The organism is Variovorax sp. EL159 (genome assembly GCF_900100965.1).
GTDB lineage: Bacteria > Pseudomonadota > Gammaproteobacteria > Burkholderiales > Burkholderiaceae_C > Variovorax.
Map to the genome: position 1 here is coordinate 718,511 of NZ_FMUJ01000004.1, position 54,756 is coordinate 773,266.

Consider the following 54,756-nt stretch of genomic DNA (forward strand, 5'->3'; position numbering starts at 1 on the left):
CATGATCGCGACCTCGAAGGGGGCGGCCCATGCCGTGGAGGCCGCGCAGGTCGTTGCGAGGGCAACGGCCAGCAGGCGGCGTGCGAAGGTCAGGAAATGCAGTCTCATGGCAGTGTCTCTATCTCGAAGTAGGCCTCGAAGCCGAGGGGCATGCCGCGTGTCAGCCGCAGCTCGCGCGTGTCCAGTTGCCAGGTGAGGTCGAGCGATTCGGTGATCCACGCATCGCGCACCGTGCCGCTCCACACCGGCACCCGGTCGCCCGGACGGCCGCTGCCGCTGGCGAACAGGCCGTTGGTGCGCCAGCTCACCTGCAGGCCGGCCGGCGAGCGCAGGCCCGGAATGCCCATCGGCAACACGTAGTAGATGCGGGCCTGGCGGCCCACGTAGCGCGCGGTGGCCAGCCGGTAGTGCACGCGCCCGAACGCGACCCGCACGATGGGCGAGTACGAGGCGCTCGGCGCCGTGATCGGCGAGCCGTCGTCCAGTGACGCGCGCACCTGCGAACTCGGCGAGCTGGAGTCGTCGAGCCGTTCGACCAGCGCGCTGGCGATGCCCGGCACGCCCGCGAGCCACGCGAATACGCCGGCTGCCACCAGCCGGTGCGCGCGAAGGGCGGTGGCGTGCTTCATCGTCACAGCATGGTGGCCGTGAACCTCACCGTGCCGCTGTAGCTGCCCGCCGGATACACCGTGGCGTTGCTGTACTGGAACGTCAGGGTGTTGGACATGAAGCGGGTGTTGCCGTTGAACACCAGAAGCGTCGTCGTCGCCGCGTTGAAGCTGGCGAGCGGCTGGGTCGCGTTGCCGGGTGCGAAGGTGCCGTTCTGGATGTCGCCCTCGTTGGGCGAGGTCGCATCGGTCGAGACCCAACTGATCGTGCTGAAGGGAATGACGGTGGTGCCGCAGGAGGTCGCCGTGGTGCACACCAGCCCGGCCGGCACGTTGGCGGTGAGCGTGACCGGCCGGGTCTCCGCGAACACCATGGCCGGTCGGGCCGGGCTGATGCTGATGGTGACCGACTGTGAGCCCGCGACCGGGGCCATCGTCAGGCCCGCGTTGGGGCCGCTCGCGTTGAAGACCACCTCGTCGGTGGCCACGGCGGAGCCCACCTGCAGCGTGATGCCGTAAGGCTGGCTGGTGGCCGCATAGGTGAAGACCGCCTCCGCATGCGGCGCGATGCCGGCGAGGAGCGCGACCGCCGCCACGGCGCGCAGCGCTTCAGACACTGGTCGCGGTATAGGTGATGACCGTCGTGTAGGTGCCGGGCGTCCAGGTGACGGCCGAGCCGGTCAGCGAGAAGGTCCAGGTGCCGGTGACGAGCGTGGTGGTGGCAAAGCCGGTCGACCCCGTGCTGGCGGTTGCCAAAGTCGCGGGGGTCGGGTGGGTCAGGCCCGCGCCGGACGCGACCGTGATGTTGCCAAGCGTCGGTCCGCCCGCCGCGAAGGCCACGGCCGTGTAGCTCAACGATCCGCCGCCCGAGCTGTTGGTCCAGGCGGATACGGGCACCGCCGCCGGGTTGGTCACCGTGCCCAGCGACGGCGCGGTGCCGTCCCAGTTGGCGGCCTGGTTGTTGGCGGCGGTGATCGCGGGCGCCGTGGCCCACGTCAGCGGCGCGGTCCAGCTCAGCGTGTCGCCGGTGCCGGTCTGGGTTCCGACGCGCAGCAGGATCAGCTTGGGCACCGTCACGCTCAGGTTCAGGTGGCCCTGCGCGGTCACCTGGGTGGCTGGGGTGGTGGTGTAGCCATACTGGCTCTCGGCCAGCGCAACGCCGCAGGCCAGGGCCAGGGCTGCGGCGGCAGCCACGGTGAGCAGTCGCGGGGGGAGTCTCATCTCGATTTCCTTTGCTTGGGGCGGTGGACAAAAAAAGTGGTCACTGCCCCACCTTGATCACGGGGATCACGGTGAAGGCCTGGCCACGCAGCGGAACCTCGACGCTCACGCCCGCATCGCGCGCCGGGCCCCAGGGCAGCGGCACGGTCTCGGGTGTGAGGGTGAGCTGGTGGCGACCGGTCGTCACCAGCGGAAATTCGAAACGGCCGTCACGGTCGGTCGTGGTGCGGTAGCGGCCGTCGAGCAGCACTTCGACGTTGGCGGCGCCGCCTTCGCCGATCTGCGGCTCGCCGTCGTTGTTGGCGTCGAGGAACACGCGGCCGGCCACGCTGCCGCCGCCGGCACCGTTGCCGCGAACGCCGGCCGCCTGGTAGGGCGAGCCCGCGCTGCCCTCCCAGCGCAGGTAGATGTAGACCGTCTTGTCGTTCGAGCGAAAGAGCTGCGGGGTGTTCAGCGAGGTCGGCAGCGTGGTGGCGCGGGCCTGGTTCAGGTTGGCGGCGATGCCCGCGCGCCAGCCCGGTGCCAGTTCCTTCTCGGCGCTGAGCGTGCCCGACAGCCCGCGGCTCGTGTACAGGCCGCCGTGCTGCGAGGTGTAGCGCAGGTTGCCCAGCACGCTGAAGCCGCTGGCCAGCCAGAAGCGGAACTGCACGCCGGCGGTGGGGTAGTGCTGCACCGTGCCGCTGCTCTGGTCACGGGCGTAGCCGAGGGTGGTGGTCAGCTCGGGGCGCATGGTTTCGTAGCGGCCGCTGATCCAGTCCTGCTCCCACTGCAGTTCCTGCCCCGTCGCCGTTCCGCCGCCCAGCACGATGGCTTCGTTGCGCCGCACCGAAAGGCTGAAGCGGCTGCGCGGCCAGTCGAAGAAGCGCGTCTGATAGAAGGCGTTGCCATACAGGCTGTGCGTGCCGCTGCCCTGGCCTTGTGGGGTCGACGGGCTGTTCGTTGCGTTGTCGTAGCGCGTCTGCGTCACGCTCAGGCTGCCGCCGAACGAGGTGTGGCGATCGAGCAGGTACTGGAAGTTGCCGCTCGCGCTGCCGCGGCGGTAGCCGAACAGGTTGAAGCTGTCGTTGGGCGCGGCGCGTTCGACGTCGACCGACGCGCCCCAGTTCATGCGGCTCGCGCTGCGGTCGATGCGCCAGTACGCGCCACGCGTGCCGGTCGTGAGTGCGTAGTCGCCGAAGTACAGGTTCGGCCGTGCCGTGTACACGCCGAACTCGTGCCGGTAGGCGCCGGTGCGCGCGCTGGCCTCCACGAACAACCCCTGCGAGCTGCCCGTGGCCACGCCCGGCGTCTGCGAGCTGGCGCGGCTGCCCACCAGCGTGGCGCGGGCCTTGAAGTCGCCGTCGTTCACCACCTCGCGGCCGTAGCCCAGCGAGGTGGCCCAGCTCGTGACGTCCTTGCGGCCGTAGCCCTGTGCCGTGAGCGGGTCGTAGTAGTACGCCGGGATGTCGCGTGCCTGGTCCACCTGCACCGAGGCAAACCACGGGTCGCCCAGGCGTTGCGTGAGGCCCAGCCAGCCGAGCGTGCCCTGGCTCTTCTCGAAGCCGGGGTAGGGGCCGCCCGCGAGGTTGCCGCGCTGGCCGAAGCCCGCGCGCAGGTCGGTGTCGGTGTTGAAGATCCGCGTCGATGCGCCGCGCACCGTGGACGAGCCCAGCGACAGGCGGTAGTTGCGGCTCAGGCCGTCGGTCAGCTCGCTGTAGATGTCGCCCACCGCGCTGTCGGCAAAGGTCTGGGTGGTGAGCGGAAAGCCGAGGTTGCGCAGCGTGAAGCGGCCGCTGGTCGGCTCGCGCGCGTAACCTAGCGAACCGATGCTGTTGCCGTTCAGGATGCCGTCGCCGCCCAGGTGGCGGCCGTCGGCCTGCAGCACGAATTCGCCGTAGTTGAGCGTTTCGCGGCGGTACTCGAAGCGCTGGCCGATCTCGGTCGCGCGCTGGCGGGCGTAGCCGGTGCTGGTCGCGTCGCCGAAGCCGATGCGGCTTTCCACCAGCCAGGAACGAAAGCCCTGCGGCTGCTCGGCCTCCGGTGCGGCATCGTCGGCGGCGGCCGGATCGGTCCCCGTGTCCATGAAGCGGTCTTCGTAAGCCTTGGGGGCGGATTCGATGAGCGCCTTCAGCCTGGCCTGCTCCGCCTGGGCGCGGTCCATCGATTCGATGCGGGCCTCAGCCACGGTGGCCCCGGCGGGAGACTGGGTGAATGCCGGCGCAGGCCAGCACAGGACGGCGATGCACCCGAAGAACCACGCCCGAGCACCTGCCGGGCGCCAGATGGCTCTGGCGGGGTCGACCGCGGTCGGCAGCGTCACTCGAATCATCAAACGACATCCCTGGTTCCCTGAGCATTGCTGCCCTGTTCGGTTGCGGAGACGAGGATATTTGATAAATGTTAACGACGGTTACTTTTTGTGTTACAGCGGACGGAGCGGGCTCGCCGGGGCTGTGGATAACCTCTCGGGGCGCGTATTTCCTTCCCGCCTTGCCTTGCCTTGCCTTGTGCCGTTGTTTCGCCGGACAAAGGCCCTACCTGAGAAAGTTGGCACGGTGCCGTCCCGCGACCATCGCGGCCGGCTTAGAATTTTTTCGATCCGATATCTCTTCTTCCATGGCTGATTCTTCCAATACCAAACTCCCTTTCCAGGCTGAAGTCGCGCAGCTGCTGCACCTCGTCACGCATGCGCTTTATTCGAACAAGGAAATCTTCCTGCGCGAGCTGATCTCGAACGCGTCCGACGCGTGCGACAAGCTGCGCTTCGAGGCGCTCGACCACCCCGCGCTGTACGAAGACCAGCCCGAGCTCGACGTGCGTCTGACCTTCGACAAGGCCGCCCGCACCATCACCATCACCGACAAGGGCATCGGCCTGTCGCGCCAGGAAGCCATCGACAACCTCGGCACCATCGCCAAGAGCGGTACCAAGGACTTCATGAGCAAGCTGAGCGGCGACCAGAAGGCCGACGCACAGCTCATCGGCCAGTTCGGCGTGGGCTTCTACTCGGGCTTCATCGTGGCCGACAAGATCACCGTCGAATCGCGCCGTGCCGGCCTGCCGGCCGACCAGGGCGTGCGCTGGGTGAGCGGCGGCGCCGGCGACTTCGAGGTGGCCGACATCACGCGTGCCGAGCGCGGCACCAGCATCACGCTGCACCTGCGCGACGATGCCGACGAATACCTCAACGCCTGGAAGCTCAAGCAGATCGTCGGCAAGTACTCCGACCACATCTCGCTCCCGATCCTCATGGAAAAGGAAGAGTGGAAGGAAGGCGAGAACGACCAGCCCGGCGACATGGTGAAGACCGGCGAGTGGGAAACCGTCAACAAGGCCAACGCCCTGTGGAGCCGTCCCAAGAAGGACATCACGCCCGAGCAGTACGAAGAGTTCTACAAGAGCATCAGCCACGACTACGAAGCGCCGCTCGCCTGGAGCCACAACCGCGTGGAAGGCAGCACCGAGTACACGCAGCTGCTCTACATCCCGGCCAAGGCGCCGTTCGATTTGTGGAACCGCGACAAGAGCGCGGGCGTCAAGCTGTACGTCAAGCGCGTCTTCATCATGGACGACGCCGAAGCCCTGCTGCCCAGCTACCTGCGCTTCGTGAAGGGCGTGATCGACTCGGCCGACCTGCCGCTGAACGTGAGCCGCGAGCTGCTGCAGGAAAGCCGCGACGTGAAGGCCATCCGCGAGGGCAGCACCAAGCGCGTGCTCTCCATGCTCGAAGACCTGGCCAAGAAGCAGAAGACCGCGCCCGAGAGCGCCGAAGGCAAGACCGACGTGGGTTCGGGCGAATCGGTGCCGGCACCCGAGCCGACCGAAGCGGTGACCGATGTGGTCGACAAGAACGCGCCCACCGCCGCCGAAACCGCCGCCGCGGCCGCCGATGAATCGGGCAAGTACGCGAAGTTCTACGCCGAGTTCGGCGCGGTGCTGAAAGAGGGCCTGGGCGAGGACATGGGCAACCGCGACCGCATCGCCAAGCTGCTGCGCTTTGCCTCGTCCACCACCGACGGCGTGACCGTGAGCTTCGCCGACTACAAGGCGCGCATGAAGGACGGCCAGGACGCGATCTACTACATCACCGCCGACACGCTGGCCGCCGCCAAGAACAGCCCGCAGCTCGAAGTCTTCAAGAAGAAGGGCATCGAGGTTCTGCTGATGACCGACCGCGTCGACGAGTGGGCGCTCAACTACCTCACCGAGTTCGACGGCACGCCGCTGCAAAGCGTGGCCAAGGGCGCGGTCGACCTGGGCAAGCTGCAGGACGAGGCCGAGAAGAAGGCCGCCGAAGAGGCTGCCGAGTCGTTCAAGCCGATGCTCGAGAAGCTCAAGGAAGCGCTCAAGGACAAGGCCGGCGACGTGCGCGTGACCACGCGCCTGGTCGATTCGCCCGCCTGCCTCGTGGTGCAGGACGGCGGCATGAGCACGCAGCTCGCGCGCATGCTCAAGCAGGCCGGCCAGCCCGCGCCCGACCTGAAGCCGGTGCTCGAAGTCAACGCCGACCATCCGCTGGTGAAGAAGCTCGACGGCTCGGCGCACTTCGACGACCTCGCGAACATCCTGTTCGATCAGGCGCTGCTCGCCGAAGGCGGGCTGCCGGCCGACCCGGCCGCCTACGTGAAGCGCGTCAACGCGCTGCTGGTGTGATGGCGCGGCCGCGCATCCGCGCAGCGACGGCCGCCATTCCGGCGGCGCTGCTGCTGCTCCTGATGAGCGGCTGCTCCCACTACCAGATCGGCATTCCGCTGGTTCCCGGGCTCTCGCTGGGCCTGGGCGCCACGAAGGACGGCAGTTTTTCGATGGGCCTGAACACCGGCTTCGGCCCGCTCGGCGCGGGCGTGGCCGTGAACAACGGCGGGCAGGTGTCGGGCTCGGCCGGCGTGGGTGTCGGCGTGGGGCCGGTGGCTGCAGGGGTCAGCAAGGGCACCGTGCTCTATGACCCGAAGGCCGCGCCTGCAGCGCTTGCCGGTGGTGGTGCCGCAACCGGTGCGGTGGCATCCACGGCGCCCGCAGCGCCTGTGGCGCCCGCGGGCTCGGCACCGCCTCTGGCTGCAACGCCGGTGGTGCCGGCGCCCGTGCGCTATTCGACGCCCGCCGATCCGTTCACGCCCATTGCCGCACCCGCGACCCAGGCGCCGGCCGCTGCCGCCCCGGCGACACGCACCGTGGCCCAGGCCCGGGCACCGCTCGTCAAGATCACGCGCCCGCCGCCGGAGCCCGTCGCGCCTGCGGTGAACCACACCCCGGCCGTGGCCGCCGCCTCGGCCCCGGTCCGCGAAGCCGGCGCCCTCGGCACGCCCGGCAACCCCGTCGCGCCCTGACCGGCGCGCCTTTCACGCGAACCCGCGACCCGGCCTAACATGGCGGCTGGTATCTCCTTCGGAGACAGTCGACCATGACGCGCCGACCGCTGCTGCTGCACCTTCTTGCCCTGGCCGCCCTTGCGGCCACGGTGCTGCCCCGCGCAGTGAAGTCGCAGGGCGCCTACCCCGCCAAGCCCATCCGCTGGATCGTGCCGTACCCGGCTGGCGCCGGCGCCGACATCGTCGCGCGCACCATCGGCACCCAGCTGGCCATCGACGCGGGGCAGCAAGTGATCATCGAGAACCGCGCCGGCGGCAACACCGCCATCGGCGCCATCGAGGTCGCGCGCGCTCCGGCCGATGGCTACACGCTGCTGTCGGCCGACAACGGCACGCTGGTCTTCAACCCCGCGCTGTACCGCAACCTCAGCTACAACCCCTCGCGCGATTTCGCGCCCGTCACCTTGCTGGGTCGGTTGCCGATGGTGCTGCTGGTCGGGCCGTCCAGCGGCGTCAAGGACGCGCGGGCCTTCATCGAAGACGCGCGCGCCTTCCCCGGCAAGGTCAGCTTTGCCTCGGCCGGCACCGGCAGCCCGCAGCACCTGGCGATGGAACTGCTCGAGCGCCAGGCCCGGCTGGAGATGGTGCACGTGCCCTACCGGGGCGCCGCGCCCGCGCTGGCCGACGTGGCGGGTGGCCAGCTGCCGGTGATGATGTGCGACCTGGCCGCGGCCCGCCGCTTCATCCAGAGCGGCAAGCTGCGTGCGCTCGCGGTGGCCCATCCGGCGCGCCTGGCGCAGCTGCCCGGTGTGCCGACCTTCGCCGAGCTGGGCATGCCGCAGGTCGAGGCCGCCGCGCTCATGGGCCTGGTGGTGCCGGCCGGCACGCCGCCCGAGGTGGTGGCGCAGCTGCAGGAGTCGGTGGCCAGCGCCATCCACAACCCGGTCGTGCGGCGCAAGCTGGCCGAGTTCGGCGTCGAGCCCGTGGGCGACGCGCCCGCCCAGTTCGCGGCGCTGCTGGAGGGCGAGTCGGCCCGCTGGCACCCGCTGATCCGCGAGCTGAATCTGTCGCTCGACTGAGGGCCCGCGGGCCCCTGTGGCGCCTGTGTATCGCGGCGCTTTACAACGCCTTTGCACGAACTTTGCTTGGCCTCCACGCCTTCCTCATTCTTTGCTAAGAGTCGCTGCCTAGATTGGCACATCGCTCAGGAAAGGTCGGCGGGACGGTTTGCAAAGGGCACGCCACTCCCCCCGAAACCGATGACAACTCGCCGGTTCAATCACGTTATTTTTGCGGACGACTTCTTCCGCTCGCCCGCCAACGGGCTTCATTACCACGTCGCAAACCGGCGATTTCTCCGAGGTTTCTTCGACTCCGCGCTGGGCCGGCTGGGCCTGCCGATGCGCGAAGTGGCGCCGCTGTCGGAAGGCGGCCGCATCGATGTCGCGCGCCTCATGGACCGGCTTGAACTGCCCTGCACGGCCGCCGGCTGGGCGCGTGCCTGCGTGGCCGACCTGCTGCCGCTGGCCGGACGCGACGGCATGCCGGTGTTCGATCCGGGCTGCCTCGTGATCGGCTGGGGGCTCACGCCGGCGCTGCAGCACTGCATCCACCGCAGCGGCGCGAGCTACCTCGACATCGAGATCGATCCGCGTCGCTTTACCGAACACCTGCACTTCTGCGCCCGCACCAACGACCCCGTCATCGAGGCCGCGCTGCGGGCCCGCCGCGTGGACGAAGAGCTGTTCTGGAACCACGCGGCCGTGCTCAAGGGCTACTTCGCGCGGCGCGGTGCTTCCTCGCTGTTCGATCCGCGCCTGCGCGCGGGCCTGTTCTTCGGCCAGAGCCTGGTGGACCTGTCGCTGGTCAGCGGCGGGCGCACCATGCACCCGGCCAGCGTCGTCGCGCCGCTGCGCGAGCTGGCGCAGGGCGTCGACCTGCTGGTCATCAAGCCGCACCCCTACGAGCCCGCGCTGCACGACCTCGCGCCGATCGCGCGCGCCATTCCCAACGTGGCGTGGACCCACGAGAACACCTACGCGCTGCTGTCGGCGTCGAACGTGCACTTCGTCGCCAGCCTGTCGTCGAGCGTGCTGACCGAGGCGCGCTACTTCCGCAAGCCCGCGCACGCGCTGATCGAGGCCGACCGCAACGCGGCCGGACAATTGCCGGCCGCCTGCTCGGACTGGATCGCCATCGGCGCCGAACTGGGCGCGATGGATTTCGTGGCCGATGCCTGCATGGGCGGCGATGCGGAAAGCCGCATCGCGGTGCCTGCTGGCGCCGCCGCCTGGCCCGCCGCCGCCATCGAGCGTGCATTCGGCGCGCGCTGGGGCTTCGACGACCAGAGCCTGGGGCTCGGTGAAGTGTCCGAGCTACAGCTCGGCCGCCCCTACATGTTCCACCCCGGCAGCCCCGCGCTCGGTTGGCTCAGCCACGGGTGGCACGGTTTTCACGACGAAGGCGTGCGCAGCCTGGGCGAGCTGGCCTGCCTCGTGATTCCGCTGCCGACGCTGGCGCCGTCGTCGTCGCACCAGCAGCCGCACCGCCTCGAAGTCCGCATCGACTTTCGCAGCAGCGCCAAGACCACCAGCGTCCACGCGATGTTCGACGGCGTGGTGCTGCCAGGGCAGCGCACCACGGGCGCGCGGCGGCGCACCCTCGTCTTCGAGGTGCAGCCCAGCGCGGGCCGCAAATGCCTGGTGCTGCAGTTCGCGGTGGCGGACGCCTCCACGGCCACAGGAGGCCCGCGCCGGCTGGTGGCGGCCCGGCCGAGCTTCGCGATCCGCAGGCTGCAGGTGTCGCTGCGCATGGGCCGGGGCGTGATCTCGGCGCCGCCGAAGGCCACGGCATCGAAGCCGTGGCTGGAGATGTCGCCGGTGCGCGCCATCGCGCGGGTGTTTCGTGCGCTGGTCGATTCGGCGCGTGGGGTGATCAGCGGGTAGCTGGCGTGGCCAGCGTCGACAGCAGCGTGACCCAAGGCTGCAGCCTGTCGATGGCACCCTGCCTGCCTTCCGCAGCATCCGTCGCGCTCTCCGGCAAGGCAAGCAATTCGCCAGCCGCCGCCGTCACCGCCCGCGCAAACTTTGGCGCGTCGCCGCGCCACACCACCACGCGGTGCGCCAGGCCCAACTGCGTTGCGCGCCCCGCATTGATCGCCTGCTCCGGCTGGTCGGTCAGCAGCAGCAGGATGGGCTTGCGGTAGACCGCCGCGATCGACAGCGCGGCCATGCCCGGCGCCGAGACGATGAAGGCGCTGCGTGCAGCCGTCTCGATCCAGTGCTCGTCGCGCGCATGCCAATGCGGCCGGTGGGCATAGCCCTCGCCGACCAAGTGCGCCGGCAGGCCCGCGGCGGCCAGTCCTTGTTCCAGTCCATCGGCCAGCGCGGGTTCCTCGAAGTGCGGGTTGAGGTACACGGCGGCCCGTCGCGCCGCGCCGTCTTCTTGCGTGCCATGGCTGGCCACCACCGCGACCGGCGTGGCGAGCCGATGGCCGCCGTGCCCGTCATGCCGTGGCGCGTCGTAGGCGAAGTCGTGCTCGATGCGCGCCCGGCTGCGGTCGATCTGCCAGGCCACGATGCCGCCGAACACCTTCGCGATGAAGCCCGGCATACGGCCGCTGAAATTGGTCTGCAGTGCATGCCGCAGGCTGGCGCCGTACACATGCACCACCTTGCGTCGCCACCCCGGCATCCAACCCATGAACAGCAGCGCGGGATGAAAGGAGTCGTTGACCACGAGGTCCGCGTCGCGGAACCAGCGGCGCAGCCGCACGATGTCGCGCAGCATGCGCTCGGGGCGGAACATGTAGTGGGCGACGTTGCGGTCGGTCTCGCGGCGAAGCATGTTCTGCTCGCGGTCGAACTGCACCGCGTAGTGGCGCGAGAGCACCGGCGCGTCGATGCCGAAGCCGGCCAGGAAGCGCGCGCCTTCGTCCGAGGTGGTGAGCACCTGGACCTGCACGCCCGCAGCCCGCAGCGCGTGCGTGAGCAGCTGCGCGCGCATCAGGTGGCCGCGCGCGTCCGCGGTCGCGAGGTAGACGATGCGCGGCGGCATCGACTCAGGCGTGCACAGGGCGCGCCGCGCCGGGGCGCAGTCGCAAAGCCACGCCGGCGAGAAACATGCCGACCGCGCCGGTGATGCCGAAGCCGCGCTCGGTGTCGCGCACCTCGCGCATCAGCTGCGCCAGCCGCGCCTGTTCATGCGGTGCCACGCACCGCTGCAGCGTGTGGCTGCACAGGCGGATGTGGCGGTCTTCATCGGCCAGCACGCGCGACAGCAGCGGGTGCAGCGCATGCGCCGGCCCGATCAGCGCGCAGTGCCGCTGCAGGATGCGCGAAGCCATCTGCTCCGCCGACAAACCGATGGCATAGGCCGGCACCAGCCCGCCCTGCGCGAAATGCGGCGCATGCCGGCGGATCAACCCCTGCCAGCGCGCCAGCTTGCGGCGGCTCAGCCAGTCGGGCTGCGGCGCTTCTTCGGGCGATGCGGCGGCCTGTGCGTTGCCACCGCGTTCGACGATGGCTTCGGCGAAAAGGCGCGCATGCAATTGCTCGTCGGCCAGGTGCTGGTCGAGCTGGCGTGCGAGCCAGTCGGGCGGGTTGATGCGCAGCTCGCGCTGCAGCGCCTGCTCGGACGATTCTTCGCCGACGAGGTAGAAGCGCAGCAGCAGCATCTCGCCCGCATTGCTCGCATGCAACTGGCGCAGCGCGGCGCGTTTGACGTGGTGCACCAGCCAGGCCTGCAGGGCCGGCCAGCCGCGCAGAACTGGCGGATCGAGGCAGTCGAAGCCGGCTGCCGGTGCGGGCGAAGTGTCAGCGGCCATTGGCCTTGGCCGCGGTGGCCTGCGGCGGTTGCTGATGTTGCTGCTGCCAGCCCAGCACGAGGCCGATGAAGCTGTCTTGCAGGAAGGCGCGCGCGGCCGCATCGGCCCCCGCGAACTCGCGCTGCTGGCCGTCGTAGCGCACATAGCCCTTGCCGTTGATGGCGCCGAGCACCAGCTTCTCGTTCTTGCGAAAGCCCCGCTGCAGCAGCGGTTGCAGCAGCGACTGCGATTCGAGCCCGTACAGGAACAGGTCGCGCTGCACCACCTGGCGCGGGATCTTGCCGCTCAGGGCCTGCAGCTCCAGCGTCCAGTTGCCTTGCCGCATGGCTTCCGCCAGTTCGTGGCCCCTGGCCGCCGGTGCGTGGAAGCGCGCCCGCGCCACCGACTTCGAGGCCTTGCTCAGCCCCAGCCCGATGGTGATGTCTGCATCTTTCGCACCACCGGTGCGGTTGTCTTCGACCTGCACCAGCACGTTGGCCAGTCGCGCGGTGAGCGAGGGCTTGGCGAGCGCTTCGCCGATCTGCGCGGGCGTGAGCACGACGCGCTCGGCGTTGCCGTCATTCACGACGACCTGGTACGGGTCGATGCGGATGTCGCTGAACTCGTCGCCGACGGGCGTGTGCGCATGGCTGCTCACCGACCAGTCGGTGCCCGAGCGGCTCAGCAGGGCGTGGAAGGTCAGCGGCACGCGCTGGCCGCTGCGCGTCTGGCCAGAGCCCTGCAGCAGCACGTCGCCCACGATGGTCTTTTCGCCATAGCTGTGGGTGTTCGTGAAGCGGATGGTGTGCGCGGCGCTGTCGAGCACGGCGTGCGTGTCGGCATCGTCCAGCGCGAGGCGGTTGCAGTCGTCGGCGGCGGCGAGCGGGCCGAAGGGGCAGCCGCTGTCGGACTTGAAGTTGAAGACGCCGCGGCCCGTGAAGTCGGCGGCACCGGCAACGGTGAAGGCGCCTGCGAGCGCGAGGCCCAGGGCGACGTGGCGCACGGAAAAGAGAGAGCGGATTGGCATGGTCTTGCTGGTTTGTTGTTCTTTTGAAGAGGCCATCAAGGCCGGTGATAGGAAAGCGCCTGCGCGTCGGCGTTCGTCTTCCCGGTGGTGTGCAGGCCGATGCCGCGCGCGAACGCGCCCAGCATGTCGACCGCCGAGAACCCCAGGATCAGCGCCACGCCCGCCACCCAGCGCAGGCCGCGCAACGGCGGCAGGTCTTGATGATTGAGCGCGCGCATGCTGAAGCCCAGCCGCGTGAACAGCACGCACAACGGCCCGATGGGCCCGCTCTTCGCGAGCCACTGCCAGCGTGCCGACACGTAGCTGCGCAGCAGGTGCGGCGTGAGCGAATAGGTGTCTTGTCCGCGCATCCAGCGCAGCTTGAGCGCTTCGGCACGCGTGTCGGGCAGGCGGTGTTCGGTGTGGGCCGCGGCCGCGTAGTGGATGGGCACGCCGGCCGCCTTCAGTCGCATGCCCAGCACCTGGCAGTGCGCGCGGTACACGCCGTCGAGCGCCTGGTAGCTGTGCTGCTCGAACACGTCGCGGCGGAAGACCACGTTGTTCGCGTAGAAGTTGCTCGTGGCGCCCGCGTGATCGGCGTTAGGGAAGTACATGAAGTCGATGGTCGTCAGCGCGGTGCCGACCACGCTGGCCGCATAGCTCGTGCGGCCGGCCACCACGGCGGGCGCATCGGGCTTCGTGAGCGGCAGCAGCATCTGCAGCAGCCAGTCGTCGTCGGGCAGGCAATCGGCATCGGCGAACACCACGTGGTCGCAGCGCGCCGCGTCGGTGGCCGCGAAGCCGACGTTCTTGGCGTCGTAGTAGCCGGTGGCCGCGTCGATGCGCACGAAATCGACCGGGCGGCCCGCGAGCGCGCTCACCGCATCGCAGGTGGCCGGGCTCAGTCCGTCGTGCGTGACGACCACCTGCGCCAGGGCGGTCAGCGGAAGTTTCTGCTTTGCCAGCAGGGCGACGAGGCGTTGCAGGCTGGTGCTCGTCTTGGCCTCGGCATCCGCTCCGCCGCGCAGGTTGTTGGTCTCCAGGACCAGCGCGCAACGCGCTGCAACTTGATCGGGCATCATCGAATTTTCCTGTCCGGACATTGTTTTGAAGGCTTGCATCCTGCTTTTATCGCACAACCGTGCGCGCCACCAGTGCCAGAACGACCGGGGGCGGCCATGAAGGTCAGCATCTTCGGCGCCGGCTACGTGGGCCTGAGCTTCGCTGCCTGCCTGGCCGAGGCGGGGCACGAGGTGCTGTGCGCCGACGCGGATGCGGCGCGCGTCGAGGGCTTGCAGCGCGGCCTCATGCCGCTGCACGAGCCCGGTCTGGAGGCGCTGGTGGCAGCCGGCATCGCCGCCGGGCGGCTGCACTTCACGGCCGACGAGCGCGTGGCCAGCCTGCATGGCGAGGTCCTCTTCATCGTGGTCAACACGCCGGCCGATGCGCAGGGTGACGTCGACCTGCGGCATGTGATGGCGGTGGCGCGCGGCATCGGCCGGCACCGCGACCGCGACGCGCTGGTGGTGTGCAAATCCACCGCGCCGGTGGGAACGGCCGAGCAGGTCGAGGCGGCATTGCAGGGCGAACTTTCGCAACGCGGTGCGGCGCATCGCATCGCGGTGGCGGTCAACCCCGAGTTCCTGCGCGAAGGCTCGGCCGTGCGCGATGGCCGCCAGCCCGACCGCGTGGTGATCGGCTCGCAGGACCCGGCCGCCATCGACCTGCTGACCCGGCTTTATGCGCCCTTCGTGCGCGAACCGGAACGGCAGCTGCTGGTGATGGACCGCCGCTCGGCCGAACTCACCAAGTACGCCGCCAACGCGATGCTCGCGACCCGCATCAGCTTCATGAACGAGATGGCGCGCGTGGCCGAACAGGCGGGCGCCGACATCGAGATGGTGCGGCGCGGCATCGGTGCCGACCGCCGCATCGGCCCCGACTTTCTGCAGGCGGGCGCGGGCTATGGCGGCTCGTGCCTTGCCAAGGATGTGCGGGCACTGCGGCATGCGGGCGACCGCGACGGCCATGTGCTGCGCATTCTCTCGGCGGTCGAGGCCGTCAACCACGAACAAAAGGGGCGGCTGTTCGACCTGATGACGCACCACTTCGAAGGCCGCATCGCGAACAGGACCATCGCCCTCTGGGGCCTGGCCTTCAAGCCCGACACCGACGACATGCGCGATGCCCCCAGCCTCGTGCTGCTGGAGCGGCTGTGGGCCGCGGGTGCACGCGTGCAGGTCTGCGACCCGGCGGCGATGGCGAATGCGCGCGCCATCGTCGGCGAGCGCGACGACGTGCGCTGGTGCGCGTCTGCGGACGAGGCGCTGCAGGGCGCCGATGCGCTCGCGCTGGTGACCGAATGGCCCGAGTTCCGCCAGCCCGACTTCGCACGCATTGCGAACGCGTTGAAGACGCCCGCGATCTTCGACGGCCGCAACCTCTACGACGCCGCCGAGGTCGAAGCCGCCGGCATCGCGTACTACGGCATCGGCAGGGGCCGCTCAGTCTTTCGCTGAAGCAGCAGCCGCTTCGTCCAAAGGCAGGAACGTACTGCCCGGCGTGAGCGGCACATGGCGGTAGCTGGCCGGCGTGCGGCTCAGCTTCACCGGCGCGCCGATGCCGCGGTAGCCGCCTTCCATCTCGACCACCATTTCGCGGTGCAGCGTGTGGGGGTGCTGCAGCGCGGCGTCCACCGGCAGCACCGGCGCGGCGGGCACGCCGGCCGCCATCAACTGCTCGACGAGTTCGCGGCCGTCGAACACGGCCATCGCCGCCTCGAGCCGCTGCTTGAGCCCATCGCGATGCACCGAGCGCGCGCCGGCCGTGCGGTAGAGCGGATCGTCGGCCAGGTCGGGCAGGCCGATGCAGCGGCACAGGCTCGCGAACTGCCGGTCGTTGCCCACCGCCACGAACACCGGGTCGGTGCCGGTGGCCAGCGCGTCGTACGGGTAGATGTTGGGATGCGCGTTGCCCGTGCGGCGCGGCGCGGTGCCGTCCATGAACCAGTTGGCCGCATGCGGATGCAGCAGCGACAGGCCACTGTCGTACAACGCCGCTTCCACGAACTGCCCGCGCCCGCTGCGCTGGCGCTCCTGCAGCGCGAGCAGCACGCCGATCACCGCGTTCAGCCCCGTCACCATGTCGACGACAGGCAGGCCCACGCGCAGCGGGCCACCGTCGGCCTCGCCGTTGATGCTCATGATGCCGGTCATGGCCTGCACCGCCGCGTCGTAGCCGGGCAGCGCGCCCAGCGGACCGTCGGCGCCGAAGCCCGACACGCGGCACCACACGAGGCGTGGAAAGCGCTGCGACAGCGTCTCGTAGCCGATGCCCCAGCGCTCCATCGTGCCGGTCTTGAAGTTCTCGATCAGCACGTCGGCCTCGGCCACCAAGGCGAGCAGCGCCTCGCGGCCTTCTTCCGTCGAGAAGTCCAGGTGCTGCACGCGCTTGTTGCGGTTCAGGCCGTGGTAGTACGAGGCCACGCCTTCCTTGAAGGGCGGGCCCCAGGTGCGCGTGTCGTCGCCCTGCGGCGGCTCGACCTTGAGCACGTCGGCGCCGTGGTCGCCCAGGATCTGGCCGCAGTACGGGCCGCCGAGGATGCGCGAGATGTCGAGCACGCGGATGCCCGCGAGGGCGCCGGTGGAGGGCGTGGAAGTGGTGGTCATGCGGTGGGGGCGATGGAGGCGTCGGCTGTCGAAAAGGTGGAAGAGGCACGCGCCACGAGCTTGAAGGTGCCGGTGGCCAGCGCCAGCAGTTCGCCGCTCTCGTTGCGGGCCTCGCCGCGCGCGAAGCTCAGCGACTGGCCACGTCGCTCGCAGAACGCGGTGGCGATCACGTCGCCGTTGCAGGGCGCGACGAAATGCACCGTGATGTCGACGGTGACCACGCCGTACTGCGTGGGTGCATGGGCGCGCACGGCGCACGACAGCACGCAGTCGAACAGCACCGCGATGGCACCGCCATGCACGTCGGCGCGGCTGTTGGTGTAGTCCGCGTCGTAGGGCATGCGGATGCGCGCGCTGTCGTCGCCGATGACTTCGCCGCGCAGCCCGAAGGCGCGTGCCATCGGCATCGGCAGGCCGAACAGGATGCCCGGTGGCTCGGGTGTCGTGGGGGCGGTGGTGGCAGGCATGCGATGGCTGTCGGTTCAGTCGAGCAGGCCGCGCTGGCGCAAGCGGGCCACGCGATCTTTCTCGCGGGCCGTGGCCGCGAGCGCGTACTTGCGGTAGTCGTCGGGGCCCATGTAGTTGATCTGCTGGTTCAGCTGCTCCAGCACGCGCAGGCCGGGCGCGGACTCCAGCGCCTTCTTGAAGGCGTCGTGCACGATCTGCACGCGGGCCGGGTCCATGCCGGCCGGGCCGGCGATGCCGTAGGGCGAGTCGATGACCGCGTCGACGCCTTGCTCGCGCAAGGTCGGCACGTCGGGGTAGCGCTTCACGCGGTGCGGCGTGAGCATCACCAGGTAGCGCATCTTGCCGGCGTCGATGTGGGGCACGGCCACGCCCGACAGTGGCGCCGCGTCGATGTGGCCGCCGAGGATCGCGTTCGTCACTTCGGCATCGCCCTTGAACGGCACCATGTTGAACTGCAGCCTGGCCGCTTCGCCGGCCTCGTCCATCACGATGCGCGGCGTGCCCACCGCGCCGGTGGCGCCGACGTTGATCTTGCCGGGTCGGCGCGCGGCATCGGCCGCGAAGTCCTTCCAGGTCTTCCAGGGCGCGTCGGCCTTGACCGCCAGGCCAAAGGTGTAGTCGGACAGCAGGATCGCGTACGAGAAGCTGGTCTTCGGATCGAACGCCACCTTGTTGATGTACGGCTCGCGGTACACCGAGGCGGGCAGCACCGCCAGCGTGTAGCCGTCGGGCGCGGCGCGCACCAGCGCGGCCGCGCCGTTGGTGCCGCTGGCACCGGGCCGGCTCTCGATGATGACGGGCTGGCCCAGGGCCTTGCCCGCTTCTTCTGCGACGGCGCGCAGGTGCTGGTCGGTGGGGCCGCCGGCCGCGTACGGCACGATCAGCGTGACCGGCCGCTGCGGATAGGTCTGGGCTGTGGCGACGGTGGCAGTGGTGACGCCGATCAGCGCGATGGTGGCCAGGGAGGCGGCGCGCAATGCGCCCAGGCGTGACAGCAGTTTCATTTTTTCTTGTCTCCTTGTTGTTCGAATCGAGTCGCTGGTGGCATCAGTCGAGCTGCGCGCCCGACTTCTTCACCACGTCCTTCCACTTGGCCGACTCGGCCACGATGAACTGGCCGAGCTTCTGCGGCGACGTGTCGGCCGAGGCCTCCAGCCCCTGCGACGCGAACATCTGCTTCACCTTGGGCGAGTTCAGCACTTCGGCGAACGCATGGTTGAGCTTGGCGACGCGGTCGGCGGGCGTGCCGGCTGGGGCCACGATGCCGAAGAACACGCTCACGTCGTAGCCCTTGTAGCCCTGCTCCGAAATGGTGGGCACGTCGGGCAGCGCCTGCGAACGCGCGAGCGTCGCCACGCCCAGGGCGCGCAGCTTGCCGGCCTTGACGTAGGGCAGCGCGGTGAGGATGTCGGTGAAGGTCATGCTGACCTGGTTGCCCAGCAGGTCGTTGAGCGCGGGGCCCGTGCCCTTGTAGGGAATGTGCTGCAGGTCGGTGCCCGCCACCGAGTTGAAGAGCACGCCCGCCAGGTGCGACGACGCGCCGTTGCCCGACGAGGCATAGCTGAGCTTGCCGGGGTTGGCCTTGGCATACGCCACCAGCTCCGGCACGTTCTTCACCGGCAGCGCGGGGTTGACCACCAGGATGTTCGGCAGGTAGCCCACCTGGATCACCGGCGCGAAGCTCTTCACCGGGTCGTAGTTGACCTTGCGGTACAGGCTCTTGTTGATGGCCAGCGGGCCCGAGGTGCCGAACATCAGCGTGTGGCCGTCGGCCTCGGCGCGCGCCACGTATTCGGCGCCGATGTTGCCGCCAGCGCCCGCGCGGTTCTCCACGATCATCGGCTGGCCGAGGCGGTCTTTCATCTCGGCGGCGAGCGTGCGGGCCATCGCGTCGGTGGGGCCACCGGGCGGAAAGGGCACGACCAGCGTGATGGGCTTCGAGGGGAAGGCGTCGGCGGCCTGTGCAGTGGGCACAGCGGGCACGGCGGTCAGCAGCGTGGCGCAGGCGGCCAGCAGGAAGGTGAGGCGTTTCAAGGGATGTCTCCGTTTCTTGTCGGGGGATAGTTCAGGCCAGCGCCGCGGCGCTGCGCGCGGCCGCCGTGTTCCAGTCGGCGGGCATGGCATCGGGTGCCAGCGGATCGCGCGGCAGCACGCGGTGCAGCAGCACCAGTTGCGCCCAGCGCAGGCGCGCGGCCGAGCCGCCGCGCGCGGCTTCCCACGCCATCGCGATGGCGCTCGTGCAGTGGTACAGCGCCGACGCGGCCTGGCGCGCCAGCACGTCGCCGCCTTCGCGCGCGGCAGTCTCGGCCAGCGCGGCGGCGCGTGCCAATGCATCGCGCAGCGCTTTCGCAAAGGCGGGTGCGAGCGCCGCGTCGTCGAGCAGCTTTTCGCAGTGCGCGCGCAGCACCGGCAGCGAGCCTTCGCGCTTCAGGGCGCGGATCACGTCGAGCGCCACGATGTTGCTGGTGCCTTCCCAGATCGAGCCCAGGTGCGCGTCGCGCACGAGGCGCGGGTCGCTCCATTCCTCGATGTAGCCGCAGCCGCCGCGCACTTCCATCGCATCGCCCGTCACCTTGCGTGCATCGCGGCAGGCGCGGAACTTGATGAGTGGAGTGAGGATGCGCAGCAGCGCATAGGCATCGGGCTCGCCGGCGTCGGAGCGGGCCAGCGCTAGCGCGGTCTGGCACACCATCGTGCGTGCCTGCTCGGCCGGCAGGCGCAGCTTGTCGAGCTGGCGCTGCATCAGCGGCATCTGGTCGAGGGTGCGGCCGAAGGCGCGGCGCTCCGACGCGATGTACTCGGCCTCGGCCACGGCGCGGCGCATCAGGCCAGCGGCGCGCACGCCGTTCGACAGGCGCGAGTTGTTCACCATGTCGGCCATCTGCACGAAGCCCCGGCCGGCTTCGCCGACGAGGTAGGCCACCGCGCCTTCGAGCCGGATCTCGCCGCTGGCCATCGAGCGCGTGCCCAGCTTGTCCTTCAGGCGAATGATCCGGTAGTGGTTGAGGCTGCCGTCTTCCAGCCGGCGCGGCAGCAGAAACAGCGACACGCCCTTCATGCCCGCCGCGCCGTCTTCGGCGCGCGCGAGCACCATCGCGAAATCGGCGTCGGGGTTGGAGCAGAACCACTTGTCGCCGCTCAGGCGCCAGCTGCCGTCGGACTCGGCTCGCGCCATCGTGGCGGTGGCCGCGATGTCGGAGCCGGCCGCCTGCTCGGTCATGAACATCGCGCCCTGCGCGAGCTCGTCGAAGTCGAGCGAGGTCAGGCGCGGCAGGAAGCGCGCGACCAGCTCGGGGCTGCCGAACTTTTTCAGCGTGCGCGTGAGCGAATCGGTCATCGAGACCGGGCAGCACAGGCCGAACTCGGCCTGCACGAACAGGTAGGTCAGCACGTACTTGACCAGCGGAGGCATCTTGCCGGTCCAGCCCAGCGTTTCGTCGCGGTGCGAGATCGCGGCCAGGCCGAATTCGCTGAGCGCGAGGCGCTCCATCTCCACATAGGCCGGATGCTTGACGACCTTCTGCTCGTCCAGGCCGGTGCGGGTGCGCTGCTTCAGCGTGGGCGGGTTGCGGTCTGCGGTGCCGGCCAGTTCGTCGAGCAGGCCGCCCGCCAGGCCGCCCAGGCGCTCGAAGTGCGGCTGCATATGGGCCAGCAGGTCGTCGGGCAGGTAGAGCGCGAGCAGCGCGTGCAGCTCGGTGTCGGTGGTGAACAGGTTCTGACCGTGGCGGTCGGGAATCGGATGGGCGTGCGCGGCTGTTGGCGCGGCAGATGCGGCGTTCTCGGACATGGGTCTTGTCTCCTGGGTTCGCCGCATTGTTGAAGCCGCGACGATCCGTGTCTAATATCGAATTGGTCTTGCTCGATTTGATCTGCCTATCCATGGAACTGCGACACCTGCGCTACTTCAGCGTGCTCGCCGAAGAACTGCACTTCGGGCGGGCGGCGCGGCGTCTGTCGATTTCGCAGCCGCCGCTGTCGGTGGCGATCCGCCAGCTCGAAGAGTCGGTGGGCGCACGGCTGTTCGAGCGCAACAGCAAGGAAGTGCGCCTCACGCCTGCGGGCGAGGCGTTGCGCATTTCGGCGCGGCGGGTGCTGCTGCAGGCCGAAGAGGCCGCGCTCGAAGCACGCGACGTGGCCACCGGTTCGGCGGGCCGGCTGCGCATCGGCTTCGTCGGCGCCATGCTGTACCGGGGCTTGCCGCAGGCGCTGCGCGCCTTCCAGGCCACGCACCCGGCGGTGCGCATCACCTTGAGCGAACTCAACTCCGGCGTGCAGATCGCCGAGCTGCTGAACGACCGGCTCGACCTGGGCTTTGCCCACACGCGCCGCGTGCCGCCCGAGCTGCAGCAGCGCTTGTTGCTGTCGGAGCCCTTCGTGTGCTGCCTGCCCGCGGGGCATGCACTGGCACGCAAGCGCGTGCTGGCACCGGGCGACCTGCGTGACCAGCCTTTCGTGCTGTTCTCGCGCGAGGCCTCACCCGATTACCACGAGCGCATCCTGTCGATCTGCGCGGACGCAGGCTTCCTGCCTGAGGTGCGGCATGAAGTGCGCCATTGGCTCGCCGTCGTGTCTTTGGTTTCTCAGGGTATGGGCGTGGCGCTGGTGCCGCAGGCGATGCGGCACTCGGCCCTGCGCGGCGCGGTGTTCCGCCCGCTCGACCGCGCGGTGGCGCAGTCGGAGGCTTACGGGGTGTGGCGGACGGGGCCGCCGAACGTGCTGGTCGAGCGGCTGCTGCAGGGCGTGGCCGAGAGCATCGCAGCCGCTGCCGGGCTTCAGGCGTAGAGCGGCTCTTCGGCCATCTGCTCGCACTGGTCTTCCAGCACGAGGATCTGCCCCTTCCAGTAGTCGCTCGAGCCGAACCACGGGAAGTTGATCGGAAAGATCGGGTCTTCCCAGCGGCGCGCCAGCCATGCGCTGTAGTGGATGAGCCGCAGCGTGCGCAGCGGCTCGATCAGCGCCAGCTCGCGGCGATCGAATTCGCGGAACTGCTCGTAGCCGTCGAGCAGGCCCGACAGCTGCGAGGTGCGTTGCGCGCGGTCGCCCGACAGCAGCATCCACAAATCCTGCACCGCGAAGCCGGTGCGCGCGTCGTCGAGGTCGACGAAGTGCGGGCCGCCGCCGGGCCGGTCGGTCGGCGTCCACAGGATGTTGCCGGGGTGCACGTCGCCATGCAGGCGCAGCTTGCGCGGGTTGAAGTCGGAGGCCGGCGGCTGCAGCGCAAGCGCGGTCGCGCGGACCATGTCCAGCGCTTCGTTGCATACCTTTTCCCAGTCGCGCTGCATGTCGAGCGGGATCTTGTCGTTCTCCAGCAGCCAGTCGCGCGAGTCGAGGCCGAAGGTCTGCAGGTCGAGCGCGGGGCGGGCCTCGAAAGGCCTGGCGCTGCCCACGGTGTGGATGCGCGCCAGGAAACGGCCGACCCATTCGAGCACCTCGAAGTTGTCGAGCTCCGGCGCGCGGCCGCCGCGGTAGGGGCTCACGCTGAACGCGAAGCCGGCGTGGTGGTGCAGGGTCTTGCCGTCGACAACCAGCGGCGGCACGGCCGGCACTTCGGCGGCGGCCAGCTCGAGCGAGAAGCCGTGCTCTTCGAGGATCTCGGCTTCGCTCCAGCGCTCGGGGCGGTAGAACTTGACCACCACTGCACTGCGGTCTTCCAGGAACACCTGGTAGACCCGGTTCTCGTAGGAGTTCAGGCCAGTGAGCCGGCCGTCGCCGTGCAGGCCCAGCGTCGCGAGTGCGTCGAGCACCACGTCGGGCGTGAGGCTCTCATAGGGATGGGTGTTCGCGGGCGCTGCAGGGGAAAGGGTCATGCAGCGATTGTCGCCACTGTGACCCGAAGGGCGTCAGTGGCCGGCCGGTTGTTTGTAAAGAGAAAGGATATGGCCCGTGCGCGGGTCGCCCTTGCCCGCCAGCACCTGGGCGTAGGCCGCCTGCACCGCATCGCCGCCGGCGTGGTGTTCGGCGCGCAGCCAGGGCTTCTTGGCGTCGGTCGCTTCGGCGATGAAGTGATGCCAGGCCGACACCATGCGCCGGCCGAACTCTTCGGCACCCCACTCTGTGGTGCGCTTCTTGATCTGCGCGGGCGCAAAGAACAGCGTGGCGCGCGGGCCGCTCAGGTCTTTGCCTGCGCCCTTCGACGCGAGCTGCTCGACATGCGTGCCGCCGATGGAGCTGCTGAACTTGAGGTTGGCAAAGCGCGCATGGATCGCGTTGCGCAGCTCGCCGTTGCCGGCGAAGTCCACGTACACGCAGGGCGTGTCGGCCGCGATGGTGTCGAGTGCGTCGTAGGTCACCACGCGGTCGTAGCAGCCCAGGCTTTCGCAGAAGGCCACGTTGCCGGGCGAGGTCAGGCCGATCACCTCGATGCCCTTGCGCTGGTGCAGCTGGAACGCGGTGCCGTAAGCCGTCTTGCTCGATGCGCTCGACAGCAGCATGGTGTTGGCGCCGAAGAAGTCGTTGTCGGCCATGAAGTCGTCGATCAGCCACGAGGTGATGAACAGCGGGCGCAGCAGCGACTGCGTGTCTTCTGTATCGGCGGTGTAGAGCGGGTCGGTGTTGCAGCGGAAGTACTGGTTGTAGACGGCCGGCAGTTCGGCGCGGTGCGGTGCCACGTCGGTGAAGCGCTCGGGCGAGAGCCGGCCGGGGCTCAGCACCGCGCCCGACGCCATCGGCCAGTAGCCGTAGAGCCGCTCGCCCACCGGCACGCCCGGATGCAGCGACTGCACCACGCTCGCGAAGCCCCACACGGGGATCGTGCCCCAGCCTTCCTCGCCGCTCGGAAAGAACTGCCAGTAGCTCATCGCATCGCCGAAGGCGGCGTAGGTGATGTTGTTCGAGGTGAGCGCAAAGCTGTCGATGCGCACGCGCACATGGCCGTCCGCCAAGGGTTCGTCGGTGGCGGTGTGCAGGCGCGTGGTGGCGAGCTGGTCTTTGCGGATCAGGAGGCTGGTGGTGCTCATGGTGTCGATCTCCACGGGTTGAGTGAGGTGTGGGTTTCGGGGCGTGCCGCGACATTAGCCAAGCTTGGTGAAAGGCGCTATCGCGGTGCCCGTTCCGGCGTCACCCGTGAGACAAGCGTGGGCATGAAAAAAGCGCCCCGGCTTGTGGCCGGGGCGCTTGTTCGTTGCTGCTGCGGGGCGATCAGGCGATCGTCAGTTCGACGTCGATGTTGCCGCGCGTGGCGTTCGAGTACGGGCAGACCTGGTGGGCCGTGTCGACCAGCTTCTGCTTGGCGTCTGCATCGAGGCCGGGCAGCGTGATCGCCAGCTTGACGGCGATGCCGTAGGCGGCGCCGCCGTTCGTCGGGCCAAGGGAAACGCTGGAGTCGATGGCGACGTCGTCCGGTACCTTCACGCCGATCTTCGGGCCGACGGCCTTCATGGCGCCGATGAAGCAGGCGGCGTAACCCACCGCGAACAGTTGTTCGGGGTTGGTGCCGGGCTTGCCGGAACCGGGCGAGCTCAGCTTGACGTCGATGGCGCCGTCGCTGGACTTGCCAGCGCCGTCACGGCCGCCGACGGTGTGGGCTTCTGCGGTGTAGAGCACTTTGTCAAGCTTGGTGGTCATGGTGATTCCTTTGATGATGGAGGAGGGTGAAAAAGCTTCTCTCTTTTCTGGATCGAAGCGGGGAGAAATAAAGAAACCGGTTGTGTGTCAGGCCGCCTTCTTGATGCGGTCGCGCAGGGTCTGGATCTGCTGGGTGAGGGCCACGAGCTCGGGCACCGAGCACTGGGCCGCTGCCATCAGGCACTCGGGCACGTTGGCCGCGCGGGCCTTGAGCTTGCGGCCAACGGCGGTCAGGGTGATGTGCACGCGGCGCTCGTCGGCCACGTCGCGCACGCGGGCCACATAGCCGTTGGCCTCGAGGCGCTTGAGCAGCGGCGTGAGCGTGCCGGAGTCGAGCGAAAGGCGCTCGCCCAGCGCGGAAACCGTGGGGCCGTCATGCTCCCAGAGGGCGAGCATCACGAGGTATTGCGGGTAGGTGAGCTGCAGCTTTTCCAGCACCGGCTTGTAGAGCCGGGTCATGGCCAGCGAGGCGGAATACACGGCAAAACACAGCTGGTTGTCCAGCTTGAGCATTTCGTCGGAGGAGGCTGAGGCGGGGTGCATGAGGCGAATTGTAGCGAGCAATTGAATTGTGTGCAATGTAAAGTTAAGGTAAACGACGTGCCACACTAGAGGCCTTTTGTTTCTCTCTCCCCCGGTCCGTTCCCTCTGGCAAGGCTCCCCGACTTCGTATGCGCCCCCTTCCGATTCAGCCAATGGGAATCACCCCGGCCTTCACCCGCACCTCGCACCGCGACATCCTGTGGGCCCTGGGGGCGATGCTGCTGCTGTGGACCCTGTCCATCGGCTACTTCTATCCGACCCCGCCCTGGGACAACGTCGAAGAGCTGTTCTGGGGCGGCAGCTTCGAGTGGAGCTACTACAAGCATCCGCCGCTGCCGAGCTGGATCATGGGCGTGCTGGTGCGCCTGGGCGGACGGCAGGCCTGGCTGACCTACGCGGCCGGCGTCGGCTGCGGCGTGGGTGCGCTCTACCTCGTCTGGCGCTGGTCGCTCGAGATGGTCCACCCGGCGCGCGCGGCGCTGGCCGTGCTGCTCGGCTCGCTGGTGGCCTATCACGTGCAGCGCGCCATCATCTACAACCACAACACCGTGCAGCTGCTGCCGCTGGCAGGCTACTGGTGGATGCTGTGGCGCGTGCTCCATGCGCCGACAGCGTCGAGGCTGCGCGACTGGGCATGGCTCGGTGTCTTCGCGGCGCTGTCGATGCTCACCAAGTACAGCGCGGTGGTGCAGTTCGTGGTCGGCGCGGCCTTCATCGTCCGGCAGGGCCTGTGGCGCGACGCGCAGGTGCGGCGCGGGCTCCTGGTGGCGGTCGGTGTGGCAGCGCTGCTGATGGCGCCGCACGTCTGGTGGGTGCTGGAGCACTCCACGCGAACGATCGCCTATGCACGCCATTCGGTTCACGCCCCGGGTGCGCACGGGCAAGGCCTTCGCCGCCTGGTGCATGTGTTCGTGACGCAGGTGGCCCGGTTGTCGCCCATGCTGCTGCTGGTCGGCTGGGCTTGGTTCACCCGCGCTTCGGTGGCGGCGCCGTCGCCTTCGGTTGCCGCCCCGCCGGGGCTGAACGCGTTCGACCGGCGCTTCCTGGCCTGGGCCACGCTGGGGCCCGCGTGCCTGGTGTTTCCCGCAGCCATCTTGCTGAAGATCCCGTTGCTTGCATCGTGGCTCACCACCTTCTTCCTGCCGGCCGCGTTGTGGGCCGTGGCCGTGTTGCCCGGCCTCGAGGCGGAGCGCTGGAGCCGTCGGCGCTGGCGCGGCGTGATCGCCACCGTGGTGGCGCTCCATGTGGCCGGCGCGCTCGGCCAGGGCTGGGTCGACGGCGTGCTCAGCAAGCGCCTGGGCTACATCACGCGCGCCAACCTGCCGGCGCAAGAAGTTGCCGATGCCGTGGGCGCCATCTGGCGCGACCACGCCGGCGAGCGGCCGTTCAAGCTGCTCGTGGGCGACACCTGGTTCGCGGGCGCCGTGGCCTTGAAGATGGACCCGTCGATGCAACTGCTGATCGACGGCGACGAACGCAACTCGCCGTGGCTCGCGCCCGGCGTGCTCGAGCGCGAAGGCGGCATGGTGCTGATCCTCGACACGCAGGAGTTCCGCTCCGAAGGCATGCTGCTCGAACCCCGCATGGCCGCCGCCAATTGCCGTGGCACGCTGGACATCCCGTGGGCCGGCGTCGACGAGCGCAACAGCCTGCGCATGCGCTGGGGCATCGTGCTGCCGAAGGGCGACAGCGTCGCGAAGAACTGCGGAGCCGACGCGGGCAGGTAGCGCCGCGGCGGCTTTGCCCGTTGGGCGGGGCGAGATGTCAGTTGAAGGTGCTGCGGTTGCGGCAAGGCTCGGCATACTCCCGTGCCAGCTGCGTGAACCGTGGTCCACGGCCGGCGCGAACCATTCCTCAGCCCTTCAACCGAAAGCCATGAACAGTTCTCTGATGCTCTCTGCCGCCTCGGGAATCACTTGCACGCGACGCCTCTCGACGGTGGCCCTCGCCCTGCTGCTGGCCGCCTGCGCCGCTCCGTACCAGGCGCCCCAGGGCAAGGATGTCGCGCGATTACGCATCCTCAGCGAGCAGACCGAATGGTCGAAGGGCGTCAAGACAGTGATCTATCCGAGTGACGGGTGCGAGGCTCCGATGGAGCTTGGCTTCTTCGGCGGCATCGCGCGGCTGGGCGCGCAGGACAAGCCGCTAGGCATTCCCGGGGGCGCCGAGCTCGACCCCCGCACGTTCATCGAGCGGCTCATACCCGCCGGCCGCCGCGACCTCATCTCCATGAAGCTGGGGATCAGCGCGGACAGCAAGACCTGTGTGGTGACCTTCTCTTTCGAGCCGGTGGTCGGCGGCGACTACGAAGCCCGCATGCACTGGCAAGCGGACAGGTGCTATGTGAGCCTGAACAAGGTCGGCACGCAGGATGGCGCTGCAACGTACACGAGGGAACTGAGCGTTCGTCGAGAACAGACGTGCATCAGGGGGACATGAGCGCACCGACCCTCAGGCCTCCGGATGCGGCCCATGCGCTTGCCCGCCCGCAACCAGATGGCGGTGGCTGAAGGCGTTCAGCCCCGGAACCGCTTGCGCGTGAGCGCCAGCGCGATCCAGAAGGCGACGACTGCGTAGACCGCCAGCACCGCCGCGTGCAGCCACCAGTCGGCCGGCCACTGGTCCATGAACAGCGGCCGCACCAGTGCCACCGCATTGGTCAGCGGCAGCCACGCCGCTACCGCCCTGACCGCTGAGGGCAGTTGTTCGAGCGGAAAGAACACGCCGCTCAAAAACATCATCGGCGTCATGAACAGCGTGAAGTAATAGGTGAAGAAGTCGTAGCCCTTCGCCATCGCATTGAAGATCAGCGCGATCGACGAGAAGGTGATGCCCGCGCCGACCAGCACCATCCACGCGACGACCAGCTTCGGGCTGTGGCTGATGCCCAGCCCGAGCATCACGAACAGGATCGCGGTGACCGTGAAGATCGACTTGAACGCGGCCCACAGCATCTCGGCCAGCACGATGTCGTCCAGCCCCACCGGCGCGTTCATGATGCCGTCCCAGGTCTTTTGCACGTGCATGCGCGAGAACGCCGAGTACAGCGCCTCGAAGCTCGCCGCGTTCATCGCGCTCATGCAGATCGAGCCGCTGGCCAGAAAGAGGATGTACGGCACCTTCACGCCGTCCACCGCCACCTGCCCCACCAGCGCGCCCATGCCGTAGCCGAAGGCCACGAGCCAGATCAGCGGCTCGGCGATGTTGCCGATGAGGCTCGGTATCGCGAGCTTGCGCCACACCAGCAGGTTGCGCAGGAACACCGGCCACCAGCGCAGCGAGATCTCGGGCGCGCGCCACACCGAAGGCGAGGGCGGCGGCGCGGCGTTCGTGATGCCGGGCGTTGTTGTTGAAGTCGTCGTGTTCATGGTCTAGCCGTCCTCGCGAATTTGCCGGCCGGTGAGCTTGAGGAAAAGGTCTTCCAGGTTCGCAGGGCGGTGAAAGGTGCGCAGGCCGCTGTGCCGCGTCAGCGCATCGAGCAGCCGCCGCGCGTCCTGCGTGTAGAAGAACACGGTCTCGCCGCTCACTTCCACGCGCGCGGCCATGGCCTTGAGTTCGGGCGACTCGGCCAGCGACAGCGCGCCGTTGCCGTACACCTCGACCACATCGGGCTCCAGATGCTCGGCGATCAGGTCGCGCGGGCGGCCTTCGGCGATCTTGCGGCCGTGGTCGAGCACCAGCAGGCGCGAGCACAGGCGCTCGGCCTCGTCCATGAAGTGCGTGGTCAGCAGGATCGACTTGCCTTGCTGCAGCAGCACCTGCAGCCGCTCCCACATCAGGTGGCGCGCCTGCGGGTCGAGTCCGGTCGTCGGTTCGTCGAGCAGCAGCAGCTTCGGGTCGTTGACCAGCGCGCGTGCCAGCGACAGCCGCCGGCGCATGCCGCCCGACAGTTCGCCCGGCTTCGCATCGGCCTTGTGCGAGAGCGCCGCGAACTCCAGCAACTGCGGCACGCGTGCGCGCACCTGTGCCTTGCTGAAGCCGAAGTAGCGGCCATACACCACGAGGTTCTCGGCACAACTGAAGTCGGGGTCCAGCGTGTCGAACTGCGTGACCACGCCGAGCTGCGCCTTGATGGCCAGCGCATCGCGCGGCATCTGCAGGCCCAGCGCCTCGATCGCGCCGCCATCGGGCGCGGTGAGCCCCAGGCACATGCGGATGGTGGTGGTCTTGCCGGCGCCGTTCGGTCCGATCACGCCCAGGCATTCGCCCGGCGCGATCTCGAACGACAGGTCATCGACGACCGTGGTGTCGCCATACCGCTTGTGCAGATGGCTGACGTGAAAGAGCGCGGGGGTTGGGGTGGATGGCGGCACGCGGCGATTCTGACCCAGACGCGCATCGCGTGCGCCCTCGCTTCAATCGATGGACAACCCGTCCGACTTGCTGGCAACTTCATGCGGCATGGCGCGGGCCCCGCTCGCGGCAACGGCACAATCGACGCCGGATTGCAATTCCCGGGGGGAGGCCCAAAAGATGCTGCGTTTCCTGTTGGCGCTGTCGGTGCCATTGCTGCTCGGCGCCTGCGCGCCTTTTCACCGCCCCCTGGCGGCCGCCGACCGGCACACGGTCCAGGAGGTCGACGTGCGCGTGGTCGTCGCGCAAGAAAGCTTCATGTTCTCCGCGCAGGCGCCCGGCCTGAGCGCGGCCACCGGCGGCGGGCTCATCGGCGCGCTGATCGATTCGTCGGTGCAGCAGTCGCGCCAGAAAGACATGAGCGCCGAGGTGCAGGCCATCGTCGGCCCGCTGCTCGACTACGACTATCGCGCCGAAGCCGGCCTTGCCGCCAACGCGATGCTGGCCGAGCCGGGCGCGTTTCCGTTGAAGGTGCGCTCGTCGCAGGTGCTGGCCGCCATGCCGCTCAAGGCCGAGCAGGACGCCCGCATCGCCGCCACCAGGACCGGCCCCGCCTACATGGTGCTGTTGCTGCAGTACGCGCTCGAGCCGGGGCTCGGCGCGTTCACCACGCGCACCTCGGCCATCCTCTGGCAGGGCGGCAACAAGGAGCCTTCGTACCGCGCTTCCGCCATCTTCCAGACGCCGATCGGTGGCGGCACGCGCGCCACCGTCATCCGGCGCCTCACGGCCAACGACGGGCAGGTGCTCCGCTCGGTCATGCGCGACTCGATGACGCAGACCCTGCACCTCGTCGGCATGGACATCGCCGGCGCGCGCTCGGGTGCAGTGAAGACGTCGCGCTTCAACGTCAACGGCTCCTGGGTCACGCTGGCCGGCCAGGGCTTCGACGACCAGGCGGGCCGCGTCGTGTTCCGCGACCAGGACGGCGCCATGTACTCGCTGCGGAGCACCGCCCCATGAACAACCGATGCCATCGCGTGGCCGTTGCCGCGCTCTCAGTCTTCTGTTTTCTGCCCGGCCTTGCGCATGCACTGACCGAAGAGGAACCGCTCGGCATGGTGTTCGAGCCCTCGCCGGTGCCCGCCGAACGCGCGGACGGCTCGCCAGTGGTGTTGCAGCCGCAGCAGCTCGCGCGCAGCTGCACGCTCTACCTGCCCAGGATCGAAGACACGCGCAGCAACAAGGCGAATGCGGGCAACCTCACCTTGATGATGCCCACGGTCCATGCCACGCCGAGGTCGGTGCAGTCACTGCGAAGCGGCGATGGCGTGGCGTGGACGCGCGGCGCGCTGCAGTCGATGAGCCGCTACGGTTTCCAGACCGTGCTCGGTGCACCACCTGCCGCACCTGTCGGCACACCGCAGGTCACGGCCGAGGTGGCCTTGCGCCTGGCGCATGCGTGGTCCACCGACCTGAACCTCGTCTCGCATGTGGTGCTGCAGGTCAGCTACCGCTTGCCCGGCGGCGAATCCGCTTTGCGCCAGTACCACGGCATGGGCACCGGCACCAACTGGGTCAACGGCAATGGTGAGTTCATGTCGGTGCTGAACCTCGGCCTCGAAGAAGCCGTGCGACGCATGGCGAGCGATGCAGCGCTCTTGTGCGAGGGTAAGCCCTTGCCACCACCGGTGGCCGCGCTGTGAAGACGATGCTGGCGCTGTACCCGACCCGATCGGCGATGCATCGCAGGCCGTCGAGCTTCAGAGCCTGAGCCCGCAGAACTCCGCCTTCATCCAGTCGATGAAGGCCCGCGTGCGCGCCGGCAGCAGCCGCGCGTTCGGATAGATCACGTTCACCGGCTTCGGCGGCGGTTCGTAGTCTTCGAGCACCAGCTTCAGCCGGCCCTGCGCGACCATCTGCAGCACCTGGTACGAGAAGAAGGTACCGAAGCCCATGCCCGCGGCGCACGCCTCGATGGCGGGCGCGAGGTGGTTGAACTCCAGCCGGCTGCTCGGCGTCACGCGGAAGGTCTTGCCGCCCTGGTGAAAGGTCCATTGCGGTGGCGCGTCGATGCGGCCGCGCACGCAGGGCGCACCGGCCAGGTCGCTCGGGTGCTGCGGCGTGCCGCGCTGCGCAAGGTAGGCGGGGCTCGCCACCACCACGCGGCGGATGGTGCCGAGCGTTTGCGCCACCAGTGACGAATCTTCCAGCGCGCCGATGCGGATGCCGACGTCGATGCCTTCTTCGAGCAGGTTCACCGTGCGGTCGTACAGCCGCACGCTGCAGCGCACCTTCTCGTGGCGCTGCATGAAGCGCGTGATGGCGGGCGCCACGTACATGTGGCCGAACAGCACCGGCGCCGTGATGGTGAGCTGCCCCGCCAGCTCGTGCGCTTCGGTCTTCAACGCCAGGTCGGCGGTGTCGGCGGCCAGCAGCACGTCGCGCGCGCTGGGCAGGTAGTGGCGGCCCTCTTCGGTGAGCGACAGGCGGCGCGTGGTGCGGTGAAAAAGGCGCACGCCCAGATGCGCTTCGAGCGCGGCGAGCGAACGCACCACCGCGGGCAGCGAGGTGCCGAGCACCTCGGCGGCGCGCGTGAGGCTGCCCTGCTCGGCAATCTGCACGAAGGTCTGCATGGCCTTGAATCGATCCATGGCGCGATTAAACCGGAAAACGCAGCAGTCAAATACAGAAATGGCTATTCATTCATGACGCGCAAGAGAGAAGAATCCGGTGCGGACCCCGTTATTCACCGGCTCACAGGATTCGCGCATGAACACCACAACAACCGCCACTCGCCCGACGCAACCGATCAAGCTCTACGGCACCAGGCTCTCGGGCCATGTGCATCGCGTGCGACTCTTTCTCACGATGCTCGGGCTGCCGTTCGAGATCGTCGAACTCGACCTGCGCAAGCGCGACCATCGCACGCCGGAGTTCCTGGCGCGCAACCCTTTCGGGCAGGTGCCGGTGATCGAGGACGGCGAGCTCACGCTGGCTGATTCCAACGCGATCCTCGTCTACCTCAACGAACGCTACGCACCTGACCCGGCACGCTGGATGCCGCGCGATGCGGTCGGCGCGGCGCGCGTGCAGCGCTGGTTCTCGGTGGCGGCCGGCCCGCTCGCATACGGCCCGGCGGCGGCGCGCATCCTGGCGTTGTTCGGCCTGGACACCGACCCCGCGGAGATGGTGACGCGGTCGCACGCCTTGCTCGCGGTGATGGAGACGCACCTGCAGCAACAGCCCTTCCTCGCCGGCGCCACCGCCACGTTGGCCGACATCGCGAACTACGCTTACGTGGCGCATGCGCCCGAAGGCAGCGTGTCACTCGACGCCTATCCGCACGTGCGCGATTGGCTGGTGCGTGTGGAAGCCCTGGCCGGCTTCGTGCCGATGGTGCGTACGGCCATCGGGCTTGCGGCGGTCGCATGATCGCCGCGCCGTTCCATGCCGGCGAGCGCGCGTTGCAAACACTGGTGGGTTCGCGCGAGCAGATGGAGGTGGCGGGTCCGCGCGTGATCCGCGACTACATGCCGGACCAGCACCGCACCTTCTTCGCGCAGTTGCCCTTCCTCGTGGTCGGCAGCCTCGATGCGAACCTGCAGCCCTGGGCCAGCGTGCTGGCAGCGCCCGCCGGCTTTGCGCATTCGCCCAATCCGACGCACCTGCGCGTCGACGCGCTGCCCATGGCGGGCGATCCGCTGGCCGGCCAGCTGGCGCAGGGCGCCACGCTGGGCCTGCTCGGCATCGAGCCGCACACGCGGCGGCGCAACCGCATGAACGGCACGGTCGAGGCGCTCGATGCCACGGGCTTCATGGTCCAGGTGCAGCAGAGCTTTGGCAATTGCCCCCGGTACATCCAGGCGCGCGAGCCGGTGTTCATGCCGGCGTGTGGTGATGCAGCACCCGTGCAGTGGCTCGACACGCTCGACCTGGCGGCCCATCGCCTGATCGGCAGCGCCGACACCCTGTTCATCGCGACCGCCTATCCGCACGACGTGGCGGCGGGTGACGACGCTGATGCCAGCTCGCACGGTGTCGACGTGTCGCATCGCGGTGGCCTGCCGGGCTTCGTGCGCATCGATGGCGACGATGTGCTCACCGTGCCGGACTTCAACGGCAACCGCTTCTTCAACACGCTCGGCAACCTCGCGGCGCATCCGCGCGCGGGCCTGCTGTTCATCGACTTCGACAACGGCGAGTTGCTGCACGTGGCGGTCACGGCCGAGATCGTGTGGGGCGGACCCGAGGTCGCGGCCTTCGAGGGCGCCGAGCGCCTGATGCGCTTTCACGTCGAGCACGCGCTGCGCCGACCGTTGGCGCTGCCGCTGCGCTGGGGCGACGCGGAGTTGTCGCCGCATCTGGCGCGCACCGGCCGCTGGGCGTCCACGCACGCCTGAGCGAGCGCTGCGCCGCAAGCCCGTCAGTGAAAGACGGGAATGCGCGCGGCCGTCGGCCGGTAGTGCCAGCCGCGTGCGCGTTGCGCCTCCAGGTCGGGCGTGCGGCGCAGCAGCGCGTCGAGGCCCGCTGCCGCCAGCGTGCAGGCCAGTGCCTGCCCCGGGCAGGCGTGCATGCCGTGGCCGAAGCCGAGCATGCGGCGCTGCGCGCGCACCAGCATGAAGACATCTGGGTCGGGGTTGAACGCCGGGTCGCGGTTGGCCGAGGCCAGCAGCACCAGCACCGTGTCGCCCACGGCCAGTGGCGTTCCCGCGAGCGTGATCGGCTCCGCCACGAAACGGCGTGTGTTCTGCGCCGAAGGGTCGTGCCTCGCGGTTTCTTCCACGATGGCTTGCAGGCCATCGCGCGTGCGCAGGGCCGGGCGCAGCGAGGGTTCGCGCATCACCGCGATGAGGCTGTTGCCCAGCAGGCCCGCCGTGGCATCGCAGGTCTGAGAGAGCAGGCCCACGAGGTTGGCCAGCAGCGAGCGCGACAGCGGTGCGCTGGCAGCGCTTTCCGCCAGCACAGCGGCGAGCAGCGTGCCCTGGCGCGGTGCCGCGCCCGCGGCCAGCGCTTCGAAGCGCGTCAGCAGTTCGGACGCGGCCGCGCTGGCGGCCTGCAACTGTTCCGCGGTCGACAGCGGCGACAGGCAGGCGACGAAGTCGCGCATCCAGCGGTCCACCTGCGGCAGCATCTCGTCGGCAAAGCCGAGCAGGTGAGCGACCGCCTGCAGGGGCATGGAGAAGATCATGTCGGGCAATGGCTGTGCTGGCACGCGCTGCGCCACTTGCGATGCGGCCGCGTGCACGGCGTTCAGGTCGAGCCCGGCCAGTGCGCGTTGCAGCGCGGGCCGGTGGGCCTGGTGGGCCGGGCCTTCGTTCATGCGCACCAGGTGGCCGAAAACTTCGCCGGCCGCACTGCCGACGATGGCGCGCGGCACCGGTTCGGAGAGCGGTCGCACCCGCAGTGCGCCGTGCGCGCCCAGCACCTGTTCGACCACTTCGGCGCGGCTTGCGACCCACAGGCGAAGTCTTTCGTTCCATACCAGCGGTGGGCCATCGCGAAGGCTGGCGTAGTAGGGGTAAGGGTCGGCATGCGTGGCGGCCGCGACCGGGTCGACGGGCAGGTCGGTGGAGGTGGTGCTGGTGGTGTTCATGGCCGCAGTGTGCGATCGAAGCGGCCGCCACACTTCGCCCGCGAACGAAGTGTCGGATGCGCCGGCGCTCTACCATGGGCGCATGGACACGAACACCTCATCCCCTTCTTCATCGAATGCGGACTTCCATCTGGCCCGCCTTGCCGGCGCCATCGCCGAGCCGGCGCGTGCCCGCATGCTGAACTGCCTGATGGACGGCCACGCGCGCACCGCCACCGAGCTGGCCACCGTGGCCGAGGTCGCGGCCTCCACCGCGAGCGCGCACCTCGCGCGGCTGAAGGAAGAGCGGCTGGTCGAGCTGCTGGTGCAGGGCAAGCACCGCTATTTCAGGCTGGCCAACGACGACGTCGCGGCCGCGCTCGAAAGCCTGATGGTGGTGGCCGGCGCACCGCGCGCCGCCGAGTTCAAGCCCAACACGCCGAACCGCCTGCGCAGCGCGCGCACCTGCTACGACCACATGGCCGGCACCGCGGGCGTGGCCCTGCACGACCGGCTGCATGCGCAGGGCTGGCTCAGCGGCCTGCAGAGCGGTTCTTATGAGCTCACGGCCGAAGGTGCGATCGCGCTGGAGAGCCTGGGCGTCGAGGTCGATGCGGTGCGTCGCTCGCGGCGGCGCTTCGCCTGCGCCTGCCTGGACTGGAGCGAGCGCCGCCCGCACCTGGGCGGCGCGCTTGGTGCGGCGTGGCTGCAGTTGTCGCTGCGTCGCGGCTGGGTGCGGCAGGAGCTGGATGGCCGTGCGCTCGCGCTGACGCCGAAGGCCCAGCGCGAGATGCCCGAGCTGTTTGCTTGAACCCGGAGAACCGGAAGAAGGGCGCTCAGGCCTTCAGCTTGAGCAGATAGATCAGCGGGCCGGCCATCGCCGTGTCGAGTTCGAGGAAGCTCTCGAAGTCCTTGCCCGCCATCCAGTACGGGTCCCAGTTGTTGCGCTTGATGGTCTTCACCCACAGGTCGTGCGTGGTGGCGCGGCGCACCGCGTCGAGCAGCACGGCCTTGCGGTAGGGCGGCACCTTCTTGCCGGTCATCACGCCGCGCCAGTTGGCAAGGTCGGCATCGACCCCCTGTTCGCGCACCGAGGTGATGCCCTGGAACGGCTGCTTCGACGACACGCCGATGGCGCGCAGCCTGCCGCTGGCCAGGCTGTCGCTGAACTCGCTGTAGCCCGAGATGCCGGCCGCCGCCTTGCCGGTTTCGAGCGCCTCGACCACCTGCGCGCCGCCCGGATGCGCCTGGTAGGCCAGGGTTGAAGAGGCGCCCGCCACGCGCGCGAGCATGCCGGCGTACATGTGGTCGACACCGCCGGCCGAGCCGCCCGCGATGACCGTGTTGGCGGCATCGGCGCGCAGTTGCGCGATCAGGTCCTTGGGGGTCTTGATGGGCGAGTCGGCCTTGACCGCCACCACTTCGTAGTCGCTGGTCAGGCGCGCCACGGGCGAGACCTGGGCCATGGTCACGGCGGGCTTCTGCAGCGCCACTGCACCGACCATCACCATGCCGCTCACGAGCAGGGCTTCGGGGTCGGCATCGTATTTTTCGACGTACTTGGCCAAGCCGATGGTGCCGCCCTTGCCGCCGATGTTCTCGTACACCACGTTGCCCACCGCGCCAGAAGCCAGCAGGGCGGCGCCGAGGGCGCGGCCGGTCTGGTCCCAGCCGCCGCCTTCGTTGGCGGGAATGACGATGCGAAGCTTGCTGCTCAGCGGTGCGTCGGCTGCCCTGGCGGCGCCGGGCCACAGCGCGGCGTGCCCCGCGCCGGCAGCGGCGGCCGATGCCGCGATCCATGCCGAGAAACTGCGGCGGGAGAGAGGTGCGGACGTCGACTGGGGCATCTTGTTTCCGGTTGTCTGTGGGGAAACTGAATGATGTCCGCGAAATATGCGAATCGTTCCCGCAGGCGGGCAGGGACAAACCCCGATGGACGCCCGCCGGCCGGGAACACGTTTCTTACTGGAACGCCACTTCGGCAAAGCTGCGAAGTTTGCGGCTGTGCAGCCGTGTCGAGCCCTCTTCGCGCAGGATGTCGATGGCCCGCATGCCGATGCGCAGGTGCTGCTCGACGCGCTCGCGATAGAAGTGATTGGCCATGCCGGGCAGCTTGATCTCGCCGTGCAGCGGCTTGTCGCTCACGCACAGCAGGGTGCCGTAGGGCACGCGAAAACGGAAGCCGTTGGCCGCGATGGTCGCGCTTTCCATGTCGAGCGCCACCGCGCGGCTCTGGCTGAAGCGGCGCTGCGGCTGGTTGCCGGGCAGCAGCTCCCAGTTGCGGTTGTCGGTGCTCGCCACGGTGCCGGTGCGCATGATCTTCTTGAGGTCGGGGCCTTCGTAGCGCGTGATGTCGGCCACGGCTTTTTCGAGCGCGAGCTGGATCTCGGACAGCGCGGGGATCGGCACCCACAGCGGCAGTTCTTCGTCGAGCACGTGGTCTTCGCGCACGTAGGCGTGGGCCAGCACGTAGTCGCCCAGTTGCTGCGTGTTGCGCAGGCCGGCGCAGTGGCCCAGCATCATCCAGGCGTGCGGGCGCAGCACGGCGATGTGGTCGGTGATGGTCTTGGCATTGGCCGGGCCGACGCCGATGTTGACCATGGTGGTGCCACTGCAGTCTTCGCGCACCAGGTGATAGGCGGGCATCTGCGGCAGGCGCGGCGGTGCGGTGCCCTGGCTGCCGTCGAGCAGATGGGCGTAGCTGGTACTGGCGCTCGCCGCCAGGCCGCGCCGGCGCGTGACCACGTTGCCGGGCTCGATGAAGGCCACGTACTCGCTGTTCTCGTCGGCCATGGCCTCGTGGCCTAGGCGCACGAACTCGTCGATGTAGAACTGGTAGTTGGTGAACAGCACGAAGTTCTGGAACCACTCGGGCGCGGTGCCGGTGTAGTGGCGCAGGCGGTGCAGCGAGTAGTCGACGCGCGCGGCCGTGAACAGCGACAGCGGCTGCGCCTCGCCGTCGCGGGCCTCGAAAGTGCCGTTGGCGATGCCGTCGTCCATCACGCCCAGGTCGGGCAGGTCGAACACGTCGCGCATGAGGGCGCGGCGCTCGGCGCTCATGGTGCCTTCGATGTGGTCGTTCTCGGCAAACGAGAAGTGGATCGGAATGGGCTGCGTGCTGGTGCCCACCTCCAGCTCGACCTGGTGGTTTTCGAGCAGCAGGCGGAACTGGTCGAGGTAGTAGCGCGAGAACAGGTCGGGCCGCGTCAGTGTGGTCTCGTAGCGGCCCGGCCCGGCCACGAAGCCGTAGCTCAAGCCCGCGTTGGCCGGCGGCGTGTGGCGCGAAACCGTGTGCGTGTGCACCCGCACGAAGGGGTAGCAGGCGCGCACCCGGCCGGGCAGCGCCTCGCCGGCGACAAAGCGCAGCATCGACTCACGCAGGTGGGCAAGCCCGCCCTGGTAGATGGCCTTGACCTGTTCGAGGGCGGCGGCGGCATCGGTGAAGCGGGCGGGGGCGACGAAGGTGGGCATGTAGGGCATGCCGGCATTGTGCAATGCGGTCGTGGCTGCTGCCTGACCGCGCGGCGGCGGTTCAGGCCCCCGGGGTTCAGGCCCGGTTCAGGCCAGCAGGCAGGCCAGCACCTTGGCGAGCATGTCGTTCACGTCGGTGGCCTGCACCGCGCCCGGCAGCTCGATGTCGCCATGCATCACGAACACCGGCTTGCCCCACTTCAGGCCCAGCGCCATTTCAGACAGCGTGCCCATGTTGCCGCCGATGGCGATCAGGCAAACGCCGCTGCGCGCGACGATGGCATTGCGCATCTCGCCCATGCCGGTGGGAATGGCCACGCTGAGCCATTCGTTGGCGTTGCGGTCGTCGTCTTCGGGCAGGATGCCCACGGCAATGCCGCCTGCCTCGGTGGCGCCGCGCGAGGCCGCGGCCATCACGCCGCCGCGTCCGCCGCAGATCACCGCCATGCCCGCGCCGGCCAGCGCATGCGCCACCGCGTACGCGGCTTCGCATTCGGCCGGGCCGCCGTCGCCGGGGCCGATCACGGCCACCGGCTGGCGATGCCGCGCCGGGCCCCATTGCTTCTGCGCCAGGCGCGTCAGCGCCTCAGTGACCGGCGCCGACAGCACCGCGCTCGCGCCTTCGCGTAACGACATCGCCCACTCCCATCACGATCACACACACCACCATCAGCACCAGCGACAAGGCCGCTGCCACCGCGAAATCGGAACCGCCATCGCCCACCTGCGCGAGCAGCATCAGCGGCAGGATGTTGAGCTGCGTGCCCACCAGCGCCAGCGCCGTGCCGTAGGTGCCCATCGCAATCGCGGCCACCATGCAGGCGTTCGACAGCACCGAGGGCATCACCTCGGGCACCACCGTGTCCCAGAAGGCGCGCGCCTTCGACGCCCCCAGCGTGCGCGCCGCCTGCGCCGGGCGCAGGTCGAGATTCGCGAACACCGGGTACAGCGACAGCGCCACGCGCGGGATCAGGTAGTAGGCATAGGCAAAGCCCAGGCCCGACACGCTGTAGATCCAGCTGCCGATCACGGCCGGGTCGGCGCCCAGCCCCGCGAGCAACTGCGTCACGAAGCCCGCGCGCCCGAAGGCCAGGATGAAGCCGTAGGCAATCACCAGCCCCGAGAAAGCCAGCGGCAGGCCCAGCAAGGTCATCATCCATTGGCGCCGGCCTTCGGGCTGGCGCGCGAGTTCGATGGCGATGCAGGTGCCCACCAGCGCCGAGATCGCGCCCGCCGCCAGGCCCAGGCCCAGCGTGTTGCGCAGCGCGCCCAGGAACAGCGGGTTGCCGAACAGCCGCCCGAAGGCGCTGCCGCCCTCGCCAAAGGCCTCGGGCAGCAGCGCCGCCAGCGGCACCGCGAAGAACAGCGCCATGAAGGCCCATGCAGGCCAGGCGCCAAAGCGTCGCATCACGTTCCTTCGGGCCTTCTTACTTGCCCAATGCGGCTTGCGCCCAGAGCTTGTCGACCTCGGCCTTGCGCTCCGAGGCCTTCACCACGTCGAGCGGCTTGATCTGCGGCGCGGCCGGCATCTTGGCGGCAATGTCGGCCGACAGCGGCGTGCCCGGCACGGCCGGCCGCACGAAGCCCTGCGCGAACAGCGACTGGCCTGCCTCGCTCATGATGAAGTTGAGCCACAGCTTGCCGGCGTTCGGGTTGGGGCCGTTCTTCACGAGGCTGATGGCGTAGGGCGCAGCCACGCTGGCTTCCTTCGGGATCACCACTTCCACCGCGTCGCCCATGCCGTCGACGTGCTTGGCCTTCAGGCCGTCGTTCTCGTAGCTGATCCACACCGGGATCTCGCCCTTCAGGAACTTGGCGTACGGCGTGGTGCCTTCCACGCGCAGTACGTTGCCGGCCGCATGCAGCTTGCCCAGGTAGTCGGTGCCGGGCTGCACGTTGTCGACGCTGCCGCCGTTGGCGTACGCCGCGGCAAAGGTCAGCACCTGGCCGATGCCGGTGGAGCGCGGATCGAGGTACACCACCGTGCTCTTGAACTCGGGCTTGAGCAGGTCGGCCCAGCCGGTCGGCACGTTCTTCACCAGCTTCTTGTTGACCAGGAAGGCGATGTTGAGCGTGTGGATGGTGAACCAGCGGCCCTCGGCCTCGCGGAACACGGGCGGCAGCTTGTCGAAGTTGACGGGCTTGAAGGGCGCGACCACGTCCTTCTTCGCGGCGTCGACGGCCGAGGCGGCGAAGTAGTAGGCGGTGTCGGCCTGCGGGCGGCGCTTGGTCTTTTCGAGCGACACCACGGTGGCGGCCGAGCCGATGTCGTTGTAGGTCAGCTCGATCTCGGGGTAGCGCTTCTTGAAGGTGGCGAACAGCGACTTCCAGTTGGCCCATTCGGGGCCGGTGTCGAAGGACACGCACAGGCCTTCTTTTTGCGCCTCTGCGTACAGCGCCTTCTCGCCTGCATACAGCTCGGGGCCGTCGAAGGCGAAGGCGGTGCGGGCCGCGAGCGTGGCCAATGACAGCACGGGCAATGCGCCGGCGGCCTGGATCAGATGTCTGCGTTGCATGGTGGCTCCTCGATGGAATGGGGCGGTAGTGAAGGCGATGGGCTCAGTGGTCGAGCAGGCGGATGTGTTCGGGCGCAATGCCGATGGCCTCGGCGGCCGGCGCGGGCGATTCGGCAAGAAAGGGCTTGCTGGCGCCGGCCACTTCGAAGTCGTAGCGCGTGAGCGCGCCCAGGTAGCGCTGCGCGCCCGTGCGGCCGGGCAGGCGGTTTGCGCTGTCAGGCGCCGGATCGGGCTGGATGTGCTCGGGCCGCACCAGCACCTGCACCGGCGTGCCGAAGGTGCGGTTGCCGGTGTCGGCGAAGAGTTCGGCAAAGCCCATGTCGAGCCGGCCCGGCGACGACACCTTGCCCGGCAGGATGGTCGAGAGCCCGACGAACTCGGCCACCGCGCGGCTCGCGGGGTTCTCGTAGATCTCGCGCGGCGTGGCGATCTGCAGCAGCCGGCCGTCCTTGAGCATGGCCACGCGGTCGGCCATCACCAGCGCTTCTTCCTGGTCGTGCGTGACCAGCAGCGTGGTGGCATTGAAGCGTTGCTGGATCGAACGGATCTGGTCTCGCAGGTGGCCGCGCACGCTGGCGTCGAGCGCCGACAGCGGCTCGTCGAGCAGCAGCGCACGCGGGTCGATGGCCAGCGCACGTGCCAGGGCCACGCGCTGCTGCTGGCCGCCCGAGAGCTGCGCGATGGCGCGCTGCGCGTAGTCGCCCAGCCCCACGATGTCGAGCAGCTCTTGCGCACGCTGGCGCCGCGCGGCCGTATCGACCTTGCGCAGCTTCAGGCCGTAGGCCACGTTGTCCAGCACGCTCAGGTGCGGAAACAGCGCATAGCTCTGGAACACCATGCCGATGTGGCGCTGGTGCACCGGCGTGCGCGACATGTCCACGCCGTCGAGCGCGATGCGGCCGGTGTGGCCCGTCTCCAGGCCCGACACCAGCTTCAGCAGCGTCGACTTGCCCGAGCCGCTCGGCCCGATCACCGCCACCAGTTCGCCGGTGCGCACGTCGAGCGACACGTCGTGCAGGCCGTGCGTGCTGCCGGGATAGTTGTAGCTGACGTTGTCGAGAAGGAGGCTCATGGCGGATTACGCGCGTTGCTTCACGAGGGAAGAAGAAAGAAGGGCCGACGCGCTCGCCAGCACCAGCAGGATCACCGTGGCCGCGCAGGCAAAGCCCGTTGCGCCATAGAAGGCCTGCAGCAGCACCACCGGATAGGTGCGGTTCTGGAAGCTCGTGAGCAGGTTCGACACGCCGAACTCGCCCACCGAAATGGCGGCCACCATCACCAGCCCGCTGATCAGGCTCTGGCGCAGGCTGGGCAGCACGATGCCGGTGAACTGCTGCCAGCCCGAGGCACCGAGCGTGGCGGCCGCCTGTTCGAGCCGGCCCAGGTCGAGGTGGCGCAGGTCGGCCAGCAGCGTGTTCGTGAGGTAGGGCAACGTGAGGATCGCGTGCGCCGCGATCAGCAGCGGCATCGAGCCCAGCCACGGCGCGATGTCGGTGTTGAACACGATCATGTAGCCGAAGGCCATGGTGATCGGCGGCACCGCCACCGGCGTGGCGCTCACGATGCGCGCCGCCAGGCTGCCGCCGCGCCGCGCGCCGTGGTACAGCGCATAGGACAGCGGCAGCGCCAGCACGGTGTTGATGGCGCAGGCCGACATGGCCACCACCAGGCTGTTGACGAAAGCCTTGCGGAAAGACGGGTCGAGCCAGAGGTCGACATACCACTGGCCCGTGATGCCCGTGGGCAGCAGCGTGTTGGTCCAGTTGCCGCCCACGCTGCCGACCAGCAGCAGGGCGATGGGCAGCAGCAGGTACAGGCCGTAGATGAGCGAGATGCCGCGAACCAAGGTTGTCTCCAGTGTCATGGACACCCGGCATACTTTCCGGATGCGCTACTGTCTGCGCCAGGCGTGCCGCAGCGTTCCCCGAATTCTAGGAAGCCGATGAGTACCTATGGGTGAAAGTTGGATGACGACGCTTGAGCAATTGGAAAATGTTTTTCACCGAGGTTTCATCAACCGGAGCCATGCATGAAGCGTGACTGCCCCACCATCCAGGAGCTGCTGGCCTTCGACGCGGTGGCGCGCCACGAGAGCATCACCCTTGCTGCCGGTGCCCTGTGCATCACCGTGAGCGCGGTGAGCAAGCAGATCGCGGGGCTCGAAGCTTTCCTCGGCCGCGAGCTGCTGCAGAAGAACGGCCGCGGCGTGCAGCTCACGCCGCAAGGGCGCGTGTACTGGCAGAAGATTTCGGGCGGCCTGCGCGCCATCGAGACCGCGACCTTCGAGGCGCGCTCGGGCGATGCCGGTGCCGGCCTGCTCACGCTGGCGAGCGTGCCCACCTTCCTGACCAAATGGCTCATTCCGCGCCTGCCGGCCTTCAGCCAGAAGAGCCGCCACGTGATGCTGAGCTTCAGCCGGCACCTGGAGCCGAGCGACGGCATTCCGGCCGGTGTCGATGCGGCGATTCGCTACGGCCCCGACGGCTGGCCGGGCGTGGTGTCCGAATACATCGCGGGGCGCGAGTTCGTGCTGATCGTGGCGCGCTCGCTGGTCGAGGGGCGCCACCGCATCGTGCAGCCGGCCGACGTGGTGGGCCACACGCTGCTGCATCACGAAGGCGCGCCCACGGCCTGGCGGCAATGGGCCGCGCAGCACGGCGTGCCCGAGGTGCAGACCGTGGCCGGCCCGCGCTTTGCGCAGTATTCGGCGCTGATCCAGGCGGCGCTCAACGGGCTGGGCATCGGGCTCGTGCCCAAGCTGCTGGTGCAGGAAGAGCTTGCCGAAGGCTCGCTGCTGAGCCCCTGCGGCACGCCGGTGAGCGTGAACCAGGGCCACTACCTCTGCTACCGGCCCGACCGCCTCGACCTGCCCGCCTTCGCGGCGTTTCGCGAATGGCTGCTCGAAGAGGGCGTGGCGTCGCGCGGGGCGGAAGCATGACGCATGAAAGGCATGAAGTGCGTGTCTTCGCTAACCTCTGCAACCGCAGAGGAACAACCAAGGAAGTGAATCGATGAAAGTCGCAGTGATGGGTGCCGGCGCGGTCGGCTGCTACTACGGCGCCATGCTGGCGCGCGCGGGCCACGAGGTGGTGCTGATCGGGCGGCCTTCGCATGTCGAAGCCGTTCGGGCGCACGGCCTGCGGCTGGAGACGAAGGCATTCGACGAACACGTGCGGCTCGGCGCGAGCACCGAGGTCAGCGCGGTAAAGGGCGCCGACCTCGTGCTGTTCTGCGTGAAGTCCACCGACACCGAATCGGCCGCGGCGCAGATCGCGCCGCACCTGTCGGCCGATGCGCAGGTGCTCACGCTGCAGAACGGCGTCGACAACGACGCCCGCGTGCGCGCCGTGCTGCCGTCGAACGAAGTGGCCGCCGCCGTGGTCTATGTGGCGACCGAGATGGCCGGCCCCGGCCATGTCAGGCACCACGGCCGCGGCGAACTGGTGATCGCGCCCTCGCGCGCCAGCGAGCAGGTGGCGCAGCACCTGATCGCGGCCGGCGTGCCCACGCAGATTTCAGACAACGTGCGCGGCTCGCTCTGGGCCAAGCTGATCCTCAACTGCGCCTACAACGCGCTGTCGGCGGTCTCGCAGCTGCCCTATGGCGAACTGGTGCAGGGCGTTGGCGTGACCGACGTGATCCGCGACGTGGTGGCCGAATGCATCGCCGTGGCCAAGGCCGAGGGCGTCGTCATTCCGGGCGACACCGACGCCGCCGTGCGCGGCATCGCGCAGTCGATGCCTTCGCAATACTCATCGACCGCGCAAGACCTCGCACGCGGCAAGCCCAGCGAGATCGATCACCTCAACGGGCTGGTCGTGCGGCGCGGCGAGGCGCTCGGCGTGCCCACGCCGGCCAACCGCGTGCTGTTCGTGATGGTGAAGCTGCTCGAAGGCAAGCAGCAGAAGGTGCACGCCTAGCCGGGCATCGGTTCGCGCATCGTCACGAACTCTTCGGCGGCGGTCGGGTGGATGCCGATGGTGCTGTCGAAGATCGCCTTCGTCGCGCCCGCGCGCATCGCCACCGCAAAGCCCTGCACCACTTCGCCTGCGTCCGCGCCCACCATGTGCAGGCCGACCACGCGGTCGCTTTTCTTGTCCACCACCAGCTTCATGAAAGTGCGCTCGCTGCGGCCCGACAGTGTGTGGCGCAGCGACTTGAACTCGCTGGAGAACACCGTCACCTCGCCGAACTTCGCGCGCGCATCGATCTCGCTGTAGCCGCAGGTGCCGATGTTCGGATGCGTGAAAACGGCCGTCGGAATGAACTCGTAGTCGAGGTGGCGCTTGCCCTTGCCGAAGAGTTCGTCGACCACCACCATCGCTTCGGCCAGTGCCACCGGTGTGAGCTGCACGCGGGTCGACACGTCGCCCACCGCGTAGATCGACGGCACCGAGGTGCGGTAGTGCGCATCGACGGCGATCGCGCCCTTGTCGTCGAGCTTCACGCCTGCTGCTTCGAGGCCCAGGCCCTGGGTGTTCGGCACGCGGCCGGTGGCGAAGAGCACCGTGTCGGCCTCGATCTGCTGGCCGCGCCCGAGCGTGACGGTCAACCCGTGCGGGCCACGCGAGATCGACGAGGCCTCGCAGTTGAGCCGCAGGTCGACACCCGCCTTGTCCATCTCCTTCGCGAGAAAGTGGCGCACGTCGTCGTCGAAGCCGGTGAGCAGGTGCGCGCGGCGATGCAGCTGCGTCACCTGGGCGCCGAGGCTGTTGAAGATCGATGCGAATTCGCAGGCGATGTAGCCGCCGCCCACCACCAGCAGGCGCTTGGGAAACGGGTCGAGGTCGAACATCGCGTCGGAGGTCACGATGTGCTCGCGGCCCGGAATGTCGGGCACGAAGGGCGTGCCGCCGGTGGCCACCAGCAGGTGGCGCGCGGTGTGGCGCTGGCCGCCGATCTCGACCGTGTGGCCATCGACCAGTTGTGCCCATCCGGTGATCAGTGTGACGCCCGAGTTCTTCAGCAGCGAGGCATAGATGCCGTTGAGCCGCGTGATCTCTTTCGCGCGTTGCGTCTTGAGGTGTGCCCAGTCGAAGCGCGGGGCTTCGGGAAGCGTCCAGCCATAGCCCGCCGCTTCCTCGAAGGATTCGGCATAGCCCGCTGCGTAGCTGTAGAGCTTCTTCGGGATGCAGCCCACGTTGACGCAGGTGCCGCCCAGCTCGGCGGCCTCGGCCAGGCCCACGCGGGCGCCGGTCTGCGCCGCCATGCGCGCGGCGCGAACGCCACCGCTGCCGCCGCCGATGACGAAAAGATCGAAGTCGAATGTGCGCATGAAAAGCTCCTTGAGCGCCGACTCTAGCGGCCGCCCGAAGGCAGCGCTCCGGGCGGGGCTTGCGCAGTAAGCCGCACTCCCCAAGGGCTATCGACGGCACGTGCTTGACCCTGAAGCTGCTTCAGGGATTCCACTTGCGTCAGGCCCTGCGGGAATCCATCGCCACCGGCGACGTTGCCGCAGTCCTTCATCAGCAAGAACGGGAGAAGCACATGGGCATGTTGGAAAGACTCTTCGGTGGACACGGCGGCGGACGGCATGGCGGCGGTGGCGGCCATCATGGTTCCTCCGGTGGTTACGGCGGCTACGGAAACGGCGCGCCGCCACCGAACAACAACAACGGCGGCGGTGGTGCCATCGCATGCCCGGCCTGCCGCACGGCCAACGCGCCCGGCGCGCGCTTCTGCCAGCAATGCGGCACGTCGATGCTGCCGGCCGCATGCGTCAAGTGCGGCACCACGATGCAGGCCGGCGCGAAGTTCTGCGGCCAGTGCGGCCAGTCGTCGGAGGCTGCGTCGCGCGGCTGACAGCGCAGGGGAAACCCGGCACTTGCCGCGAGCGAGAATCCGCGCTCGTCGGCAATGAGGGACTCCCCATGAAGAATGACCGCACCGCGCATCCAGCGGGCAAGGCACAAGATCGAGGCAATGCAGGAGCGATGAAGGCGCTGGGCCGGGTTTCAGTCCTGGCGCTTTGCGCAATGGCTGCCGCACCTGCACCGGCCAGCGCCCAGCTCGCGCGCAAGCCGTCTTACTACCAGCAGCAGAACCAGCCCCAGCCCGAGGGCCCCGCCGCGCAACTGGTGCCACGACCGGCCGTGCCGTCGTCGCTCCCCGCGCTGCGCAGCCAGGGCGACTTCGATACGCTGGCGCGCGTCTACGACGCCGGCACGCCGATGCAACTGGCCCACGTGCTCTTCGTGATCGATCGGCAGGCCAAGCCGGCGCGCATGTACTACATCGACACGCCGCGCTACCAGCTGCATGTGCGCTTTCTGCGCGACACCCGGCTCACGCCCAACACCATCAAGCGCGAGATCGACCGCAACTACCTCGTGCCCGACCGGCGCTTCTTGTTCGGCACGCTGAGCTGGCAGCAGAACATCGGCACCTTCACCTACGAATTCTGGGAAGGCGACCGGCTCACCGCGCCGCTGCTGCGGCAGGCCGATGCGCAGATCAAGGCCAGCTTCTTCGGCCCCGTGAAGTTCAAGACCAACTCCACGCTGCACGAGCGCGTCGCGAAAGAAACCGGGCTCGACTACGTGAGCCAGGAGGCGCTGATCCGCGAGCAGCCCTACATGCCGATGAACCTCGGCACCGCCACCGGCCGCGTGCGCATCGTGGACGAAGCCGCGAGCGCCAACGCACTGAACGCGCTGCTGCCCGACGACATCGCCGTGCTGCGCCAGGTGCCGATCGGCCTGCCGCCCGTGGCGGGCGTGCTGACCGAGCGGCCATCGACCGCGCTGTCGCACGTCAACCTGCTCGCCAAGGGCTGGGGCATTCCCAACGCCTACGTGCGCGACGCCGCGACCGTGCTGAAGGAGCACGCGGGCCAGTGGGTGGCGCTCAAGGTCGCGGCCTCCGGCTACCAGGTGCGACGGCTCACGCCCGAAGAAATCGCCGCGCTGCCGCCGCGCGCCGTGCGCACCGCATCCACCGGCGCCACGCCCGGCGGCGCGAAAGCCATCAAGCCCGACCTGCGCGAAACCCGCCTGCTGCCACTCGCCTCGCTGCGCGCGCGCAACAGCGCGCAATGCGGCACCAAGGCCGCGAACCTCGGCGCCATGCAGGCCGCGCACATTCCCGGCACATCCGTGCCCGACGGCTTCTGCATTCCCTTCGCGCACTACGACCACTTCATGCGCAGCAACGGCCTGGCCGATCGCATCGCGCGCATGCAGCAGCAACCCGGCTTCGCGAGCGACCCGCAGCTGCGGCAGAAGGCACTGGCGCAACTGCGCGACGAGATCGTGCAATGGCCGGTCGATGCAGCCACCGCGGCGGCATGGCGCGCCGCATGGCAGGCACAGCTGGGCGGCGGCGGCGTGTTCGTGCGCAGCTCGTCCAACTCCGAAGACCTGCCCGGCTTCAGCGGCGCGGGGCTGTACACCACCATGCCCAACGTCAAGACCGGCGACGCACTCGAAGTCGCGGTGAAGAAGGTCTGGGCCTCCGTGTTCAACCCCGAAGCCTGGGAGGCGCGCAGCGCCGCAGGCTTCGGCGCCGAGTCGGTACTGATGGGCGTCTTCGTGCAGACAGCCATCGACTCGACCAACGCCGGCGTGATGATCACCCGCGACCCCTTCGACGCGGGGCATCCGCACGTGACCTACATCTCGGCCAAGCGCGGCATCGGCATCCGCGTGGTCGAAGGCAAGCGCGTGGCGGAGCAGGTGATGTACTCGAGCTGGTCGAAGGCCATCCAGGTGCTGAGCCGCTCGGCAGAAGAAACTTCGCTGCAGCTCGACAAGGATGGCGGCGTGAAGGAAGTGCCAGTGGAAGCCGGCCGCAATGTGCTGACCGATGAACTGGTGGTGCGGCTCGCCAATGTGGGTGCGGCAGTGAAGCGCACATTCAACGCGGTCGATCAGGACATCGAATGGGCGACGGTGGGCGACAAGATCGTGCTGCTGCAGGCGCGGCCGTATGTGGAGCGGCGGCGCTGATCGGGCACTCTCCCCAGCAGATACTGCGGCCGCCACAGCGGGCATCACGACAAACAGGGTTTCACGAACCGGTGAAAAATTCCGCCATCCGGCGGGTGGCGCACAAGACAACGGCAGCCACAGCGCTGGCCCCATCCTATTGATTGAAGGACGCAAAAAGATGAACGCAACGACTGAAGACAAAGGCTACGCGGGCGACGTCACGCCCGAGCAGGCTGCACAGTGGCTGGCAAGCGGCGAGGCCGTGATGGTCGACGTGCGCACCGACGCCGAGCGCGAGTGGGTCGGCTTCGTGCCGGGCGCCGTGCCGCTGGCGTGGAAGCAATGGCCCGGCATGGCGCTGAACCCGACCTTCGACGACGGCGTGCGCGCCGCGGGCGAGGGCGGCAAGAAGCTCGTGCTGCTGTGCCGCAGCGGTGTGCGCTCCATTGCTGCTGCCAAGCGCGCGACTGAACTGGGTCTGGTGGCCTACAACATCCTCGAAGGCTTCGAGGGGAACCCGGATGCGGACGGTCATCGCGGGCTGCTTGGCGGCTGGCGCAAGCGCGGGCTGCCCTGGAAGCAGAACTAGAAGGGACTGTTCGGGGCGGCGCTCGCGCCGACGGGGTGCCTTGCTCCGCGAATGTCCCCCGGCCTGCGGCCTCCTCCTTTATTTCGCTGCGCAAGGCACCCCGCCAGCGCGAGCGTTGGGCAGTGCAGTCGTTGATCGGCGAGCACAAAGACAGCGCTCACTGTGCGCGGGGCACCGGGTGCTCCCCGCAGCGAAATAAAGGAGGAGCGAAGCGGGGGACATTCGCGGAGGGGAGTACCCGGTGTCCTGTGCACGCGCCCCGAACGACCCCAACAACAACGAGCCACCGAAAAGAAAACAGGCCCACCGATTCCTCGGAAGGCCTGTAGGTTGGCTAATCAGCAGGTGTAAGTTCAAAGGAGGAATCCGCAGCTTCTGCCCCGGATAGATCTTGTCCGGGCTCGTCAGCATCGGCTTGTTCGCCTCGAAGATCGCGTTGTACTTGTTGGCATCGCCGTAGTACTTCTTCGAGATGGCCGACAGCGTGTCGCCTCTCACCACGTCGTGGTACTGCGCAGGCGGCGCGGCGGGTGCGACGAGGTTGTTGTCCACGCTCGTGACGTTGGCCACGTTGCCCGCCGCCAGCGAAGCCTTCTCGCTGGCTTCCTGCGAGGGTGCCTGGCCTGCGAGCGTGACCACGCCGGTGCTTGCAACGTAGGTCACCTCAAGGCCGGTGAGCCCGAGGTTCTGCGTTTCGATGTAGGTCTTGATGGCGGCTGCGGCCGCTGCGTTCGCGTCCGTGTCCGGCGTGGCGGCCTGCGCCGACGATCCGCCGAACAGTTTTTCACCGGCTTCCTTGATGAAACTCAGCAATCCCATGGTTTTCTCCTTGTGCCGTGGTGGATGGAATTTGCGAATGTAGTGGCCGAGCGCGGTGGGCCGGCGTAGGTCCATGCCGCGTGTGTCAAGGACGTGCCAGCAGGAATAACAACAAAGTCGCAATAATCCGGCGCATGGCATCCCCCTTCCTCGCAATCGACATCGGCAACACCCGCCTCAAATGGGCGCTCTACGACGGAGCCCATCCCGGCGCCACGTTGCAGGCGCAGGGTGCGGAATTTCTCGATCACATCGAACGGCTCGCCGATGGCCCCTGGGCTGACTTGCCCGCGCCCGGCTCCATGCTGGGCTGCGTGGTGGCCGGCGACACCCTGCGGCGCCGCGCCGAAGACCAGATCGTCGAGCGCTTCGATTGCACGCCGCGCTGGGTGGTGTCGAGCGCGGGCGAGGCCGGCATCGTGAACGGCTACGACCATCCGACGCGCCTGGGTGCCGACCGCTTCGTGGCGATGATCGGCGCGCGCCACCGCATGCTCGCGCAAGGGCCGGCGCGGCCGATGGTGGTGGTGCTGATCGGCACGGCCGTCACGGTCGAGGCGATCGATGCCAGCGGCAAGTTTCTCGGCGGCCTCATCCTGCCGGGCCACGGCATCATGCTGCGCGCATTGGAGTCGGGCACGGCGGGCCTGCACGTACCCACCGGCGAGGTGCGCGAATTTCCCACCAACACCAGCGATGCGCTGACCAGCGGCGGCACCTATGCCATTGCGGGTGCGGTCGAGCGCATGGTGCAGCACGTGCGTTCGCACTGCGGCGCCGAGCCGGCCTGCTACATGACCGGCGGCGCGGGCTGGAAGATGGCGCCCGTCATGAACGGGCACTTCGAGCTGGTCGAGAGCCTCATCATGGATGGGCTGCTGGTGATTGCCCGCGAGCGGGCCAAGCCCTGAGCCGCAAGGAAGGCCCAGGGACGCATCAGCGCATCAACGCCTCGGCCATCGCCTGGAACGCAGGCAAGGTCAGCGGGTCGTTGCCACCGTTGGCCGCGATCGGATGCGAGGCATAGCGCACGATCACCATTTCGGCCTTCGGGTCCACATAGATGCTCTGGCCGTGGATGCCGCGCGCCATGTAGGCGCCGTGCGGGTTGTTCGTGATCCACCACATGTCGCGGTACGACCAGCCCGGCAGCAGCGCATAGCCCGCCTTGACGAACTTGGCCGGGTCGCCGCCGCGGCGGATGTCTTCCACCACCGCCTTCGGAATCGCCTGCTGCCCGTTGGACGCGCGCCCGTCGTTGCGCATGGTCTCGCCGAAGCGCGCCAGGTCGCGCAGCACGGTGTTCAGGCCGCCGCCGCCCGACTCGGTGCCGATGCGGTCGACCATGAAGTAGGCGTCCTGCTCGGCGCCGATGCGGCGCCAGATCTTCTCGCTCAGCAGGTCGGCCAGTGACTGGCCGCTCGCGCGGCGCACGATCCAGGCGAGCACCTCGGCGTTGACGGTCTTGTAGGCGAAGGCATCGCCGTGCTCGCCTTCCTTCTTCAGCGTGACGAGGAATTCATAGAACGACTTCGGGCCGGTGTAGTTCTGGCCCTGGGTGAGCATGCCGCCGGCGCGCGCGTAGTCCCAGATCTCGGCCTTCGGGTCGGCGTAGTTCTCGGAGTAGTGCACGCCGACCGTCATGTCCATCACCTGGCGCACGGTGGCGTCGCCGTACGCCGTGTCTTTCATCTCGGGCAGGTACTTGGTGACCGGCGCGGCCGGGTCCAGCTTGCCTTCATCCGCGAGGATGGCCGCCAGCGTGCCCACGAAGGACTTGGTGACCGACATCGCGATGTGCGGCCGCTCGGGCGACAGTGCGCCGAAGTACTTCTCGTAGAGCACCTTGCCGCGGTGCATCACCAGGATGCCGTCGGTGTAGGTGCCGGAGATCATCTGGGCGAAGTTCATCGTCGCGTCGCCGGTGCTTCCCAGCGGCTTGAAGGTGACCTTCTCGATGTCGAAGCGCGGTGCGGCCGATGGCAGCGGGCTGGCCGCGCCGGGGCCGCGCCACACGTTTGCGGTGGGCACCGTCTCGCGGATGTGCGAGAAGCTCCATCGCGTGCGCGGAAACACGCCGCCCGCCGGGTTGTCGAAGGTGATGAGCTTGTCGGGTGCGGGCGGAAAGCCCTTCATCCAGCCCATGGCCTCGACCGAGGTGGCCACGGGGTCGGGCAGCGCGGCGGGCGCGGGCGTCTGGGCGTTGGAGGTGTTCACGGCAAGCAGGGTGAAGGCGGCGGCAAGCGCCGTGCGTGCAAAAAAGGTCATGGTGATTTTTGGGGAGGTGTTCATCGACATCGCATCAACGGCCGCTGAAGCGCGCGGGACGGCGCTCGACAAAAGAGCGCACGCCTTCGGCCGCGTCCTCGCTGTTCGACAGCCGCTTCTGTGTGTCGATGAACTCCGACACGGCCGCGAGCGGCCCCTGCTCGACGGCCTTGATGACGTTGAGCCGCGTGGCCACCACGGCCAGCGGTGCCTGCGCCGCGATGCGCTGCGCAATGGCCAGTGCCGCGTCGAGCTCCTGCCCGGCCGGCACCACCTTCTGCACGAAGTTCAGGCGGTACGCCTCGGCGCTGTCGAACTCGTCGGCTGTCAGCAGATGCAGCATCGCGTTGCCCACGCCCGCGCGCTCGGCCATGCGCAGCGTGGCGCCGCCCGTGGCCATGATGCCGCGCTGCACTTCCATCTGCGAGAAGCGGCAGTTGTCGGCCGCCACCACGATGTCGGCGCCCAGCATGAGTTCGATGCCGACCGTGAAGCAGATGCCCTTGACGGCCACCACCATCGGCTTGGTGCGGCGGCGGTAGCCGGGCAGGCCGAAGTCGTGCGGCTCCACCAGCCCGGCGGGAATCGCCTTCTCGCCGCGCTTCATGTATTCGGTCACCGCCGGCAGGTCCAGGCCCGCCGTGAAGTGGTCGCCGAAGGCATGCAGCACGCCCACGCGCAGGTTCGGGTCGTCATCCAGGCGGGTGTAGGCCTCGGCCAGTTGCTTGAACATCGGCGGCGTCCAGCCGTTGCGCTTGGCCGGGCGGTTGATGCCGATCAGCAGCACGTGGTCGAGCACCTGGGTGTCGATGCAGCCTTCTGCCGGTGGGGTGGTGGGGGTCGCAGTCATCGGTCTTGTCTCCGTGTTGTTGTTGCGATGGCGCCGCGGCTCAGTACGTGTAGACGCCGCGGCCCGTCTTGCGACCGAGTTGGCCGGCGGCCACCATTTCCTTCAGCAGCGGGCAGGGGCGGTACTTCGAATCGCCGAACTGCTCCAGGTACACCTCCATCACGGCCAGACACACATCCAGGCCGATCATGTCGGCCAGCGCCAGCGGGCCGATGGGCTGGTTGCAGCCCAGCTTCATGCCGGCGTCGATGTCTTCGGCCGTGGCAATGCCTTCGGACAGCACGAAGAAAGCCTCGTTGATCATCGGCACCAGGATGCGGTTGACCACGAAGCCCGGCGCGTTCTTCACCGTGATCGGCGACTTGCCCAGGGTCTCGGCCAGTGCCTTCACCGCGTCGTGCGTGGCGTCGCTCGTGAGGTAGCCGCGGATCAGTTCCACCAGCGCCATCATCGGCACCGGGTTGAAGAAGTGCATGCCGATGAAGCGGTCGGGGCGCGAGGTGGCGGCCGCGAGCTGGGTGATCGAGATCGACGAAGTGTTCGATGCAATGATGACTTCGGGTGCCAGCATGTCGTCGACCTGCTTGAGGATCTTGAGCTTGAGCGCGTGGTTCTCGGTGGCGGCCTCGATGACCAGTTGCGCGCTCTTCAGGTCGTCGTAGTTGGTCGAGCCCTTGATGAGCGCCAGCGCGGCGGTCTTCTGCTCGGCCGTGAGCTTTTCTTTCTTGATCAGGCGGTCGAGGCTGCCCGACACCGTGGCCAGGCCCTTGTCGACGGCCGCCTGGGCGATGTCGACCATCACCACCTTCACGCCGGCCACCGCGCAGGCCTGCGCGATGCCGTTGCCCATTGTTCCGGCTCCGATGATGCCGACGGTCTGGATAGCCATGAGAAAACTCCTTGAGAGAAAACAAAAAAAGAATGCGGGGAGCGGGTGGCGCGCAAGGCCGCCACCGCGGCAGGACATCGATTGTGGATCAGCCCCGCCGGGGCGCCGTTGCCGCGTGCGACACGGGTGGCTTACAGTGCGGCGGTTGCTTTTTCTTCCCCCTTTTCCGACTTCGATCATGACCACCCTCGGCACCCCTCTTTCCCCCTCCGCCACCCGCGTGATGCTTCTCGGCTCCGGTGAGCTCGGCAAGGAGGTGCTGATCGCCCTGCAGCGCCTGGGCGTGGAGACCATCGCGGTCGACCGCTACGAGAACGCCCCCGGCCAGCAGGTGGCCCACCACGCGCGCACCATCACCATGAGCGACCCCGAGGCGCTCAAGGCACTCA

At 68.7% G+C, this 54,756-nt stretch carries 53 protein-coding genes and 1 pseudogene (2 of these 54 only partly in view); 20 read left to right on the plus strand and 34 right to left on the minus strand.

The window, feature by feature from the left end:
- The 5 genes in view from BLQ28_RS20545 to BLQ28_RS20565 are tightly spaced (at most 40 nt apart) and all read right to left on the minus strand, a layout consistent with a single transcriptional unit that may run on beyond the window.
- A protein-coding gene (locus BLQ28_RS20545; RefSeq protein WP_093243194.1) for a fimbrial biogenesis chaperone crosses the window boundary here: on the minus strand, positions 1-108 show its 5' end (the start). It extends 723 nt beyond the left edge of the window; the window shows 108 of its 831 coding nt (coding positions 1-108); it begins with the start codon at positions 106-108; the stop codon falls past the left edge of the window.
- The gene (locus tag BLQ28_RS20550) at positions 105-629 is read right to left on the minus strand and encodes a hypothetical protein (protein ID WP_256327383.1); all 525 of its coding nucleotides are present in this window, start codon (positions 627-629) and stop codon (positions 105-107) included. The genes BLQ28_RS20545 and BLQ28_RS20550 overlap by 4 nt, the downstream gene beginning before the upstream one ends.
- A 2-nt stretch (positions 630-631) precedes the next feature.
- Complete coding sequence (locus BLQ28_RS20555) at positions 632-1,225, minus strand: hypothetical protein (protein WP_093243196.1); 594 nt, start codon at positions 1,223-1,225, stop codon at positions 632-634.
- A complete protein-coding gene (locus BLQ28_RS20560) occupies positions 1,218-1,829 on the minus strand; it encodes a hypothetical protein (RefSeq protein ID WP_143012528.1) in 612 nt (203 codons plus the stop codon). The genes BLQ28_RS20555 and BLQ28_RS20560 overlap by 8 nt, the downstream gene beginning before the upstream one ends.
- A 40-nt stretch (positions 1,830-1,869) precedes the next feature.
- Positions 1,870-3,993 (minus strand): transthyretin-like family protein, encoded by a 2,124-nt coding sequence (locus BLQ28_RS20565; RefSeq protein ID WP_143012529.1) that lies wholly within the window; start codon positions 3,991-3,993, stop codon positions 1,870-1,872.
- Between the two features lie 431 nt (positions 3,994-4,424).
- On the opposite strand from BLQ28_RS20565, the gene htpG reads away from it, so the two are divergent.
- The 4 genes from htpG to BLQ28_RS20585 all read left to right on the plus strand — a co-directional run bounded on the left by htpG (position 4,425) and on the right by BLQ28_RS20585 (position 10,062).
- Positions 4,425-6,461 carry a molecular chaperone HtpG gene (htpG, locus tag BLQ28_RS20570; RefSeq protein WP_093243202.1) on the plus strand — a complete coding sequence of 679 codons (2,037 nt, stop codon included), beginning with the start codon at positions 4,425-4,427 and terminating at the stop codon, positions 6,459-6,461.
- A complete protein-coding gene (locus BLQ28_RS20575; RefSeq protein WP_256327384.1) occupies positions 6,461-7,135 on the plus strand; it encodes a hypothetical protein in 675 nt (224 codons plus the stop codon). The genes htpG and BLQ28_RS20575 overlap by 1 nt, the downstream gene beginning before the upstream one ends.
- A gap of 74 nt (positions 7,136-7,209) precedes the next feature.
- Positions 7,210-8,196 (plus strand): Bug family tripartite tricarboxylate transporter substrate binding protein, encoded by a 987-nt coding sequence (locus tag BLQ28_RS20580; RefSeq protein WP_093243206.1) that lies wholly within the window; start codon positions 7,210-7,212, stop codon positions 8,194-8,196.
- A gap of 180 nt (positions 8,197-8,376) precedes the next feature.
- Positions 8,377-10,062, plus strand: a complete 1,686-nt coding sequence (locus tag BLQ28_RS20585; protein ID WP_093243208.1) for a hypothetical protein — start codon at positions 8,377-8,379, stop codon at positions 10,060-10,062.
- On the opposite strand, the gene BLQ28_RS20590 is transcribed toward BLQ28_RS20585, so the two are convergent.
- From BLQ28_RS20590 to BLQ28_RS20605, 4 genes are read right to left on the minus strand one after another with little or no spacing between them, the layout of a single operon-like run.
- Entirely contained in the window at positions 10,052-11,173 is a 1,122-nt protein-coding gene (locus BLQ28_RS20590) for a glycosyltransferase family protein (protein ID WP_093243210.1), read from the minus strand. The genes BLQ28_RS20585 and BLQ28_RS20590 overlap by 11 nt on opposite strands.
- Positions 11,174-11,177: 4 nt before the next feature.
- The gene (locus BLQ28_RS20595) at positions 11,178-11,942 is read right to left on the minus strand and encodes a hypothetical protein (protein ID WP_093243212.1); all 765 of its coding nucleotides are present in this window, start codon (positions 11,940-11,942) and stop codon (positions 11,178-11,180) included.
- Positions 11,932-12,948, minus strand: coding sequence for a hypothetical protein (locus tag BLQ28_RS20600; protein WP_093243214.1), 1,017 nt, complete (start codon positions 12,946-12,948; stop codon positions 11,932-11,934). Before BLQ28_RS20600 ends, BLQ28_RS20595 begins: the two co-directional genes overlap by 11 nt.
- A 35-nt stretch (positions 12,949-12,983) precedes the next feature.
- The gene (locus BLQ28_RS20605; RefSeq protein WP_093243216.1) at positions 12,984-14,009 is read right to left on the minus strand and encodes a glycosyltransferase family 2 protein; all 1,026 of its coding nucleotides are present in this window, start codon (positions 14,007-14,009) and stop codon (positions 12,984-12,986) included.
- 96 nt (positions 14,010-14,105) lie between these two features.
- Between BLQ28_RS20605 and BLQ28_RS20610 the strand changes: the two genes are divergently transcribed.
- A complete protein-coding gene (locus BLQ28_RS20610) occupies positions 14,106-15,446 on the plus strand; it encodes a UDP-glucose dehydrogenase family protein (RefSeq protein WP_093243218.1) in 1,341 nt (446 codons plus the stop codon).
- Here BLQ28_RS20610 and BLQ28_RS20615 read toward each other — a convergent pair.
- Genes BLQ28_RS20615 through BLQ28_RS20635 form a run of 5 tightly spaced genes read right to left on the minus strand, consistent with a single transcriptional unit; the run spans position 15,432 to position 20,850 of the window.
- Complete coding sequence (locus tag BLQ28_RS20615; RefSeq protein WP_093243220.1) at positions 15,432-16,595, minus strand: CaiB/BaiF CoA transferase family protein; 1,164 nt, start codon at positions 16,593-16,595, stop codon at positions 15,432-15,434. The genes BLQ28_RS20610 and BLQ28_RS20615 overlap by 15 nt on opposite strands.
- Positions 16,592-17,062 (minus strand): PaaI family thioesterase, encoded by a 471-nt coding sequence (locus tag BLQ28_RS20620; protein WP_093243222.1) that lies wholly within the window; start codon positions 17,060-17,062, stop codon positions 16,592-16,594. Before BLQ28_RS20620 ends, BLQ28_RS20615 begins: the two co-directional genes overlap by 4 nt.
- Before the next feature lie 15 nt (positions 17,063-17,077).
- Positions 17,078-18,067: a tripartite tricarboxylate transporter substrate binding protein gene (locus BLQ28_RS20625; RefSeq protein WP_093243224.1), complete on the minus strand. Its 990-nt coding sequence runs from the start codon at positions 18,065-18,067 to the stop codon at positions 17,078-17,080.
- A gap of 43 nt (positions 18,068-18,110) precedes the next feature.
- Positions 18,111-19,097: a Bug family tripartite tricarboxylate transporter substrate binding protein gene (locus tag BLQ28_RS20630; protein ID WP_093243226.1), complete on the minus strand. Its 987-nt coding sequence runs from the start codon at positions 19,095-19,097 to the stop codon at positions 18,111-18,113.
- Between the two features lie 31 nt (positions 19,098-19,128).
- Positions 19,129-20,850 carry an acyl-CoA dehydrogenase family protein gene (locus BLQ28_RS20635; protein WP_093243227.1) on the minus strand — a complete coding sequence of 574 codons (1,722 nt, stop codon included), beginning with the start codon at positions 20,848-20,850 and terminating at the stop codon, positions 19,129-19,131.
- A gap of 92 nt (positions 20,851-20,942) precedes the next feature.
- Between BLQ28_RS20635 and BLQ28_RS20640 the strand changes: the two genes are divergently transcribed.
- A complete protein-coding gene (locus BLQ28_RS20640; protein ID WP_093243229.1) occupies positions 20,943-21,845 on the plus strand; it encodes a LysR family transcriptional regulator in 903 nt (300 codons plus the stop codon).
- Here BLQ28_RS20640 and BLQ28_RS20645 read toward each other — a convergent pair.
- From BLQ28_RS20645 to BLQ28_RS20660, 4 genes are all read right to left on the minus strand, one after another.
- Positions 21,836-22,870: a serine/threonine protein kinase gene (locus tag BLQ28_RS20645; RefSeq protein ID WP_093243230.1), complete on the minus strand. Its 1,035-nt coding sequence runs from the start codon at positions 22,868-22,870 to the stop codon at positions 21,836-21,838. The genes BLQ28_RS20640 and BLQ28_RS20645 overlap by 10 nt on opposite strands.
- Before the next feature lie 33 nt (positions 22,871-22,903).
- Entirely contained in the window at positions 22,904-24,019 is a 1,116-nt protein-coding gene (locus BLQ28_RS20650; RefSeq protein WP_093243488.1) for a DUF2855 family protein, read from the minus strand.
- Positions 24,020-24,200: 181 nt separating this feature from the next.
- On the minus strand, positions 24,201-24,626 hold the full coding sequence (locus tag BLQ28_RS20655) for an organic hydroperoxide resistance protein (protein ID WP_093243232.1): 426 nt from the start codon (positions 24,624-24,626) through the stop codon (positions 24,201-24,203).
- 87 nt (positions 24,627-24,713) lie between these two features.
- Entirely contained in the window at positions 24,714-25,169 is a 456-nt protein-coding gene (locus tag BLQ28_RS20660) for a MarR family winged helix-turn-helix transcriptional regulator (RefSeq protein ID WP_093243234.1), read from the minus strand.
- Positions 25,170-25,321: 152 nt separating this feature from the next.
- On the opposite strand from BLQ28_RS20660, the gene BLQ28_RS20665 reads away from it, so the two are divergent.
- Positions 25,322-26,896 (plus strand): glycosyltransferase family 39 protein, encoded by a 1,575-nt coding sequence (locus BLQ28_RS20665; RefSeq protein ID WP_256327385.1) that lies wholly within the window; start codon positions 25,322-25,324, stop codon positions 26,894-26,896.
- A gap of 148 nt (positions 26,897-27,044) precedes the next feature.
- On the plus strand, positions 27,045-27,608 hold the full coding sequence (locus BLQ28_RS20670) for a hypothetical protein (RefSeq protein WP_143012530.1): 564 nt from the start codon (positions 27,045-27,047) through the stop codon (positions 27,606-27,608).
- 77 nt (positions 27,609-27,685) lie between these two features.
- Here the strand turns inward: BLQ28_RS20670 and BLQ28_RS20675 are convergent, their stop codons facing one another.
- Both BLQ28_RS20675 and BLQ28_RS20680 read right to left on the minus strand, forming a co-directional pair.
- A complete protein-coding gene (locus BLQ28_RS20675; protein WP_093243238.1) occupies positions 27,686-28,537 on the minus strand; it encodes an ABC transporter permease in 852 nt (283 codons plus the stop codon).
- A gap of 3 nt (positions 28,538-28,540) precedes the next feature.
- Positions 28,541-29,482 carry an ATP-binding cassette domain-containing protein gene (locus tag BLQ28_RS20680; RefSeq protein WP_093243240.1) on the minus strand — a complete coding sequence of 314 codons (942 nt, stop codon included), beginning with the start codon at positions 29,480-29,482 and terminating at the stop codon, positions 28,541-28,543.
- Between the two features lie 160 nt (positions 29,483-29,642).
- Here BLQ28_RS20680 and BLQ28_RS20685 point away from each other — a divergent pair, with 160 nt between their 5' ends.
- Together BLQ28_RS20685 and BLQ28_RS20690 are read left to right on the plus strand one after the other, a co-directional pair.
- Positions 29,643-30,485: a hypothetical protein gene (locus tag BLQ28_RS20685; RefSeq protein WP_093243242.1), complete on the plus strand. Its 843-nt coding sequence runs from the start codon at positions 29,643-29,645 to the stop codon at positions 30,483-30,485.
- Positions 30,482-31,168 (plus strand): hypothetical protein, encoded by a 687-nt coding sequence (locus BLQ28_RS20690; protein WP_093243244.1) that lies wholly within the window; start codon positions 30,482-30,484, stop codon positions 31,166-31,168. Before BLQ28_RS20685 ends, BLQ28_RS20690 begins: the two co-directional genes overlap by 4 nt.
- A 57-nt stretch (positions 31,169-31,225) precedes the next feature.
- On the opposite strand, the gene BLQ28_RS20695 is transcribed toward BLQ28_RS20690, so the two are convergent.
- Complete coding sequence (locus BLQ28_RS20695; protein ID WP_093243246.1) at positions 31,226-32,116, minus strand: LysR family transcriptional regulator; 891 nt, start codon at positions 32,114-32,116, stop codon at positions 31,226-31,228.
- 118 nt (positions 32,117-32,234) lie between these two features.
- Here BLQ28_RS20695 and BLQ28_RS20700 point away from each other — a divergent pair, with 118 nt between their 5' ends.
- Both BLQ28_RS20700 and BLQ28_RS20705 read left to right on the plus strand, forming a co-directional pair.
- Positions 32,235-32,897, plus strand: a complete 663-nt coding sequence (locus BLQ28_RS20700; RefSeq protein ID WP_093243248.1) for a glutathione S-transferase family protein — start codon at positions 32,235-32,237, stop codon at positions 32,895-32,897.
- Positions 32,894-33,865 (plus strand): pyridoxamine 5'-phosphate oxidase family protein, encoded by a 972-nt coding sequence (locus BLQ28_RS20705; protein WP_093243250.1) that lies wholly within the window; start codon positions 32,894-32,896, stop codon positions 33,863-33,865. Before BLQ28_RS20700 ends, BLQ28_RS20705 begins: the two co-directional genes overlap by 4 nt.
- A 23-nt stretch (positions 33,866-33,888) precedes the next feature.
- Here BLQ28_RS20705 and BLQ28_RS20710 read toward each other — a convergent pair whose 3' ends face one another.
- Positions 33,889-35,058 (minus strand): cytochrome P450, encoded by a 1,170-nt coding sequence (locus tag BLQ28_RS20710; protein ID WP_093243252.1) that lies wholly within the window; start codon positions 35,056-35,058, stop codon positions 33,889-33,891.
- Between the two features lie 82 nt (positions 35,059-35,140).
- On the opposite strand from BLQ28_RS20710, the gene BLQ28_RS20715 reads away from it, so the two are divergent.
- The gene (locus tag BLQ28_RS20715) at positions 35,141-35,848 is read left to right on the plus strand and encodes an ArsR/SmtB family transcription factor (RefSeq protein WP_093243492.1); all 708 of its coding nucleotides are present in this window, start codon (positions 35,141-35,143) and stop codon (positions 35,846-35,848) included.
- A 25-nt stretch (positions 35,849-35,873) separates the two neighbouring features.
- On the opposite strand, the gene BLQ28_RS20720 is transcribed toward BLQ28_RS20715, so the two are convergent.
- From BLQ28_RS20720 to BLQ28_RS20750, 7 genes are all read right to left on the minus strand, one after another.
- Positions 35,874-36,884, minus strand: a complete 1,011-nt coding sequence (locus BLQ28_RS20720; protein ID WP_176801172.1) for a Bug family tripartite tricarboxylate transporter substrate binding protein — start codon at positions 36,882-36,884, stop codon at positions 35,874-35,876.
- Between the two features lie 115 nt (positions 36,885-36,999).
- On the minus strand, positions 37,000-38,517 hold the full coding sequence (locus BLQ28_RS20725; RefSeq protein ID WP_093243496.1) for an AMP nucleosidase: 1,518 nt from the start codon (positions 38,515-38,517) through the stop codon (positions 37,000-37,002).
- A 78-nt stretch (positions 38,518-38,595) separates the two neighbouring features.
- Positions 38,596-39,144 (minus strand): TIGR00725 family protein, encoded by a 549-nt coding sequence (locus BLQ28_RS20730; protein ID WP_093243255.1) that lies wholly within the window; start codon positions 39,142-39,144, stop codon positions 38,596-38,598.
- A complete protein-coding gene (locus BLQ28_RS20735) occupies positions 39,095-39,916 on the minus strand; it encodes an ABC transporter permease (RefSeq protein ID WP_093243257.1) in 822 nt (273 codons plus the stop codon). The genes BLQ28_RS20730 and BLQ28_RS20735 overlap by 50 nt, the downstream gene beginning before the upstream one ends.
- A gap of 19 nt (positions 39,917-39,935) precedes the next feature.
- Positions 39,936-41,024, minus strand: coding sequence for an extracellular solute-binding protein (locus BLQ28_RS20740; RefSeq protein WP_093243259.1), 1,089 nt, complete (start codon positions 41,022-41,024; stop codon positions 39,936-39,938).
- 43 nt (positions 41,025-41,067) lie between these two features.
- The gene (locus BLQ28_RS20745; RefSeq protein WP_093243261.1) at positions 41,068-42,096 is read right to left on the minus strand and encodes an ABC transporter ATP-binding protein; all 1,029 of its coding nucleotides are present in this window, start codon (positions 42,094-42,096) and stop codon (positions 41,068-41,070) included.
- A gap of 6 nt (positions 42,097-42,102) precedes the next feature.
- Positions 42,103-42,888 (minus strand): ABC transporter permease, encoded by a 786-nt coding sequence (locus BLQ28_RS20750; RefSeq protein WP_093243299.1) that lies wholly within the window; start codon positions 42,886-42,888, stop codon positions 42,103-42,105.
- 165 nt (positions 42,889-43,053) lie between these two features.
- Here BLQ28_RS20750 and BLQ28_RS20755 point away from each other — a divergent pair, with 165 nt between their 5' ends.
- Together BLQ28_RS20755 and BLQ28_RS20760 are read left to right on the plus strand one after the other, a co-directional pair.
- Positions 43,054-43,962, plus strand: coding sequence for a LysR substrate-binding domain-containing protein (locus tag BLQ28_RS20755; protein WP_093243301.1), 909 nt, complete (start codon positions 43,054-43,056; stop codon positions 43,960-43,962).
- Between the two features lie 73 nt (positions 43,963-44,035).
- Positions 44,036-44,944: a ketopantoate reductase family protein gene (locus BLQ28_RS20760; protein WP_093243303.1), complete on the plus strand. Its 909-nt coding sequence runs from the start codon at positions 44,036-44,038 to the stop codon at positions 44,942-44,944.
- On the opposite strand, the gene gorA is transcribed toward BLQ28_RS20760, so the two are convergent.
- Positions 44,941-46,299, minus strand: coding sequence for a glutathione-disulfide reductase (gene gorA, locus BLQ28_RS20765; RefSeq protein WP_093243305.1), 1,359 nt, complete (start codon positions 46,297-46,299; stop codon positions 44,941-44,943). The genes BLQ28_RS20760 and gorA overlap by 4 nt on opposite strands.
- A gap of 218 nt (positions 46,300-46,517) precedes the next feature.
- On the opposite strand from gorA, the gene BLQ28_RS20770 reads away from it, so the two are divergent.
- From BLQ28_RS20770 to BLQ28_RS20780, 3 genes are all read left to right on the plus strand, one after another.
- Positions 46,518-46,826 carry a zinc ribbon domain-containing protein gene (locus tag BLQ28_RS20770; protein ID WP_371126693.1) on the plus strand — a complete coding sequence of 103 codons (309 nt, stop codon included), beginning with the start codon at positions 46,518-46,520 and terminating at the stop codon, positions 46,824-46,826.
- A gap of 131 nt (positions 46,827-46,957) precedes the next feature.
- The gene (locus BLQ28_RS20775; RefSeq protein WP_371126699.1) at positions 46,958-48,970 is read left to right on the plus strand and encodes a PEP/pyruvate-binding domain-containing protein; all 2,013 of its coding nucleotides are present in this window, start codon (positions 46,958-46,960) and stop codon (positions 48,968-48,970) included.
- Positions 48,971-49,130: 160 nt separating this feature from the next.
- Positions 49,131-49,541 carry a rhodanese-like domain-containing protein gene (locus BLQ28_RS20780; protein WP_093243312.1) on the plus strand — a complete coding sequence of 137 codons (411 nt, stop codon included), beginning with the start codon at positions 49,131-49,133 and terminating at the stop codon, positions 49,539-49,541.
- 354 nt (positions 49,542-49,895) lie between these two features.
- On the opposite strand, the pseudogene lysM reads toward BLQ28_RS20780, so the two are convergent.
- Positions 49,896-50,360: pseudogene (gene lysM, locus BLQ28_RS20785) on the minus strand (peptidoglycan-binding protein LysM); the annotation flags it as partial.
- A gap of 134 nt (positions 50,361-50,494) precedes the next feature.
- Here lysM and BLQ28_RS20790 point away from each other — a divergent pair.
- A complete protein-coding gene (locus tag BLQ28_RS20790) occupies positions 50,495-51,271 on the plus strand; it encodes a type III pantothenate kinase (protein WP_093243314.1) in 777 nt (258 codons plus the stop codon).
- Between the two features lie 25 nt (positions 51,272-51,296).
- On the opposite strand, the gene BLQ28_RS20795 is transcribed toward BLQ28_RS20790, so the two are convergent.
- The 3 genes from BLQ28_RS20795 to BLQ28_RS20805 are packed head-to-tail and all read right to left on the minus strand — an operon-like array spanning position 51,297 to position 54,367.
- Positions 51,297-52,628 (minus strand): serine hydrolase domain-containing protein, encoded by a 1,332-nt coding sequence (locus tag BLQ28_RS20795; protein WP_093243316.1) that lies wholly within the window; start codon positions 52,626-52,628, stop codon positions 51,297-51,299.
- 34 nt (positions 52,629-52,662) lie between these two features.
- Complete coding sequence (locus tag BLQ28_RS20800; RefSeq protein WP_093243318.1) at positions 52,663-53,478, minus strand: crotonase/enoyl-CoA hydratase family protein; 816 nt, start codon at positions 53,476-53,478, stop codon at positions 52,663-52,665.
- 40 nt (positions 53,479-53,518) lie between these two features.
- Positions 53,519-54,367 carry a 3-hydroxybutyryl-CoA dehydrogenase gene (locus BLQ28_RS20805; protein WP_093243320.1) on the minus strand — a complete coding sequence of 283 codons (849 nt, stop codon included), beginning with the start codon at positions 54,365-54,367 and terminating at the stop codon, positions 53,519-53,521.
- Positions 54,368-54,545: 178 nt separating this feature from the next.
- Between BLQ28_RS20805 and purT the strand changes: the two genes are divergently transcribed.
- Positions 54,546-54,756, plus strand: the 5' end (the start) of a protein-coding gene (gene purT / locus BLQ28_RS20810; protein ID WP_093243322.1) for a formate-dependent phosphoribosylglycinamide formyltransferase. The gene runs 989 nt beyond the window's last position; 211 of the gene's 1,200 nt are visible here — the first part of the coding sequence; its start codon is at positions 54,546-54,548; its stop codon lies off the right edge, out of view.

Coding starts and splice junctions, on each gene's coding strand:
- BLQ28_RS20585 (WP_093243208.1), top strand. CDS start 8,377: ATGACAACTCGCCGGTTCAATCACGTTATTTTTGCGGACGACTTCTTC.
- BLQ28_RS20690 (WP_093243244.1), top strand. CDS start 30,482: ATGAACAACCGATGCCATCGCGTGGCCGTTGCCGCGCTCTCAGTCTTC.
- BLQ28_RS20620 (WP_093243222.1), bottom strand. CDS start 17,062: ATGCCTGCCACCACCGCCCCCACGACACCCGAGCCACCGGGCATCCTG.
- BLQ28_RS20580 (WP_093243206.1), top strand. CDS start 7,210: ATGACGCGCCGACCGCTGCTGCTGCACCTTCTTGCCCTGGCCGCCCTT.
- BLQ28_RS20725 (WP_093243496.1), bottom strand. CDS start 38,517: ATGCCCTACATGCCCACCTTCGTCGCCCCCGCCCGCTTCACCGATGCC.
- BLQ28_RS20795 (WP_093243316.1), bottom strand. CDS start 52,628: ATGACCTTTTTTGCACGCACGGCGCTTGCCGCCGCCTTCACCCTGCTT.
- BLQ28_RS20715 (WP_093243492.1), top strand. CDS start 35,141: ATGGACACGAACACCTCATCCCCTTCTTCATCGAATGCGGACTTCCAT.
- BLQ28_RS20730 (WP_093243255.1), bottom strand. CDS start 39,144: ATGTCGTTACGCGAAGGCGCGAGCGCGGTGCTGTCGGCGCCGGTCACT.
- BLQ28_RS20595 (WP_093243212.1), bottom strand. CDS start 11,942: ATGGCCGCTGACACTTCGCCCGCACCGGCAGCCGGCTTCGACTGCCTC.
- BLQ28_RS20755 (WP_093243301.1), top strand. CDS start 43,054: ATGAAGCGTGACTGCCCCACCATCCAGGAGCTGCTGGCCTTCGACGCG.
- BLQ28_RS20560 (WP_143012528.1), bottom strand. CDS start 1,829: ATGAGACTCCCCCCGCGACTGCTCACCGTGGCTGCCGCCGCAGCCCTG.
- BLQ28_RS20775 (WP_371126699.1), top strand. CDS start 46,958: ATGAAGGCGCTGGGCCGGGTTTCAGTCCTGGCGCTTTGCGCAATGGCT.
- BLQ28_RS20735 (WP_093243257.1), bottom strand. CDS start 39,916: ATGCGACGCTTTGGCGCCTGGCCTGCATGGGCCTTCATGGCGCTGTTC.
- BLQ28_RS20590 (WP_093243210.1), bottom strand. CDS start 11,173: ATGCCGCCGCGCATCGTCTACCTCGCGACCGCGGACGCGCGCGGCCAC.
- BLQ28_RS20760 (WP_093243303.1), top strand. CDS start 44,036: ATGAAAGTCGCAGTGATGGGTGCCGGCGCGGTCGGCTGCTACTACGGC.
- BLQ28_RS20770 (WP_371126693.1), top strand. CDS start 46,518: ATGTTGGAAAGACTCTTCGGTGGACACGGCGGCGGACGGCATGGCGGC.
- BLQ28_RS20805 (WP_093243320.1), bottom strand. CDS start 54,367: ATGGCTATCCAGACCGTCGGCATCATCGGAGCCGGAACAATGGGCAAC.
- BLQ28_RS20600 (WP_093243214.1), bottom strand. CDS start 12,948: ATGCCAATCCGCTCTCTCTTTTCCGTGCGCCACGTCGCCCTGGGCCTC.
- BLQ28_RS20750 (WP_093243299.1), bottom strand. CDS start 42,888: ATGACACTGGAGACAACCTTGGTTCGCGGCATCTCGCTCATCTACGGC.
- BLQ28_RS20655 (WP_093243232.1), bottom strand. CDS start 24,626: ATGACCACCAAGCTTGACAAAGTGCTCTACACCGCAGAAGCCCACACC.
- BLQ28_RS20645 (WP_093243230.1), bottom strand. CDS start 22,870: ATGACCCTTTCCCCTGCAGCGCCCGCGAACACCCATCCCTATGAGAGC.
- BLQ28_RS20670 (WP_143012530.1), top strand. CDS start 27,045: ATGAACAGTTCTCTGATGCTCTCTGCCGCCTCGGGAATCACTTGCACG.
- BLQ28_RS20625 (WP_093243224.1), bottom strand. CDS start 18,067: ATGAAACTGCTGTCACGCCTGGGCGCATTGCGCGCCGCCTCCCTGGCC.
- htpG (WP_093243202.1), top strand. CDS start 4,425: ATGGCTGATTCTTCCAATACCAAACTCCCTTTCCAGGCTGAAGTCGCG.
- BLQ28_RS20740 (WP_093243259.1), bottom strand. CDS start 41,024: ATGCAACGCAGACATCTGATCCAGGCCGCCGGCGCATTGCCCGTGCTG.
- BLQ28_RS20745 (WP_093243261.1), bottom strand. CDS start 42,096: ATGAGCCTCCTTCTCGACAACGTCAGCTACAACTATCCCGGCAGCACG.
- BLQ28_RS20675 (WP_093243238.1), bottom strand. CDS start 28,537: ATGAACACGACGACTTCAACAACAACGCCCGGCATCACGAACGCCGCG.
- BLQ28_RS20650 (WP_093243488.1), bottom strand. CDS start 24,019: ATGAGCACCACCAGCCTCCTGATCCGCAAAGACCAGCTCGCCACCACG.
- BLQ28_RS20720 (WP_176801172.1), bottom strand. CDS start 36,884: ATGCCCCAGTCGACGTCCGCACCTCTCTCCCGCCGCAGTTTCTCGGCA.
- BLQ28_RS20640 (WP_093243229.1), top strand. CDS start 20,943: ATGGAACTGCGACACCTGCGCTACTTCAGCGTGCTCGCCGAAGAACTG.
- BLQ28_RS20710 (WP_093243252.1), bottom strand. CDS start 35,058: ATGAACACCACCAGCACCACCTCCACCGACCTGCCCGTCGACCCGGTC.
- BLQ28_RS20660 (WP_093243234.1), bottom strand. CDS start 25,169: ATGCACCCCGCCTCAGCCTCCTCCGACGAAATGCTCAAGCTGGACAAC.
- BLQ28_RS20780 (WP_093243312.1), top strand. CDS start 49,131: ATGAACGCAACGACTGAAGACAAAGGCTACGCGGGCGACGTCACGCCC.
- BLQ28_RS20610 (WP_093243218.1), top strand. CDS start 14,106: ATGAAGGTCAGCATCTTCGGCGCCGGCTACGTGGGCCTGAGCTTCGCT.
- BLQ28_RS20575 (WP_256327384.1), top strand. CDS start 6,461: ATGGCGCGGCCGCGCATCCGCGCAGCGACGGCCGCCATTCCGGCGGCG.
- BLQ28_RS20695 (WP_093243246.1), bottom strand. CDS start 32,116: ATGGATCGATTCAAGGCCATGCAGACCTTCGTGCAGATTGCCGAGCAG.
- BLQ28_RS20685 (WP_093243242.1), top strand. CDS start 29,643: ATGCTGCGTTTCCTGTTGGCGCTGTCGGTGCCATTGCTGCTCGGCGCC.
- BLQ28_RS20790 (WP_093243314.1), top strand. CDS start 50,495: ATGGCATCCCCCTTCCTCGCAATCGACATCGGCAACACCCGCCTCAAA.
- BLQ28_RS20605 (WP_093243216.1), bottom strand. CDS start 14,009: ATGATGCCCGATCAAGTTGCAGCGCGTTGCGCGCTGGTCCTGGAGACC.
- BLQ28_RS20800 (WP_093243318.1), bottom strand. CDS start 53,478: ATGACTGCGACCCCCACCACCCCACCGGCAGAAGGCTGCATCGACACC.
- BLQ28_RS20705 (WP_093243250.1), top strand. CDS start 32,894: ATGATCGCCGCGCCGTTCCATGCCGGCGAGCGCGCGTTGCAAACACTG.
- BLQ28_RS20615 (WP_093243220.1), bottom strand. CDS start 16,595: ATGACCACCACTTCCACGCCCTCCACCGGCGCCCTCGCGGGCATCCGC.
- BLQ28_RS20550 (WP_256327383.1), bottom strand. CDS start 629: ATGAAGCACGCCACCGCCCTTCGCGCGCACCGGCTGGTGGCAGCCGGC.
- gorA (WP_093243305.1), bottom strand. CDS start 46,299: ATGCGCACATTCGACTTCGATCTTTTCGTCATCGGCGGCGGCAGCGGT.
- BLQ28_RS20665 (WP_256327385.1), top strand. CDS start 25,322: ATGGGAATCACCCCGGCCTTCACCCGCACCTCGCACCGCGACATCCTG.
- BLQ28_RS20700 (WP_093243248.1), top strand. CDS start 32,235: ATGAACACCACAACAACCGCCACTCGCCCGACGCAACCGATCAAGCTC.
- BLQ28_RS20635 (WP_093243227.1), bottom strand. CDS start 20,850: ATGTCCGAGAACGCCGCATCTGCCGCGCCAACAGCCGCGCACGCCCAT.